Source organism: Microbacterium sp. UBA1612, assembly GCF_002321605.1.
GTDB lineage: Bacteria > Actinomycetota > Actinomycetes > Actinomycetales > Microbacteriaceae > Microbacterium > Microbacterium luteum.
Window position 1 is genome coordinate 1 of record NZ_DCMW01000005.1, and the last position, 57,671, is coordinate 57,671.

At 67.0% G+C, this 57,671-nt stretch carries 51 protein-coding genes and 1 pseudogene (1 of these 52 running past the window's edge); 39 read left to right on the forward strand and 13 right to left on the reverse strand.

Annotation, left to right across the window (positions count from 1 at the left end; translation table 11 throughout):
- Nucleotides 1-97 precede the first annotated feature (97 nt).
- On the forward strand, nt 98-946 hold the full coding sequence (locus B3S45_RS02640) for a hypothetical protein (protein WP_286717219.1): 849 nt from the start codon (nt 98-100) through the stop codon (nt 944-946).
- A gap of 26 nt (nt 947-972) precedes the next feature.
- Here the strand turns inward: B3S45_RS02640 and B3S45_RS02645 are convergent, their stop codons facing one another.
- Nucleotides 973-2,145, reverse strand: coding sequence for a restriction endonuclease (locus tag B3S45_RS02645; protein ID WP_286717221.1), 1,173 nt, complete (start codon nt 2,143-2,145; stop codon nt 973-975).
- Nucleotides 2,146-2,210: 65 nt separating this feature from the next.
- Here B3S45_RS02645 and mobF point away from each other — a divergent pair, with 65 nt between their 5' ends.
- The 8 genes from mobF (at nt 2,211) to B3S45_RS02685 (ending at nt 14,547) form a co-directional block, all read left to right on the forward strand.
- A complete protein-coding gene (mobF, locus tag B3S45_RS02650) occupies nt 2,211-5,747 on the forward strand; it encodes a MobF family relaxase (RefSeq protein WP_286717341.1) in 3,537 nt (1,178 codons plus the stop codon).
- A 158-nt stretch (nt 5,748-5,905) separates the two neighbouring features.
- The gene (locus B3S45_RS02655; protein WP_286717222.1) at nt 5,906-6,286 is read left to right on the forward strand and encodes a sulfate permease; all 381 of its coding nucleotides are present in this window, start codon (nt 5,906-5,908) and stop codon (nt 6,284-6,286) included.
- A gap of 3 nt (nt 6,287-6,289) precedes the next feature.
- Nucleotides 6,290-7,261, forward strand: coding sequence for a DNA-methyltransferase (locus B3S45_RS02660; protein ID WP_286717223.1), 972 nt, complete (start codon nt 6,290-6,292; stop codon nt 7,259-7,261).
- Between the two features lie 237 nt (nt 7,262-7,498).
- Nucleotides 7,499-9,847: a hypothetical protein gene (locus B3S45_RS02665; RefSeq protein ID WP_286717225.1), complete on the forward strand. Its 2,349-nt coding sequence runs from the start codon at nt 7,499-7,501 to the stop codon at nt 9,845-9,847.
- Nucleotides 9,844-10,866 (forward strand): hypothetical protein, encoded by a 1,023-nt coding sequence (locus B3S45_RS02670; RefSeq protein ID WP_286717226.1) that lies wholly within the window; start codon nt 9,844-9,846, stop codon nt 10,864-10,866. The genes B3S45_RS02665 and B3S45_RS02670 overlap by 4 nt, the downstream gene beginning before the upstream one ends.
- Nucleotides 10,838-12,469 (forward strand): SIR2 family protein, encoded by a 1,632-nt coding sequence (locus tag B3S45_RS02675; protein WP_286717227.1) that lies wholly within the window; start codon nt 10,838-10,840, stop codon nt 12,467-12,469. Before B3S45_RS02670 ends, B3S45_RS02675 begins: the two co-directional genes overlap by 29 nt.
- Before the next feature lie 256 nt (nt 12,470-12,725).
- The gene (locus B3S45_RS02680) at nt 12,726-13,538 is read left to right on the forward strand and encodes a GIY-YIG nuclease family protein (protein ID WP_286717229.1); all 813 of its coding nucleotides are present in this window, start codon (nt 12,726-12,728) and stop codon (nt 13,536-13,538) included.
- Nucleotides 13,539-13,581: 43 nt separating this feature from the next.
- A complete protein-coding gene (locus B3S45_RS02685; protein WP_286717230.1) occupies nt 13,582-14,547 on the forward strand; it encodes a DUF3825 domain-containing protein in 966 nt (321 codons plus the stop codon).
- 284 nt (nt 14,548-14,831) lie between these two features.
- Here B3S45_RS02685 and B3S45_RS02690 read toward each other — a convergent pair.
- A pseudogene (locus tag B3S45_RS02690) lies at nt 14,832-15,293 on the reverse strand (tyrosine-type recombinase/integrase); the annotation flags it as partial.
- Between the two features lie 109 nt (nt 15,294-15,402).
- On the reverse strand, nt 15,403-15,585 hold the full coding sequence (locus B3S45_RS02695) for a hypothetical protein (RefSeq protein ID WP_286717232.1): 183 nt from the start codon (nt 15,583-15,585) through the stop codon (nt 15,403-15,405).
- Nucleotides 15,586-15,672: 87 nt separating this feature from the next.
- Here B3S45_RS02695 and B3S45_RS02700 point away from each other — a divergent pair, with 87 nt between their 5' ends.
- The 9 genes from B3S45_RS02700 to B3S45_RS02740 all read left to right on the forward strand — a co-directional run bounded on the left by B3S45_RS02700 (nt 15,673) and on the right by B3S45_RS02740 (nt 23,436).
- Nucleotides 15,673-16,413, forward strand: a complete 741-nt coding sequence (locus B3S45_RS02700) for a hypothetical protein (protein ID WP_286717234.1) — start codon at nt 15,673-15,675, stop codon at nt 16,411-16,413.
- A gap of 97 nt (nt 16,414-16,510) precedes the next feature.
- On the forward strand, nt 16,511-17,131 hold the full coding sequence (locus B3S45_RS02705) for a hypothetical protein (protein WP_286717236.1): 621 nt from the start codon (nt 16,511-16,513) through the stop codon (nt 17,129-17,131).
- Between the two features lie 28 nt (nt 17,132-17,159).
- On the forward strand, nt 17,160-18,437 hold the full coding sequence (locus tag B3S45_RS02710) for a wax ester/triacylglycerol synthase domain-containing protein (RefSeq protein WP_286717238.1): 1,278 nt from the start codon (nt 17,160-17,162) through the stop codon (nt 18,435-18,437).
- A gap of 18 nt (nt 18,438-18,455) precedes the next feature.
- On the forward strand, nt 18,456-19,040 hold the full coding sequence (locus B3S45_RS02715) for a dihydrofolate reductase family protein (protein WP_194383316.1): 585 nt from the start codon (nt 18,456-18,458) through the stop codon (nt 19,038-19,040).
- Between the two features lie 90 nt (nt 19,041-19,130).
- Complete coding sequence (locus tag B3S45_RS02720) at nt 19,131-20,048, forward strand: L,D-transpeptidase (protein WP_286717241.1); 918 nt, start codon at nt 19,131-19,133, stop codon at nt 20,046-20,048.
- Nucleotides 20,049-20,116: 68 nt separating this feature from the next.
- Entirely contained in the window at nt 20,117-21,109 is a 993-nt protein-coding gene (locus tag B3S45_RS02725) for an aldo/keto reductase (RefSeq protein WP_286717243.1), read from the forward strand.
- Between the two features lie 73 nt (nt 21,110-21,182).
- On the forward strand, nt 21,183-21,692 hold the full coding sequence (locus B3S45_RS02730; protein ID WP_286717245.1) for a prepilin peptidase: 510 nt from the start codon (nt 21,183-21,185) through the stop codon (nt 21,690-21,692).
- 56 nt (nt 21,693-21,748) lie between these two features.
- Entirely contained in the window at nt 21,749-22,759 is a 1,011-nt protein-coding gene (locus B3S45_RS02735) for a YihY/virulence factor BrkB family protein (protein WP_286717247.1), read from the forward strand.
- A complete protein-coding gene (locus B3S45_RS02740; RefSeq protein ID WP_286717249.1) occupies nt 22,756-23,436 on the forward strand; it encodes an NAD(P)H-hydrate epimerase in 681 nt (226 codons plus the stop codon). Before B3S45_RS02735 ends, B3S45_RS02740 begins: the two co-directional genes overlap by 4 nt.
- Here the strand turns inward: B3S45_RS02740 and B3S45_RS02745 are convergent.
- Together B3S45_RS02745 and B3S45_RS02750 are read right to left on the reverse strand one after the other, a co-directional pair.
- Entirely contained in the window at nt 23,424-24,155 is a 732-nt protein-coding gene (locus B3S45_RS02745) for a glutamine amidotransferase (protein ID WP_194383310.1), read from the reverse strand. The two genes, B3S45_RS02740 and B3S45_RS02745, sit on opposite strands and share 13 nt — an antisense overlap.
- Before the next feature lie 58 nt (nt 24,156-24,213).
- Nucleotides 24,214-26,745 (reverse strand): rhamnogalacturonan lyase, encoded by a 2,532-nt coding sequence (locus B3S45_RS02750; protein WP_286717252.1) that lies wholly within the window; start codon nt 26,743-26,745, stop codon nt 24,214-24,216.
- Nucleotides 26,746-26,973: 228 nt separating this feature from the next.
- Here B3S45_RS02750 and B3S45_RS02755 point away from each other — a divergent pair, with 228 nt between their 5' ends.
- The gene (locus tag B3S45_RS02755; protein ID WP_071043698.1) at nt 26,974-27,207 is read left to right on the forward strand and encodes a response regulator; all 234 of its coding nucleotides are present in this window, start codon (nt 26,974-26,976) and stop codon (nt 27,205-27,207) included.
- 3 nt (nt 27,208-27,210) lie between these two features.
- Nucleotides 27,211-27,825: a CYTH domain-containing protein gene (locus B3S45_RS02760; protein ID WP_286717255.1), complete on the forward strand. Its 615-nt coding sequence runs from the start codon at nt 27,211-27,213 to the stop codon at nt 27,823-27,825.
- 64 nt (nt 27,826-27,889) lie between these two features.
- On the opposite strand, the gene lpdA is transcribed toward B3S45_RS02760, so the two are convergent.
- Nucleotides 27,890-29,287: a dihydrolipoyl dehydrogenase gene (gene lpdA, locus B3S45_RS02765; RefSeq protein ID WP_071043696.1), complete on the reverse strand. Its 1,398-nt coding sequence runs from the start codon at nt 29,285-29,287 to the stop codon at nt 27,890-27,892.
- Between the two features lie 10 nt (nt 29,288-29,297).
- The gene (locus B3S45_RS02770; RefSeq protein ID WP_286717258.1) at nt 29,298-29,957 is read right to left on the reverse strand and encodes a copper resistance CopC family protein; all 660 of its coding nucleotides are present in this window, start codon (nt 29,955-29,957) and stop codon (nt 29,298-29,300) included.
- 141 nt (nt 29,958-30,098) lie between these two features.
- Here B3S45_RS02770 and B3S45_RS02775 point away from each other — a divergent pair, with 141 nt between their 5' ends.
- From B3S45_RS02775 to B3S45_RS02785, 3 genes are all read left to right on the forward strand, one after another.
- Nucleotides 30,099-30,602, forward strand: coding sequence for an FHA domain-containing protein (locus tag B3S45_RS02775; protein WP_286717260.1), 504 nt, complete (start codon nt 30,099-30,101; stop codon nt 30,600-30,602).
- Nucleotides 30,602-31,294, forward strand: a complete 693-nt coding sequence (locus B3S45_RS02780; protein WP_071043694.1) for a MerR family transcriptional regulator — start codon at nt 30,602-30,604, stop codon at nt 31,292-31,294. Before B3S45_RS02775 ends, B3S45_RS02780 begins: the two co-directional genes overlap by 1 nt.
- An 89-nt stretch (nt 31,295-31,383) precedes the next feature.
- Nucleotides 31,384-31,929, forward strand: coding sequence for a MerR family transcriptional regulator (locus B3S45_RS02785; RefSeq protein WP_071043693.1), 546 nt, complete (start codon nt 31,384-31,386; stop codon nt 31,927-31,929).
- Nucleotides 31,930-31,933: 4 nt separating this feature from the next.
- On the opposite strand, the gene B3S45_RS02790 is transcribed toward B3S45_RS02785, so the two are convergent.
- Together B3S45_RS02790 and B3S45_RS02795 are read right to left on the reverse strand one after the other, a co-directional pair.
- Nucleotides 31,934-32,182, reverse strand: coding sequence for a hypothetical protein (locus tag B3S45_RS02790; protein ID WP_286717264.1), 249 nt, complete (start codon nt 32,180-32,182; stop codon nt 31,934-31,936).
- 80 nt (nt 32,183-32,262) lie between these two features.
- Nucleotides 32,263-33,072, reverse strand: a complete 810-nt coding sequence (locus B3S45_RS02795) for a ParA family protein (protein WP_071043691.1) — start codon at nt 33,070-33,072, stop codon at nt 32,263-32,265.
- 70 nt (nt 33,073-33,142) lie between these two features.
- Between B3S45_RS02795 and B3S45_RS02800 the strand changes: the two genes are divergently transcribed.
- From B3S45_RS02800 to def, 3 genes are read left to right on the forward strand one after another with little or no spacing between them, the layout of a single operon-like run.
- Nucleotides 33,143-36,550: a pyruvate carboxylase gene (locus B3S45_RS02800; RefSeq protein ID WP_286717267.1), complete on the forward strand. Its 3,408-nt coding sequence runs from the start codon at nt 33,143-33,145 to the stop codon at nt 36,548-36,550.
- 44 nt (nt 36,551-36,594) lie between these two features.
- On the forward strand, nt 36,595-38,166 hold the full coding sequence (locus B3S45_RS02805) for a MinD/ParA family ATP-binding protein (protein ID WP_286717269.1): 1,572 nt from the start codon (nt 36,595-36,597) through the stop codon (nt 38,164-38,166).
- A 1-nt stretch (nt 38,167) separates the two neighbouring features.
- Nucleotides 38,168-38,659, forward strand: a complete 492-nt coding sequence (gene def, locus B3S45_RS02810; RefSeq protein WP_194383302.1) for a peptide deformylase — start codon at nt 38,168-38,170, stop codon at nt 38,657-38,659.
- Nucleotides 38,660-38,705: 46 nt separating this feature from the next.
- Here def and B3S45_RS02815 read toward each other — a convergent pair whose 3' ends face one another.
- Nucleotides 38,706-40,532, reverse strand: a complete 1,827-nt coding sequence (locus B3S45_RS02815; RefSeq protein ID WP_286717271.1) for an AMP-dependent synthetase/ligase — start codon at nt 40,530-40,532, stop codon at nt 38,706-38,708.
- A 191-nt stretch (nt 40,533-40,723) separates the two neighbouring features.
- Here B3S45_RS02815 and B3S45_RS02820 point away from each other — a divergent pair, with 191 nt between their 5' ends.
- From B3S45_RS02820 to B3S45_RS02830, 3 genes are read left to right on the forward strand one after another with little or no spacing between them, the layout of a single operon-like run.
- Complete coding sequence (locus B3S45_RS02820) at nt 40,724-41,659, forward strand: ROK family protein (RefSeq protein WP_286717272.1); 936 nt, start codon at nt 40,724-40,726, stop codon at nt 41,657-41,659.
- Between the two features lie 2 nt (nt 41,660-41,661).
- Nucleotides 41,662-42,348, forward strand: coding sequence for a lysophospholipid acyltransferase family protein (locus B3S45_RS02825; RefSeq protein WP_071043686.1), 687 nt, complete (start codon nt 41,662-41,664; stop codon nt 42,346-42,348).
- 9 nt (nt 42,349-42,357) lie between these two features.
- On the forward strand, nt 42,358-43,695 hold the full coding sequence (locus tag B3S45_RS02830) for a class II 3-deoxy-7-phosphoheptulonate synthase (protein WP_194383299.1): 1,338 nt from the start codon (nt 42,358-42,360) through the stop codon (nt 43,693-43,695).
- Nucleotides 43,696-43,708: 13 nt separating this feature from the next.
- On the opposite strand, the gene pknB is transcribed toward B3S45_RS02830, so the two are convergent.
- Together pknB and B3S45_RS02840 are read right to left on the reverse strand one after the other, a co-directional pair.
- Nucleotides 43,709-45,646, reverse strand: a complete 1,938-nt coding sequence (gene pknB, locus B3S45_RS02835; RefSeq protein WP_286717276.1) for a Stk1 family PASTA domain-containing Ser/Thr kinase — start codon at nt 45,644-45,646, stop codon at nt 43,709-43,711.
- A 77-nt stretch (nt 45,647-45,723) separates the two neighbouring features.
- On the reverse strand, nt 45,724-46,728 hold the full coding sequence (locus B3S45_RS02840) for a LysM peptidoglycan-binding domain-containing protein (protein WP_286717278.1): 1,005 nt from the start codon (nt 46,726-46,728) through the stop codon (nt 45,724-45,726).
- A 197-nt stretch (nt 46,729-46,925) separates the two neighbouring features.
- Here B3S45_RS02840 and B3S45_RS02845 point away from each other — a divergent pair, with 197 nt between their 5' ends.
- The gene (locus tag B3S45_RS02845; RefSeq protein WP_071043682.1) at nt 46,926-47,252 is read left to right on the forward strand and encodes an Rv2175c family DNA-binding protein; all 327 of its coding nucleotides are present in this window, start codon (nt 46,926-46,928) and stop codon (nt 47,250-47,252) included.
- A gap of 8 nt (nt 47,253-47,260) precedes the next feature.
- Here B3S45_RS02845 and B3S45_RS02850 read toward each other — a convergent pair whose 3' ends face one another.
- Nucleotides 47,261-48,355 (reverse strand): polyprenyl synthetase family protein, encoded by a 1,095-nt coding sequence (locus B3S45_RS02850; RefSeq protein WP_286717280.1) that lies wholly within the window; start codon nt 48,353-48,355, stop codon nt 47,261-47,263.
- Between the two features lie 69 nt (nt 48,356-48,424).
- Here B3S45_RS02850 and B3S45_RS02855 point away from each other — a divergent pair, with 69 nt between their 5' ends.
- From B3S45_RS02855 to ftsW, 9 genes are all read left to right on the forward strand, one after another.
- Entirely contained in the window at nt 48,425-48,802 is a 378-nt protein-coding gene (locus B3S45_RS02855; RefSeq protein ID WP_286717282.1) for a DUF3040 domain-containing protein, read from the forward strand.
- 206 nt (nt 48,803-49,008) lie between these two features.
- Nucleotides 49,009-49,440, forward strand: a complete 432-nt coding sequence (mraZ, locus tag B3S45_RS02860) for a division/cell wall cluster transcriptional repressor MraZ (protein ID WP_194383296.1) — start codon at nt 49,009-49,011, stop codon at nt 49,438-49,440.
- Between the two features lie 66 nt (nt 49,441-49,506).
- Nucleotides 49,507-50,496: a 16S rRNA (cytosine(1402)-N(4))-methyltransferase RsmH gene (gene rsmH, locus B3S45_RS02865; protein ID WP_414683063.1), complete on the forward strand. Its 990-nt coding sequence runs from the start codon at nt 49,507-49,509 to the stop codon at nt 50,494-50,496.
- Complete coding sequence (locus B3S45_RS02870) at nt 50,493-51,065, forward strand: hypothetical protein (protein ID WP_286717285.1); 573 nt, start codon at nt 50,493-50,495, stop codon at nt 51,063-51,065. The genes rsmH and B3S45_RS02870 overlap by 4 nt, the downstream gene beginning before the upstream one ends.
- Nucleotides 51,066-51,069: 4 nt before the next feature.
- Entirely contained in the window at nt 51,070-52,854 is a 1,785-nt protein-coding gene (locus B3S45_RS02875; RefSeq protein ID WP_194383295.1) for a peptidoglycan D,D-transpeptidase FtsI family protein, read from the forward strand.
- A 20-nt stretch (nt 52,855-52,874) separates the two neighbouring features.
- Complete coding sequence (locus tag B3S45_RS02880; RefSeq protein ID WP_286717288.1) at nt 52,875-54,287, forward strand: UDP-N-acetylmuramoyl-tripeptide--D-alanyl-D-alanine ligase; 1,413 nt, start codon at nt 52,875-52,877, stop codon at nt 54,285-54,287.
- Nucleotides 54,284-55,396 carry a phospho-N-acetylmuramoyl-pentapeptide-transferase gene (gene mraY / locus B3S45_RS02885; protein WP_194383293.1) on the forward strand — a complete coding sequence of 371 codons (1,113 nt, stop codon included), beginning with the start codon at nt 54,284-54,286 and terminating at the stop codon, nt 55,394-55,396. The genes B3S45_RS02880 and mraY overlap by 4 nt, the downstream gene beginning before the upstream one ends.
- Nucleotides 55,378-56,937 (forward strand): UDP-N-acetylmuramoyl-L-alanine--D-glutamate ligase, encoded by a 1,560-nt coding sequence (gene murD, locus B3S45_RS02890; RefSeq protein WP_414683064.1) that lies wholly within the window; start codon nt 55,378-55,380, stop codon nt 56,935-56,937. Before mraY ends, murD begins: the two co-directional genes overlap by 19 nt.
- A protein-coding gene (gene ftsW / locus B3S45_RS02895) for a putative lipid II flippase FtsW (protein ID WP_194383292.1) crosses the window boundary here: on the forward strand, nt 56,900-57,671 show its 5' portion. The gene runs 467 nt beyond the window's last position; 772 of the gene's 1,239 nt are visible here — the first part of the coding sequence; its start codon is at nt 56,900-56,902; the stop codon falls past the right edge of the window. The genes murD and ftsW overlap by 38 nt, the downstream gene beginning before the upstream one ends.

Consider the following 57,671-nt stretch of genomic DNA (forward strand, 5'->3'; position numbering starts at 1 on the left):
GCGGCACCACGCGTCTTGCAGGTCAAGGTCGGGTGTGATCCGAAGAAGACTCCGAAAGAATGGGCGAGCAGATGTTGTCAGTACGGGGAGGAGAGCGATGTCGTTCGCAGATCGATTTGGGTACGCACGCGCTGAGCCCTCGCGAACGTTGGTGGAGTGCGACAGCGATGCTGTTCGTCTTGTGCTCTGGAATGTCGTCAGTGGCGGCGGGAAGAGTTCACTCGCTGCCTACCGGGCCCTCTGCGATCACACCCAACAGCTTCCTGACGCGAACATCTGGAGTGATTCGTACGCGGACGAGTCCGCAAGGGCGATCCTCGATCAGATGAGCTGGATCGATGTGTACGAGGCTCTGGAAGCGGAGTTCTCGAACGCGAGGGGGCAAGCTCGTTCAGACATCGAGCGGGCCGCGAACCGCGCTCTCTCTCGAAGTGGGATCGCTTATGAGATGAGAAGCGGGCGATTCGAGTTCTACGAGCCAGCGGCTGACGAGTTCGAAACTCGACACGACGAGGACGATGCCCTTGCATCGTTGACGGACGAGTTCGAGCCTGTCCGCAAGCAGTACCTCAACGCGCTGCGCAACCTGCGCGGCAAGCCGGCGAACCTGGAGGGCGCCGTCGCGGACGCAATCAATGCACTCGAAGCGGTTGCGAAGATCGTTGCGTCAAGTCCGAAGGCAACTCTCTCTGACGTTGCACGCAACCTGTTTCCAGATAGCCCCGGCTACCATGCGCCGCTACGGCAAGCGATCGACAAGCTGTATGCCTACTCGAATCAGCTCCCGGGTGGCAGGCACGGTCGATACGCGGAACCTGAGATTGCGCACGCCGAAACTGTGATGGTCGTTCGCACCGCGGGCGCCGTCATCACTTTCCTCGTCACTTTGCACCGCGGTGAGGGAGTCGAGAGCCCAGCGGATCCCCGCCGAGCAAGTTGGCCCTGACAGAGTGAGGAGATCTCGACGACTGCTTACGAGCGAAGGCCATAGCTCGCGATCAGGTCTGGTCGTTGCGACAATTGCGTCTCTAGTCGGCTGTCTGGCCAGAGCTCGATGAGCGGGAGTTTCCCTTCGGCGTTGTGCTTCTCCACGATCGCCACAGCATCGGTGGTGAATCGCCCGCTCGTGGCGATAACTAGCGTTCGGATGACCGGCGGCTCCCACAGTGGCAGCGCGGCCAGTGTGTTCGTGATGTCAGCAGGAGCAACCGACTTCGATGTCCAGTGCTTCGCTTGAAGAATGACCCGCTCTGTCCGCGTCGTTCCGCCGTCGTCCCTTATGACGCGCTCGGCGGAAAGATCGCGCCCTCGATCAGGCGCTCGCGTCTTCATCAGCCACTCCACATTCTGATAGCTGGGGAAGCCGCGCAACAGATCGAACAGCAGGCGTTCGAACTTGTCGTCATCCAGGACTGTCCACGTGATGCCGATGCTTGCGCCACCCGAGGGTCTTGCGGAAGCCGCGACGCCGAGGTCAATCGCTGGTACCGGCAATGGGTCAGATTCGGAGAGGCTTGCAGCCTCGATGTCCGTTCGAACGGACGGCCAATCCATCTCGGCGATGTCGTGCCAGTCGTGTCCCTGACCGAATCGGAGATGTCGGTGAAGATCACCCCATCGTCCTTTTCGATCGATGGTGTCGCCGAGTAGACGCTCGATCTCGCTGATCGACTCCTCGACCACCGCTGTTCTTGAGTCACTCACGCGGTCTGATGAGTCGCGCGTAACGGAATCGGTGATCTGGCCAAGTGTCACATTGATAGTGGAGGTGAGATCGTCCAGGCGATCGTGGATTGCTCGCCGGCGTGCTTGGGCGAGCCTGAACCGGTACTCATCGAGTTGGTGGCCAGGCTGCTCCAGCTCAGTCATAAGCGCGAAGGCAGGCTCGCCGATCTCGAAGTAGTCAATAAACGATTGCCCGACCTCGTCAATGTCAGGAAGTTCTTCGGTGACGGCGAACCCGTCGATAGGAGGAAGACCGGCGAGCAAAGGCGTCCATGCCCGGCGAAGGTCCTCGTACTCCCGACTGGTGCCGCGTTGTGGGCTCGACGGGATCATCGGCTGCGCGCGATCCCAGATCGCCTGAAGCTTGACGAGATTCGCTGCAGCGCGATCCATCACCTGCAGCAGTTCGTCTAGTTTCATTCGGCAAGTTTCTCATCTCTTGTTCGCCGGGCCGCGTACAACACCTACCTGGCGTGACAGTGTCGATGCGGGTGATGTCCGCCGGTGATGGGTACAAGTACCTCCTGCGCACTGTCGCCGCCGGGGACGGCGACAGGTCGCTATCGACGCCTTTGACCCGCTACTACGCGGAGGAGGGCAACCCGCCGGGGCGTTGGCTCGGCGCGGGCGTCGCCGCATTGAGCGGGCTCATCGTGGACGGCGATCAGGTCTCTGAGTCCCAGCTCCAGCTCCTGGTCGGGATGGGCCGGAACCCGGTCACCGGCGACCCCCTCGGCCTTGCCTATCCCGCGTACAAGACCGTGGCCGAGCGCGTCGCAGAGCGCACCGCCGCCCTCGATCCGACGCTTGGGCCGGCCAGCCGCGCGGAGGCGGTCGCGCAGATCGAGGCCGAGGAAGCGGTGCGCGGGACGCGGCGCGCCGTCGCCGGATATGACTTCACGTTCAGCATCCCGAAGTCCGCGAGCGTGTTGTGGGCGGTTGCGGACGCGGGGACCCAGGCGTTGATCGCGGATGCGCATCATGCGGCGGTTGCGGAGGTGGTTGCGTTCATGGAACGGGAGGTTGCAGCTACCCGCACCGGCGCAACCGCCCGCAACGAAGCCGTCGCACAAGTCGATGTCCACGGTCTCATCGCTGCGGCGTTCGACCACTACGACTCCCGCGCAGGCGACCCACATTTGCACACCCACGTCGTCATCTCGAACAAGGTGCAGACCATCCTCGACGGCAAATGGCGCTCCCTCGATGGACGCCCGATGCACGCCGCGACCGTCGCACTTTCGGAGCTGCACGAGGCGGTGTTCGCCGACCATCTCACGCGCGCTTTCGGTGTGGAGTGGGAGGCCCGCGACATGGGGCGTGATCGCAACCCTGCCTGGGCGGTGACGGCGGTGCCGGAGGAGCTGGTGGCCGAGTTCTCGTCCCGCTCCCGACACATCGACGCGGAGAAGAACCGCCTCATCGCGGAGTACGTGGCTCGGCATGGTCGTCAGCCGTCGACGGCGACGATCATCAAGCTCCGCGCCCAAGCCACCCTCACCACGAGACCGGACAAGCAGGTGCGATCCCTCGCCGACCTCACGGCCGAGTGGCGGGTTCGCGCCGGCCGCCTACTCGGCACCGATGCGACCTCGTGGGCGCGGGGCGTGGCGGCGAACGAGACGCCGTTGCTGCTGCGCGCCGACGACATTCCGTTGGACGTGATCGCGTCCCTCGGGCAGTCGGTCGTGGATGTCGTGGGCGAGAAGCGATCCACCTGGCGCCGGTGGAACCTCACGGCTGAGGCGGCCCGGCAGACGATGGGCTACCGCTTCGTTTCAACTACGGATCGGGAGGCGGTCGTCGGTCTGGTCGTGGATGCCGCCGAGGCCGCGTCTCTCCGGCTGACCCCACCGGAACTCGCGTCGAGCCCGGTGGTGTTCCGGCGACCGGACGGCACATCGGTGTTCCGGCCGAAGCACTCCACCGTGTTCTCATCCGAAGTCCTGCTGGCGGCCGAAGACCGCCTCCTTGACCGCGCCCGCACCACCACCGGGCCGACCGTGCCCCTCGCGGTGGTCGAGCGGATCGCGGTGCGCCCGGATCGGAAGGGGCACACCCTCGGGAATGACCAGACCGCCGCGCTGGCGAAGATCGCGGTCTCCGGGCGCATCGTCGATGTTTTGGTGGGGCCGGCTGGGGCGGGGAAGACTACGGCCATGTCGGCGTTGCGGCGGGCGTGGGAGCACGAGCACGGCGCCGACAGCGTGGTCGGGCTGGCGCCGTCCGCGGTCGCGGCGCAGGTCCTTGCCGATGACCTGGGCATCCAGACCGAGAACACGGCGAAGTGGTGGCAGAACCACCTCGTCCACGGCGACACGTTCCGCAAGGGCCAGCTCGTCATCGTGGACGAAGCCTCCCTCGCCGGCACCCTGTCCCTGGACCGCATCACCCACCTCGCCGCCGAGGCCGGTGCGAAGGTGCTGCTGGTCGGTGACTACGCTCAGCTCCAGTCTGTCGATGCCGGCGGCGCGTTCTCCCTCCTCGTCCACGACCGCGACGACGCCCCCGAGCTGGTCGACGTACACCGCTTCGAGAACGAGTGGGAGAAGACCGCCTCGCTCGGCCTGCGCCACGGCCGCGTCGAGGTCATCGACACCTACCTGGACCATGACCGCATCCAGGGCGGCGAGACGGAGACGATGGTCAATGCCGCCTACGCCACGTGGCGGGCCGACCGGCAGTCCGGGCGGGCGACGGTGCTGGTCTCCGACTCGAACGAGTCCGTCCAGGCGCTCAACCGGCGCGCCCGCACGGACCTGATCCTCGACGGCGCCGTGGACGCCCGCCGCGAAGTCGAGCTGCACGACGGCACCCATGTCGCGGTCGGGGATACCGTCATCACCCGGCACAACGACCGCCGGCTGCGTGCCGGTCGGGGCTGGGTGCGCAACGGCGACAGGTGGACGGTCACCGAGGTCCAGGGCGACGGCTCCCTCACCCTCCGCCGCGCGGGCCGCAAGTGGGGCGCCTCGGTCGTGCTTCCGGCCGACTACGGGGCCGAGCATCTTGACCTGGGCTACGCCGTCACCTCCTACCGGGCACAAGGCATCACCGTCCAGACCTCGCACGTCCTGGTCGACGCGACCATGACCAGGGAGAACCTGTACGTCGCGCTCACCCGAGGCCGGGAGACGAACCGCGCCTACGTGGCAATCGACAAGCCCGACGACTCCCACGACGGCCCGCACCCCGGCGACAACACCGAAGCCACCGCGAGGTCGGTGCTGTACGGGGTGCTCGCACACGTCGGCGCCGAGCTCTCCGCCCACGAGACCATCACCGCCGAACAGGACGCCTGGGCGAACATCGGCCAGCTCGCCGCCGAGTACGAAACGATCGCGGCCGCAGCGCAGCGCGACAGGTGGGCGCTCCTCGTCCGCGCAGCCGGTCTCACCAAGGATGAGGCCGAGGACGCGATCACCTCCCCGGCGTTCGGGGCGCTGACCGCCGAGCTCCGCCGCGCCGAGGCCAACCACCACGACATCGAGACGTTGCTGCCGCGCCTGGTGCGAGCACGCGGCTTCACCGACGCCGACGACATCGCCGCCGTCCTCCACTACCGCGTCGCCCGAGCCACCACGCGACCCGCCGGCTCCGGGCGGGCACGGAAGGCACCGCGCCTGATCGCCGGCCTCATCCCCGAGGCCACCGGCACCATGAGCAGCGAGTTCCGGCAAGCGCTCACCGAACGCCGCGACCTCATCGAAACCCGCGCCACCGCACTCCTCAACGCCTCGCTCACCGAGAAGCAGTCCTGGACGCGGGCGCTCGGCGCGCCGCCGAAGGATGCCAAGACGGCGGCGACCTGGCGGCGCCTGGCCCGCACCGTCGCCGCCTACCGCGATCGCTACGACATCACCGATCACACCCCGCTCGGTGCCCCGGCCGAGGACGACGAGCAGAAGATCGACGCCGCCCGCGCCAAGGCCGCGCTCGATCGGGCACGCAGCCTCGCGCAGGGAGCGGGGGAGGAGTCGCAACGTAGGCCGGAACGAGAGCCGGTCCGCCGCGCGCTGTGAGCCCGGTGCCCTTCCTGATGTCAGGCCACCGTTCTACAGTGGAGGACGAAGCGGCCTCTATATTGGCGCTGTCGCTCCCCGCGACGGTATGACCACCCCGCACGCTACGGGCGGTCCTTTCAGGTTCTTGTCGCCGAACCCCTGGAAGGACTATGCCCATGTTCCGGCTCATCTGGGCGGCCAGCGTCCGCACCCGCGACATCCTCAGCTACGCGCCCACCAACCTCCTCCTCGCCGCCACTCGCACCCGCCGCGGCCTGCGCTGGGGTGTCCCCGCGATGCTCCTCGCGATCCCGTATCTGCTCGCCGCCTACTGGTGCGTCACGACCATCGAAGCCGGCGGCCCCGGCTGGCTCAACCTCGTGGTGCTGCTGTGCGCGTGGAACTCGATCAAGCTGACCCTCAATGGTCCGATCACGCTGGTCCTGCTCATCCGCACCCGGATTCGGAAGGCAGCGGATCAGCGTGGCATCCGTGCGATGCCTGCGGGTCGAGTCGAGGACCTATCGAACTGCGGCCGCACTTCAACTAGGATGTGACTCATGACTTTGACCAACGACGCATGGACCCCATCGTCGCCAACCGCCGCTCCTTCGGTCGGCTGGGACTTACGCGTGGGTGATGCTTGGGACCTCAGCGCCCACATCGAGTCAGCCAGCATTGATCTTGTCTTGACCTCGCCCCCGTACTGGGGACTCCGCACCTACGGACTTGATCACAACGAAGGCGTTCTAGATGCATGGACTGCTACAGGAAATAATCCGAAGAGCGCCCCGCCTTACGAGTGGTACCGAGACAATGGAGGCGTACTTGGTCTAGAACCGTACCCCGATTGGTTCGTGGCACATCTCGTTGAAATATTTCGGCGAATCAAGAACGCAATGAAGCCCGATGCAAACCTTTGGGTCAACTTGGGCGACACATATTTTGGACGTTGGTCTTCGATCCGAGACGAAGGGCGACAAGGCCTTGGAAAGGGCGAGCGTAGCCGTCGGCGCACCCCAAGTGGCGGAGTGCTTCACGATAAACAGCTATTGATGGTGCCGGCGCGATTCGCGCTGGCCATGCAAGAGGACGGCTGGATTCTTCGAAACGATCTCGTTTGGAGCAAGCCCCATGTCGCGCCACGTCCCGAACGCGATCGGCTCCGTCTAAGCCACGAACACTTTTTCCATTTCGTGTCGAGGAGCAAAGTTGGTCGTCCGGCTTACTACTACGACCTGGATGGCGTTGAGCCTGGCGCTCTCGATGTCGTGACCGCCAGCCCAGATAGAGGGGATTCGGCACACTCTGCAACGTTCCCCATGGAACTCGTGCTGCCCCGGGTTCGATCCAGTAGTCCTCCCGGGGGAGTGGTGCTCGATCCGTTCTGCGGAACTGGAACGACGCTCGTCGCTGCACTTAGCGAACATCGACGTGCGATCGGTTTCGAGTTATCAGAGAAATTTGCAGGCATCGCGCGGTCGCGTATCGAAGAGATCGGCATTCTGGCCGACGCTGAAGTGCACAGCTAAGGATTGAGGAACGATGTCACACGAGACCGAACGAGTACTCCAGCTACTTTCGGCGGCGCAGGGGCCAGATGTGACCGTCGCCAAACTATTGCTCGGAGAAGACCTAACCCCGACGCAGGTTGTTCTCGAGCTTATGAACGACCCGCGTTCCACTGCCCCCGGTCAGGATACGAGGGTTGAGAAATGAGGATACGAATCAACGTAGACGACGCTGGGCCTATCAGGGTCGTTCGGTCAATGAACGTTTCCCAGGTGAGTTTACTCGAAGGTTACAACGGCATCGGGAAGAGCTCGGCGATCCGGTTGCTGCTGATCTGCACAGGGACTCTCCCGTACAGCGAGCAGGACCGGTCCTGGAACAGCTTGCGTAGCAATCTTGGCCAAGTGCAGATACAAGTCGATGAACTAATCGGAACAGCATCGAACATTACCTGGGAATTTGACACGCGATCCTGGGAGCTCCTCAGTTTCCCAATCACAACTGAATGGTTTAACTCGATACGGATAGATGGGCGCGACGCGACGCTTTCCGATGTTCGCCAAGTTCTCCGAGTCCATAGACTCTCTGGCGACATCGGGGTCGTTGATACTCTCGTTGAAGAGATCGACACGAATAAGAGTTGGGTTGAGAGGCTCCGAAATCGGATTGAGGCGCCAGAGTTTCGTTTACTAGATGAGTCGGTGAGCGTTCTGCGGGAACTCACCAGCGTTTCCTCCGAGGTTGATACAGCAACTCTTGCCGAGGATCAACGAGCCGTCGATCTTGCTCAGGCCGCGAAGAACCGGGCTGATCAAGCAATGCGCGACGTAGAGCAGCGCTACCGTGACATCGAACGAGCAATGGAACTCAAGGCGGACCTTGATCAACTTCTTTCGGTGGGGCCCGAGATCGATCAACGCTTGGAAGCGGTCAGAGCCGACCTAGAGGCCGCGCAGACCGAGCGAGAGGGCGTCAACTCCGAGCTTGAGAAGCTGGCTGTAGCCGCCGCGCTTGGTGAAGAACAATACAAGGACCTCGCCAACGCAGAAAAGCTGTTGGAACGGAACCGCAGCAAGTTGAGCGCGGCACTCGTGCAGCTCTCGGACGCCGCGGCCGCTCTCAAAGTCGACCCTGCGTCAGACGCGATCGAGGAAGCGATTAGGGAGGCACAGGCAACCCTTGACGCTGTGGTCGCCGAGCAAGCGAAAGCCGACACTATCCCGAGCCTTTTGAATCTCGTTTCTTCGCTTACTGGCCCGCTGGCCGCAGCTGAGGCGGACGAACTTGGGCAAGAGCAGGTGTTGGTTGACGGCTATGCCATGGACCCTTCGGTCTCGGGGCTGAAGCAAGCGCTTGCAGAGCGTCAGCTACAACTGCATGAGGTCCCTGAGAAGGATGAGCTTGAGCCGTTGCGGCAGCGTGTGAACTTTGCGGCAAGACGGCTGTCTGATCTTCAGAAGCTCCCCAATCTCATCGAGGCGGTTGAGAAGTTTCGGCGTCTTGTGAACACGCACACTGAAACTGTCACCGAGCTGGCGAAGTCGCAGAACCTTGGCGCGGCCGAGCAGCTTGAGTCACTTCATGGTCACCGAGACGCACTCGATGAACGTGTGTTGGATCTAGTGGGAGAGCGAGCACGGATCGTTAAGCAGCGGGGACTGTTGGGTGGTGGATCGGATGCTGTGGTTCTTCGGGCGAATCTCGCTAACCAGTTGGAGGCCTGCGGAATAGACGATGTTGAGGATCTCGACTCCGCGTGGGACAAGGTCCGCACCGATTCAAAGCATGTCGGCGGGCGGTTGGCTGAGAGCGAGAGGTCCTTGCTAGAGGCGACACACAAGCATGATCAGCATCAGCAGGCACTTCTGGTCGCGCGCGACCACATCGGTGGCTCCGATGAGTTCTCTTGGGTTCGCGAAGGATTGCCGAACATCGCGCCCACTACGAATGATGACTCGGAAACCGCCCTTGCAAGGTTGACTGAAGTTTCTAGTCGTGCTGATGCTGCCCGGACAAGGTTGGAGGACTTCCCCAACCAGCTGCTTGCTGTCGAGCGAGCGCTGACGTCGATTGCTGAACAAATGAGGGGCAGAGATTCCGTTTCCTCGATGTATGTCGGGGAAATCAGAGCCTGGTTTGAAGCGCACTTTCGCCACTACTTCTCTCAAGAAGCGATTCGCACGCAACTCCTCTCGCCCGAGGCTGAAGACGTAGAGGTGAGCATTTTGAAGGCATCGGTGAGCTGGACAGAAGGCGGCGAACCAAGGGAGAAGCCGCTGGACGCCTTTAGTAGCGGCCAGCAGGCCTTCGCGTACGCGCGAGCCCGACTCGTCCAACTTGACCAGGAAGACTCGGAAGCCGAGAACAGGCTGATCTGTCTTGATGAGTTCGGTGCATTCATGAGTGCGGATCGACGAGACGAGTTAATCACCCTGCTTAAGGCCCGCGCGAGTGCAAGTCCGGGCGATCGGACTCTCCTTGTTCTTCCGGTCAGGACCGACTACGCAGAAGCTGCTGCGAATGCGCTTGGCGACGAGCGAAAGGATCTCCTTAGACGAGCCGCCGCGCTGGAGTCAGCCGGACTGGTCATCGAGGATCTGCTGTGACCGAGGATCTTGATGATGCGGACTCGCAGCGGTCATCCATCTATCTCGGACTTCCGCCCGTAACTACGCGGCGATCTGCCAATCAGGCTCTGCGAGCCGCGAAGCAGCTATTTGAGCATCTCTACGGTCCGAGTGAAGGAATAGAGGAGGACCTGGACCGTTGTTCCGTCTACTTCGATCCAGTTGCCCAGGGACAGAGACTGCGGAGAGAGTTGACTTCCCTGGAACGCGTTGAGATCAACGCTGGCGCTGTACCAGGTCGATGGTTGCTACGTCTTCCTGATAAGAAGCTCCTACTGACGCCGGAGGGCGTAGCAGGCATGCATGCGCTGCAGAATTCTCTCGCACGCAACACTGGCGACGCAGTCCTTCTGGAAGAGAGCGTGCTGGAGTCCACCGCTGTCTTGCTCGACCGGTATGTGTCGTGGTCACGCCACCGCGTTAACGGAGTGGTTCGACTGTTGGAGGGCGTCGACAAACCGTTGCAAGTTCAAGCCGCAGGCGCGCTGATCGCTCTCCTGATCAACAACAATGTCGGCCGGACCAACGCGATTAGTCGACAGGACTCTCGTGACCTCGCTCGGCGGGATGCGGTTGATCAGGCGTTCTTCAAGCCAGTCGCGGCGTTTACGCGTGCTATTGCGCCAAACAGCAAGATCAAGAGCGGCGGCGCCAAACTCATAAGTGGCTGGCCAATGGGTGAGATCGCGCGTCGGTTTGGTTCTGGGTTCGTCGCCAATTCGCCCAAGGATTCGGGGCCTGGTCTCATATATATCGAGCCGGAAGGAGTAGAGCGGGCAATTGAACTCATTGCCAAGGATCTCGCCCGTGGTCATCGCAGGAGGCCCACAGTAAGCGAACTTGCCCTCGCCATAGATGAGCTAGTGGATGTCTTCCGTCAGAACCGTTCGGTGCTCGCAGGCTACGGAGAGCTTCACGAAAACTCGACAAATACGGCTGCCATTCGTGGAAGGATCCTTGTCGCCTACGGTGACCAGCTCACCGGACAGCCTGCCTAGGGGTGAGATGAATCCTCCGGTTGAACCTCTGTTCGCCCTTCTTCGGCGCGTTGCCGAACGGCATGACCGAAACTCTGGTCATGACCTGTTGGTCATTCCCGTCGTAGTGGACGATGCTGCACCGGTTCTCGCCGGCCTCGAAGCACTGTGTGAAGCCGCCGGCGGGTGGCTTGGCAACGCCGAGGATGAAGATCTCTCTAAGCCAATCTCAGATGTTTCCCTAGATCCTGCCCTGGTGGCCGCTCTCGAGACGGCCTTGACTGTCGATTCGGGTCCAACGAGACGAACTCTCAAAATAGTCCAGGGTGCGGGTAGCGTGGATGTCACTTTCACTGAGATTCCCTCTATCGATTCGGCAAGCGATGCCGAAACGAGGGTTCTCAAGCTTGCACGACTGCTATTGAGGCCCGACGCGTTTCAGCACGAGCTTGCCGTGATCTACTACCGCGAACAAGGTATGGATGTTCGTAGGAAGCGCGGCGCGTGGTCCCTGGTAGTCGACCAGTTGCGTGAACTCCGGCCAGCTACCCTCAGAACCCTCGTCGTCTTGGTGGAGGGAGCACCGGGGATCGATGTAGGGACACACTGTCAGTTCGGTCGCGGATTCGACTATGCATTAGCTGACGGGCGACTGATTGTGCGAAATCCGAGGCAAGCATTGGAACAGCGCACTTCCCAACTTGCGGCGGTAGGGAGAGGCCCGCTGGTGCTCTTTCTCGGCGCCGGCTTCTCTCAATCTTCGGGCCTCCCGATGGGAAACGCGCTCCGCGATCAGTCGATCCGCCGCATACTCGGTGACCGAGACGCCGACCGTCATCTCACAAGCGAGGCGTTGGCGCGAGAGTTCAGAGAGGCCGAGCGCGAGCGACTACAAGGACCGGAAGCGACTCAGAACGATGGTGACTTTGCGCGCCTCCTGACGTTTGAGAGAGTTCTTCGAGTCGAAAAACGTTTGTTCGCTGATATGCCAACTCTGAAGGAATTGCTCGAACGTGAATCTGAGGTACTGGCCAGCCCTGGGCCATCGGTGCGTTCGTTGCATCAGATGCTCGCAGCGGTTAGGAAGTTGGTCGTTGTTACGGTCAACTTGGACAGGCTGGCAGAGAGCGGCTCTAGCAACGACCGCAAGGTCTTCGCATCCGACGAAGACTTCGGCGAGGCAGAGGTCTACTTGACGAAGTACCTCGCTGGCGAGGAAAGCGCGGTACCGATTCTCAAAGTCCACGGCAGCCTCGATGACTTTGAAACCTGCGTTGTCACGGACAACGTCACTCTGGTTGGTCTGTCCGACAACAAGCGGGCGGCCTTGAGCCATCTAATTGGCACGCGCGAGAATAAGTTCACGTGGGTATATGTCGGCGCGAGCATGCGGGACTTGGATCTTCTGCCGTTCCTACAGTCAAGCGACTTCGCAGCCGGTGTTGAGGAGTGTTGGGTTTCGCCGTATCTGGTCGAGACCGTCTCGGACTTCACTGAGAAGCGAGTTGCCTACTGGAGAGACGGTGATAACCCGAGCATCCAGGATCATCTCGTGACCGAAACTGCTGACGCGTTCTTCGAATCGCTCGCTGGTAAGTGGTCAGATCCCAGTGGCTCGGCGTAGGAACATGAAGCAGACCTATGAGGTGACCAACAGTCTGCAAACACTGACGGCGACGCGCCCTGATACGCAGTCTGGAGAACCCCGCCGCCTGCGTTCGCCTCATGCAGGAACTCGGTTTGCCCCAAATGAGCCGCGAAATCGCCGCTGACTGAACATCTTCATCAGACTACACGCGGCGCTCTCGGGCCAGGACGCGGTCGGCGGTAGTCGGCGACTCGTCGATAGCCTGAGAGACGCACTAAGAAGGAGACCCGCCATGCCGCTGACTCTCGGCCCGCTGCTCATTGACGCGGACATCGACCCGGCCCGCGCTCTCGTCATCCGACATGCCTACGTGCGGGAGCACGAGGATAGTGGACTGGTTGGGCTGCATGTGGACTCCACGCACGCGGAGATCCTTGAGTACACGCGAAACCAGTCCACCGATGTCCGGAAGTTTCCGGCCACGCCGCCGCCGCTCTGGGTGGTCTTCATCCGCGAAGGTGGTGACCAAGCCCGTCTGTGGTCAGTGGTGGAGAACCGCGGTGAAGTGGCGAACAACGGGATTCTGCGTACCTTCGACCTCGTTGAGTCCGAGCACATGGCGGATCTGCGTCGCCGACTGGTTGTGGGATGGCGGTCTCCCCGCACGTGGCGGATGAACGCCACGACGGCAGCGAGCTACCCGGTGGTCGGAATCGCGGACGCCGAGCCGGTCCCGTTCCCCGGCTTCGACCGGCTCGTCCTCAGCCACGTCCAACTGCAGGCCGTCATGCGCGAGCACCGCTACGCCTCGTGGCGCACTGCGCTCTCGTCGGTGTTCGGGATCTACCTCATTACCGACACAAGAGATGGCCGGCACTACGTCGGTAAGGCCGATGGGGAGGAGAGCATCCGGCAGCGTTGGCACGCTTACGCCACCAATGGACACGGCGGCAACGTCGAGCTCAAGGACCTCGATCCCTCGCACTTCCGTTTCTCGCTACTGCGAGTCTTCGACCCGGCCACGCCCACTCGGGACATCAACGCGGCGGAGAGTCACTTCAAGGAAGGCCTTGACTCGATCCGCCACGGACTGAACCGAAACTGACGCTCGGTTTTACGTCCGGTGGCCTCTCGCTATGGTTCATAGCATGATCCACGTGCCGACGCCTGCCGATGTTGCCCGGCGCCAATCGCCCGAGATCGGACCCGTCACAGAGGGTCATGCTGAGGCCCTGCGTACGTTCGCCTTCTTCCCGTACCGGGGGCCGAAGAACGCTCCAGGTTCGGTTGAGCCAGCAGAGTTGGGCCGTCGCGCATGGGAGGAGACTCTTTCAGCGCTCGCCTCTCTTGCCGAACCTGAAGAGTGGACTGGCTCAAACCCCACGGTGAGGCCGCTACCGATCCTCGACAGCTTCCTCCGTTACACCCACCGTCGACTTGTGATGGAGGACAAGATCGCCGTCACCGCAGACGGTGAGTACGCGGCCTCAAACACAGGACTCTTGACGCCGCACGCCGAGGAGATCTTTGGCCTGTATCAGCGGAATCAGCATGAGAACGCGCAGCATTGGTTCTTTGTCGGCTGGGTGGCAGAGTCCAACCGTGACCTCTTGCGCAACTTCGATGAGCCACCTCAGATGGCCGAGTACGTTACTTCCGCATCCGAGTTGGTTTACGACTGGAGGCGAGAACTCAAACTCGCCTATGACCACATTCTCGGCGACAACATCGACCGGTTTCCCCCGGAGATGGTCAAGCAGCCGCTTCGCGCTCGGCAGGCGCTCGATTCGGCCATCAACTTGACGCTTAGGCGCGTGCGGCGCAACCACAAGCTCGTCATTCCACAGTGGTACCCGAAGCTTGGGGAGGCGGGCGCCCAGTTCCTCATGCCACTCGATCTCACCGGTGACGGCACGGCCGACCTCGCACTTGTCGTTTCCGCCGTCGGCGATCGTGCATACCGAGGTCATACCGTGCTGACGCTTGACATGGCATATACAAATGCGCGGCTGGTGGCCCGCCCAGACAGCGATTGGCTTGCGCCGAGCGCGGCGCCCATCCCAGCGATCGACGAGGCATTCGACGTTGACGAAGCAAGGCCCGTCGAGGTCTAGCGATCTGTGAGGGCAGCTCTACGGAAATCCCCAGCTATCCAGACAGTCGCCATGGCAACTTTTGCGATGCCAAAGCGGCGAAACTGGGTGTGATTACTGTGGTCAGTGGAAGTGGACCAATCAGGTGACCAACAGCCTGCAAACCCTGCAAAACGTGACGCGCAGAGCGCCCTCCTGAAACAGAAAACCCTGGTCAAGCTGGCTAAGTGCCATCATCCTGGCGCCTGGGGGTCAAGGGGTCGCAGGTTCAAATCCTGTCATCCCGACCGGAAAGAGCCCCGGAATCACGCAGAAATGCGAGGTTCCGGGGCTTTTGTCATGCCCGCTCCGGAAGGCTCGTTGTGCACCTGTTGTGCACTTGCTCGCGGAATGAGCGCCGCAGCGCTCTCCTCTGCACGTCGACCGGCGTCGCCGATCAGGTGCGTGTAGATGTCGATCGTGATCGTGATCGAGATCGACGAGTGACCGAGACGCTTCGACACGAGCGCGATGTCGGTGCCGCTCGCGAGCAGCAGCGACGCGTGCATGTGCCGGAGCCCGTGCAGCGTCATCTCGGGCAGCCCGACGTCGCTGCGCATCGTCTCGAACAGGCGCGTCACGAACTGGGGGCGCAGCGGCTTCCCGTTCTCGTACGTGAACAGGTGCCCGCCGCCCTTCCTCTGCGTGCCGCAGTTCACCCGGTCGGCTTCCTGTGCGACCTGCCAGGCGACGAACGCACCGACCGCGGCGTCGTCGAGGTGCACGACCCGGCGCCCTGCGGTCGTCTTCGGTGAGTTCTCGACGGACTTCGCTGCGCATCTGCACGCGCGTCGTGCGCACGGTCAGCTCGCGTCGCGTGAGGTCGACGTCGCCCCATTACAGCGCGAGCAGTTCGGCCCGCCGCGGCCCGGTGAGCACGGCGATCTCGAACAGGGCGCCGAGACGGTGCTGCGCGGCCCGGTCGAGGAACGCCCCCACCTGCTCGGGCGTCCACGGCTCGAACTCGTGCGCGTCGATGACGGGCAGCCGCACACCGAGGGCGGGATTCGCCGCGATCACGGCATCGAGTTGTCCGACGCGCTGCGCGGAAGCAAATATGCTCGACGGGTGACGAAACGGGTGCGATCGCGTCGAAGCGACAGCCCGATGCCGCCGACGCTGTACTGGAGGTTATTCCACCTCTCGCCGATCATCATGCTCGTCGGCATGGCAGCGGGCGGGCTTCTCATCATTCGATCGATTCTCGTCTGGGGCGTCGAGGACACCGATTACCCGTTCGGCATCGACATTCCGATCGCAGCCGTCGTGCTCGCGGTCTGGGGGTGCGTGATTGCTGCACTGCTCACGCCGTCGCGATCTGTGCTTGCTCGGCGCGACGGTGTGAACGAATCCGCCGCACTGGTTTGGCCGCTCGGGCGCCGCTTTCGGGTCTGGATGGTCATCGCAGCTCCCGTCTGCGGGCTACTCGCAGCGATGACTCCGTTTCCGATCCCGGTCGCTTTGGGTTGGGACCCCGAGATTCCGGCGAGCCTGTTGATTGGGCTACCTTTCGCGATCGTCCTCACGGTGAGCTCAGTAGCGCTCGTCTGGATGATTCTGAGGGGGGTGATGCACGGGGTGGAGATCACCCCTACGCACCTGGTCGCGAGGGGCTACTTCGTCACTCGCCGATACCCGCGTGACGCAATCGTGTCGGTCAACGCGGTGACGCTGAAGTGGTGGCCGAACCTCGTTCTGAGCACGCTCATGAAGAGCGAGGTCGAGCACACTCTTCAACTCTCGCTCGTGGGCGGCAAAGAGCCCGTGCTCTACGCCGCCAACTCGCACGAGCACGACGTCGAGGTCGGAGCGGAGATCGTCCGAGCGTGGCGTCAGGGCGCTGAGTAGGGTGTAGCCACTCTCCGATTTGGCCGGTGTTTCGGGCCTTCTGCATTCCCGCGAGCGGATTCCGAGGTGATTCGGCGCGCTCTGCGAAGATGGCCTCATGCGGCTGATGAGGGGTCTTGTCGGGGTCGTGCTCGTGACGGCGTGCGTGGCGGCGCTGAGCGGCTGCTCGAGGGCGAACGCCGGATCCGCGACAGAGGATGACTTCGCCCAGTTCATGGCCGACACAGACGGCGTCACCGACACCGGCGGATTCGTGAGCAACAACCTGCCGTTCCTCGGTTCGGGCGATCTCGAGGTCGAGCTCGATGCGACGCGCGACGAGCAGGTGCTCGAACAGGCCGTGCAGCGTGCCACCGAATTCGACGTCCCTGCCGGCGTCACGCTGTACACGCTCGGTGTCCGCGTGACGTCGCCGGGCGACGGCGCCGAGGGCGAGCCTCGGCCGGGCATCCTCATCGAGAATCTGTGGGGAACCCCGCCGGGCGACCTCGCCGCCAGAGCCGCGGTGCTCTCCCGGCTCGACGGACTCATCGACTATTCCGAGACGTTGGACGACGCTCACGGCCACGACGCCGACGCGCGCACGATTCGTGCCCTGATCGACTCCGCGAGCGGCGACGTCTGCGAGCACCTCACGTCTATCGCCGAGGCAGCACACGTCTCGGAGGATGAGATCGTCGCGAGCGCGTCATCCGGCAGCCCGATGAGATGCGGTTGACGAAGGCCCGCGAGCGACGGGAGCGAAGGTGACGGCGGAGCCGGAATTCCTGTCCGAGGATGATGCGCGCATCCTCGCTCTCGAGTCGGCGGCCGTGGCCGGCCACACGCTGAAGCTTCTGATTCTCGAGCCGGGCGCGACCCTCGACCTCGACGGACTCCGACATCGCGTCACGGAGCGCCTGGATGCCCATCCGCGGGCGCGCGAGCGGGTGGACACCGGAGGAGACCGGCCGCGCTGGGTGCCGGCGGAAGACTTCGACATCGCTCGTCACATCCGTCGGTACCCTGAGCCCGTCGCATCGGTCGAAGACCTGCGGTGCACGGTCGGGGATCTGATGGCCGAGCCCCTCGACCACCGCCACCCGCTGTGGTCGATCGACGTGATCGGGCCGCTCGACGACGGTCGCGAAGCGCTCGCCGCTCGCCTGCACCACGCCATGGTCGACGGGATCGCGGGCATGCGGTTCCTGCAGGATGCCGTCGCCGACCCGGGCGAACATGCGGCCTCCTCCGTCGGGATGCGCCCTGCGCCCGCTTCCCGAACGCGCCGCGGGCTGTGGCAGCGGCTTCCGGCGGCGATCGGACGCGAGCTGGGCCGGCCGGGGTCGCGCTCGCCGTTCGACCGCCCCCTCACCGCACATCGAGAGTTGGCATTCACGACCGTGCCGCTCGGCGCACTCAAGGCGATCGGCGCATCCCGCCCGCGTCGCACCACCGTCAACGACGTCCTGATGGCCATCGTCTCCGGTGGCCTGCGCTCATGGCTCGGTGCGTCGGCCCCGCACCTGCGCGCGCAGATCCCGGTGAGTCTCCACCACCGAGACGACGGCCCGACCGTGGGGAACCGCGACTCGTTCATGAACGTCGATCTCGTACTCCGCGCATCCGACCCGCTCATCCGGCTCGACCGCATCAGCGCTCAGACGCGCGCGGCGAAGCAGGCCGACGATGCCGAGCTGATGTACGACCTCATGCACGCGATCGGTCAGCTCCACCCGCTCGGCGGGCTGCCCTCCGTATCGGCGATGCTCGAGCGCGTCGAATCCAGCGCGCGGGAATTCAGCGTCGCCATCTCCAACGTGCCCGGGCCGCGAAGCGAATTGTCCGTGACGGGCCGGCGCGTCGCGCAGCTCGTCTCGGCCTCGGAACCGGGAATGCACCATGCCCTGCGGATCGCCGCGATCTCCCACGGCGATTCCCTCGGCATCGGATTCTGCACCGATCCCACCGCGGTTTCCGACATCGCGGGCCTGGCCGATGCCGTCGAGAAGGCTTACCGTGAGCTGCAGCAGGCGTCGCGCTGACGCCGGGCGGGAGCAGACATGACGGCGCGATTCGTCTACTGGATGAACGTCTCCCTCGATCTGCGCATCGAGGAGGCCGAGGGTGAGGACGGCGGCGGGGACTGGATGCGCATCGACGACATCCTGCACGAGGAGTTCAACACCCGTGCCCGCGCTTTCACCGCCATGGTGCAGGGTCGCCGCGTCTACGAGCTCATGGAGTCGTTCTGGCCGGCCGCGGCCGAGGACGCGTCTCAATCGCCCGTGATCCGCGAGTACGGCCGCATCTGGACAACGATGCCGAAGGTCCTGGTCTCTCGCACCCGCGCAAGCGCCCCTCACCGAACGCGCATCGTGGGCACCGGTGGCGACGCGATCGCGGAGCTCACCGCGCTCCGTGCCGAGTCCGACGGAGACATCGGCGTCGGGGGCGCGACGATCGCGACGGCGCTGCTGCATGCCGGCCTTCTCGATGAGGTGATGCTGTTCACCCATCCCACGGTGCTCGGCCGGGGAAGAGGCCTCTTCGACGGCGATCCACGCGTCGACCTCGATCTGATCGAGGCGCGCACGTACGGGCAGGGCGTCGTCCTGCAGCGCTACGACGTGCGCCTCGCGCGCTGAGGTCGGGCAGGACGAGCATGCGTCCTCGCCGAGGGGCGACGGTTCCGTGCGTCGCTTGCGATGGCGCCGGCGGGCACCGACGATGGAGTCATGACCTCGGCGCGCGTGCTCACCCGGAAGAACGCGGGGTGGATGGCGCTCGCCGTCGCCGCCGTCATCGCGGTCACCGCGCTCATCGTCGCGTGGGTGCTGCAACCCGGTGAGTCGGAGCCGGCTGCAGCGACCCCGACGCCGACCCTGACTCCCACGAGCACTCCCGCACCTTCGCCCACCGCGACCCCGACACCCACGGGGCCCGCCGCGGACACGACGGACTACGACCTCACCGGCCTTCCCGAGGTGACGGTGTTCGCCGTCATCCCCGAGCTTCCGGTCGACGACGATCCCTACGGTGACGTCACGGGCGTGGCCGCGCGCGCGACCGATGCCGCGGCGCCCGTGTTCGCCGAGCCGGGCTCCTCACCCGTTGCGACTCTTCCGCGGGACTACGTCTACGACGGCACCATCGTTCCCGTCATCGAACAGTACGACGCGTGGGTCAAGGTCATGCTCGTCGGTCGCCAGGCGTTCCCGTCGAACGGCGATCCGGCCCAGCTCACCGGGTGGCTGCGCACCCAGGATGTGGAGCTGAGCGCCCAGGACGCGGTCGTCGAGGTTTCCCTGGCCGACCGCACCGTCGATATCGTGCGCGGAGAGGACCGAGAGCGGATCGCCACCGACTTCGGGTCCGGCGTCGAGGCCACACCCACGCCGCTCGGGCGCGCGTTCGTCATGACCGTGCGCACCGAGCCGAGCTTCGCCTACACGCGGGGCAACCCCCTGGTGTACCTGTCGGTGCAGAGCCCCACCCTCGACGGTTTCGGGGGTGCCGATGTCGCGATCACGGCTTTCCACTACCACGACGCACGGTCGGGGGCGGTCTCCAACGGGTGCCTCCGCATGGACGCCGACGCCACCGAGGCGCTCGCCTCGCTGCCGCTCGGAACGCCGGTGGTCATCACGGGCTGAACCTCCGGGCGGGGTGCGGCACCTGTCAAGGCTCGTGGTCGGGAGGTGCTCATCCGTAGGATCGATGCATGGAGCAGCGCAGCCTCGGCCGGACCGGCCGTCACGTATCAGCCATCGGACTCGGCACCTGGCAGCTCGGCGCCGATTGGGGCGACGTCTCGGAAGACGATGCCCGCGCGGTGCTGGCCGCTTCGGTCGACCGGGGAGTCAACCTCTTCGACACCGCCGACGTGTATGGAGACGGGCGCAGCGAGAGCCTGATCGGCGAGTTCCTGGCTGAGAGGCACGAGCGCAAGGTCACGGTCGCGACGAAAATGGGACGCCGCGTCGGACAGGAGCCGGAGAACTACACGCCGGAAGCGTTCCGCTCCTGGGTGGACCGTTCGCGCGAGAACCTTCGCACCGACACGCTCGACCTCGTGCAGCTGCACTGCCCGCCCACGGAGGTGATCGAAGACGACGCGACCTATCAGGCGCTCGATGCGCTCGTCGCCGAGGGGCGGATGGCCTCGTACGGCGTCTCCGTCGAGACGTGCGCACAGGCGCTCGCCGCCATCTCGCATCCGCGGGTCACCAACATCCAGATCATCCTGAATCCGTTCCGCCTGAAGCCTCTCGACGAAGTGCTGCCCGCGGCCGAACGTGCGGGGGTCGCTGTCTTCGCGCGCGTTCCGCTCGCATCCGGCCTGCTGTCGGGGAAGTACACCGCGGGTACGACCTTCGCCCCCAACGACCATCGCACCTACAACCGCAACGGCGAAGCGTTCGACAGGGGGGAGACCTTCTCGGGCGTGGACTTCACCGTCGGAGTCGAGGCCGCGCGCGAACTGTCGGCCACCCTGCCCAAGTCGGTGCCGCTGGCAGCCGCCTGCCTGGCGTGGGCGGCGACCCGCCCCGGTGTGACGACGGTGATTCCCGGTGCGCGCAGTGTGACGCAGGCTTCGCGGAACGCCGATGCGGCTGAGCTCATCGACGGCGGGTTCGATGTCGATCAGTTCGACACCGCCGTGCGAGGCGTCTACGACCGGCACCTGCGGGCGAGCATCCATCCGCAGTGGTGAGCATCGCCCGGTTGTCCACAGGTGACGACGGCTCGTGGATGGTGGGAGAGCGCCGACTCTAGGCTGTGTCGTCATGGACGTCGAGCTCGCCACAGCGTTTGCGTTCGGCGCCGTCGCCATCGCGTTCGTCGCCTTCGCCGTCGTGAGCGTCGTGCTGGCCGTCATCGACCTGCGCACGCATCGGCTGCCCAACCGCATCGTCGGTGCGGGCTACGTCATCGCCGTGTCGAGCCTGGGTGTCGCGGCGATCGCGGCTCATGACGGCGGCGTAGCCATGCGATCCCTCGGCGCCGGCGCCGTGCTCTTCGGCGCGCTGTTCGTGGTGCGGATCGTCGACCCGCGCGCCATCGGCGGCGGAGACGTCAAGCTCGCGGGTCTCATCGGGCTGCATCTCGGATGGCTCGGCTGGGACACCGTGGTGCTGGGATCGATGTTCGCGTTCGCCGGAGCGGGGCTGTTCGCCCTCGTGCTGGTCCTGATGCGCCGCCGCGGATTCGGCGTCAGGATCGCCTTCGGCCCATGGCTGCTGGGCGGCGCGTGGGCGGCGATCGCCCTGACGGCCGCAGCGATGACTATCGGGTGATCCGCCGACACGTCAAGGCCGCGGAGGCGGCCGTCGGCGGTCGGTAGCCTGGCGACATGAAGGCCTTCGTCGCGCGTGCCATCCGGTGGATGCTCACCCTCAAACTCGTGCGAGCGCTCCTGCTCTACTCGGAGCGGCGGGGCCCGCAGCTGGCCGACAGCATCACGTATCGCACGCTCTTCAGCGTCTTCGCCGGCGTCCTGCTCGGCTTCTCCTTCGCCGCCCTCTGGCTGTCCGGCAACCCCGACGCCTACCAGGCGCTCGTGGGTGCGGTGAATCAAGCCATTCCCGGCCTCATCGGAACCGATGGCGAGGGCCTCATCGACGCCGACGCCATCCAGGCGCCGGCGGGCCTCAGCATCACCGGAGCGATCGCGACCGTCGGTCTCGTCGGCGCGGCGATCGGGGCGATCGGCTCGCTGCGCTTGGCGATCCGCAGCATCGCCGATCGCACCACCGACGACCTCATGTTCGTCTGGGTGCTGTTGCGCAACCTGGGGCTTGCCATCGGCATCGGGGCGGGACTCGTCGCCTCGGCCGCCGCCACGATCCTGGGTACGGCAGGCGTCGGCATCGTCACCGATTGGCTCGGCCGGCCGGATGAGGGGCCGCTGGAGGTTCTGCTGACGCGACTCGTGACGATCGTCGCCGTGTTCGCACTAGACGCCCTCGTGGTGGCGGCCGCGTTCTTCCTGCTGTCGGGTGTGAAGCCTTCCGGCCGGGCATTGTGGAGCGGTGCACTCCTGGGGGCGGTCGGGCTGACGGTGCTCCAACAGCTGTCGGGACTCTTCGTGGGCGGTGCCTCGTCGAACCCGCTGCTCGCGTCTTTCGCCTCGCTCATCGCGCTGCTGCTGTGGATCAACCTCTCTGCGCAGGTGATCCTCATCGCGAGCGCCTACATCGTCACGGGAGTCGAGGAGGATCGCGACCGCGTGCGCGCGAAGTACGGGGCCTCGACCTTCGCCCAGCGCCGGGTGCAGCGTGCCGAGAGGTCCGTGCAGACGGCCGTGGGTGAGCTCGAAGCCGCCCGCGAAGCCGAACGCGCCGAACGGGAGGAGAACGCATGACCGTCACCGTCTCCGCGTACACCGCCGAGCAGGTCCGTGCCGCCGAGAGGCCGCTTCTCGACGCCGGCGAGCCGCTGATGCTCCGCGCATCGGCGGCGCTGGCGACAGAGATCGCCGACGTGCTCGGTGACCGACCGCATCCGCGCGTCCTGGTGCTCGCCGGCCGCGGGGACAACGGCGGCGATGCCTTGTACGCCGCGGAGCGCCTCGCCGAGTCGGGCATGGACGTCGATGCGCTCCTCACCTCGGGCGATGCGCACGTGTCCGCACTTGCGGCCGCGATGTCGGCAGGGGTGCGACGGATCGAATCGGACGGGCTCGATGCCACCGAATACGACCTGATCGTCGACGGAATCCTCGGGATCGGCGCCCGCGGAGCGCTCCGCGGGGCGGCACGTGCGATCGTCGGTGCGATGCTCGCCGCCGAGATCCCTCCCGTCATCGCGGTGGATGTGCCGAGCGGCGTGAACCCGGACGACGGCACAGCGGACGAAGCTGTGCTCCCGGCAGCGCTCACGGTCACGTTCGGGGCGCCGAAAATCGGTCTCGGGAGGGCAGAGGGTCCCCGGCTCACCGGCGAGATCGTCGTCGTCGATCTGGGACTCGAGCTCCCGGAATCCGACGTGCGCCTGGACGTGGCCCGCGTCGTCGGGGGTGGATCCTCTCAGCGCGCGTAGCGCTCGACGAAGTTCCGGAGGATGCGCTGCGGGTGCTCGACCGGCGCGCGCTCGACCGAAGCAAGGGTGGCCCCCAGCTCGTCGGCGGCGAAGTATCCGTACCCGGCGTAGGCGTGGATCCGCACGATGATGCCCTCGAGATCCAGTTCGGGGTGGAACTGCGTGGCATAGACATGATCGCCGACACGGAACATCTGCACCGGGCAGGCCGGAGACGACGCGAGTCGCACCGCTCCCGCGGGGAGTGCGCGAATCGCCTCCTTGTGCCCGACGAACGCGCCGAACCTCCGGGGCACGCCCGCCAGCAGGGGGTCGGCCGCTCCGGCATCCGTCAGCGCGACATCCGCGACGCCGATCGCCTCGCCGTAGGTGCGATCGATGACGGCACCCTGGTGCGCGCCCAGAGTGCCGACGCCGTAGCAGGCGCCGAGGAAGGGGAAATCACGCGCCACGACCTCGTCGAGAAGCGTGCCGAATTCCGCTTCGACACGCTTCTGCACGGCGGAAGTGAGATGAGCGGGGTCGGAGGCGTTGAACGGTCCGCCGCCGACGAAGACCCCGGAGAGATCATCGAGATCCAGCCGGGGCATCGGCGCGGCTTCGAGGCGAATCCGGATGAGGTCGCTTTCGGCGAGGCCTGTCGCGGTGAGAAAGAGCCGATACTCCTCGTCGGCGGGCACGTCTTCGGCGCGGGTCGCGAGGAGGACGAACGGCTTCACACCTCACGATAACCCGGTGGGACCGGCCCGCCATCGACGTTCCGGTCCCATCGGGGTGCTACCGCCAGCGGGTCGTGAACGTCTTCGACCAGGTGGATGTGGCTTCTAGCTCGAGCGAGACCCCCGCGACAGGCACGGCGGTGACCGTCACCTCCGCACCGCGGTCGACGCGGGTCACGCCGGTGCGCGTCGGCTCACCGTCGATGTAGTACTCGAAGTCGCGATCGCGGGGGACGATCACCAGGTCGAGAACCGAGCCCGGAAGGTCGATGAAGCGGGGCTTCTTCGGCGTGGCGGGTTCGGTGGCGACCGGAACCTGCGTGAAGTCCATGTCGCTCGCCATGTAGAAGCCCGGGTAAGAGGGCTGGTTGTAGGAGGTGTTCTGACGGGCCACTTCCACGCGGTACTGCGTGTCATCGAGCAGAGTCGGCAGCTTGTGCGCGGTGACTTCGGTGCTCACGTAGAACCGCAGCGCCGACGAATCCGTGGTGCGAACGATCAGCTCCTCCCGCCAGTCGCCGAGCACGTCGGCCACGAGGGACGGGTTCCCCTTGGTGTAGTTGTTCGTCCGGGTGCCCTCCGCCGTCAGAAGGGTCCCTCGGGTGACGTCGTCGATGGTCGGCGTCTGATCGATCGACCCGTTGACGATCTGCGTCGTGAGGTCGCCTGCCCACCGGATCGACTGGTTCGTGCCGGGGGTGGCGGTGTCGATCGTCTCGCCCGTCGCGCTCAGCAGACCCGACCCTTCGGACCCTCCCGGCATGCTCGCCCACACCTCGATGCCCGGCACGTCCGCTCGCACATCGCCGATCATCGCCCGGCCCGTGTCGCGGCCGGAGTACGAGCCGAAGAGCACCTCTCCGGTCGCGGCGTCCCTCAGAACCGAACCGTACGGTGCGTAGGTCGCGCCCTCGTGGGAGGTCCAGATCTCCAGACCGGGCCGTTCCGGGTCGACGTCCGTGACATGCATGGCGTCGCCGTGCCCGAGACGCACGTTCGCACCGGGATCCGCGCTGCCCTCGGGCAGCACGTCGAAGGAGCTGTACAGCAGACTGCCGTCATCGTCGAGTGTCGCAGCGCCGTAGACGATCTCCTGCCGTCCGTCGTCGTCGACATCGGAGGCGCTCAGGGAATGGAAGCCCTGCGTCGTCAACGTGGCGTACTCCTCGTTCGACCCGTCGCGGCCGTGAGGGCCGTCGTTGAACGGGTTCGACATCGGGACATGTCCGCTGTCCGCCAGCCAACGCTGCGTCAGGCTCTGCCCGTCCCAGTCGTAGGCGGCGATCGCGGAACGCGTGTAATACCCGCGGGCGAAGATCGCGCTCGCCGTGGTCGTATCGTCATCGAGGTGCGCGACACCGGCGAGGAAGCGGTCGACGCGGTTGCCCGGCTCGATGCGGCTCATGGCGTAATCGCCCCACAGCAGACCGTCGTCATCGCGTCCCGGTTCGTAGCGCACGGTGTCGAGTTCGCGCCCGGTCGTCGCGTCGAACACCGTGAGGTACTCCGGTCCGTCGACGATGAACCCGTCGAAGGTCGTGAGATCGTTGCGAGCACTCCGCGAAGGAGCGTAGACGTCGATGAAGTAGTCGACGAGCTCCTCGGCGGACTCCCGCGTGAGGGGATACTCGTGTTCGACGGGAATGCCCCAGGCCTCTTCGAGGGTCGCAGGCCATGTGCCGGAGACGACCTCGGGATGCTCCGACCAGCCCTCGAAGACGCCCACCAGGTGCTCGCGGTACTCCGCTGCCGTCATCCGATAGTCATCGTCGGGGGAGTAGCCCGCGTCGAGATCCTCTTGCGGCATCGTCACAAGACCCTCGTCGGTCACCGCGCCATCGCTGCCGTACGTCTGCCACGAGGTGCCCGGTGCCGTCTTGAGGATGGTCTCGGCGCGCCCGTCGCCGTCGTAGTCGTAGACCATGAACTGCGTGTAGTGCGCCCCGGCGCGGATGTTCACCCCGAGGTCGAGCCGGTTGAGGAGCGTCCCGTCCATCTCGTAGGTATCGAGGTAGACGGTGCCCGTGAATCCCTTCTGCGAAACGTCCTTCGAGTTGGTCGGGTCCCACTTGACGACGAATTCCAGCGCGCCGTCGCCGTCGACATCGGCAGCGGATGCATCGTTCGCGGTGTATTCGAAGGCTTCGCCGGTCGGCGTGACACCGGCCTCGGGCTTCTGCAGCGGAAGGTCGTAGAAGCCCTCCGCCCAGGCGGCTACCTCGTCACTGGTCTCACCCGTCACGTCATGCCAGATGGGCGCGACGGTGTACCGCGCTTGGGCGGAGCCGTCGGGATCGACGTAGTTCGTGCTGTCATCGACGACGGCGATGCGCTCGCCGTCACGCTCCACCGCGAAGGAGGGACCACTTACGCCCGTGGCCGTCGCCGGGCCGGCCTCGGCGGCGAGGAGGCGCCAGCTGAGGAAGACCCCTTCGTCGGTTGCGACCGCGACCAGACCGCGGTCGAGCGATGCGGCACTCCGCTGCGGCGGCGCCGGTGACGCCGTCGCGGGGAGTGCGGTCGTGAGCACGAGTGCGCCCGCGATGCCGACGGCGGCGAGCGAGCGTGATCGTGAGGGATGCGGAGTCATCATCGATTCCTTCTCTCGTCCGGGAAGCGGACGTCATCGTCTGCGAGGAGGGAAGCGTTTTCCCGCGTGAACGGTAACCCTGCCGCGACCGGCGAATCAATGCGAAGGCGGGAATTGATTCGATTCATGAGAAAGATCTCACTCCCCGTACGCGGCGGTGGCGTCATCACATCGCGTCGCGAAGCGCAACCTTCTCTCGCGGGATGGGGCGAGGGCTAGGCTCGGTCCATGGCTATCGCACGACTTCATGGCGGCCCGCTCGACGGGCAGGTGATCCCTGTCGACGACGTGGACCAGGAGCAGCTCATCGTCCCCTACAGCGAGACTCAGGTGGTCTACGCGCGCCGAGGGGAGCTCGTCAATACCGGAGACGATGACGGGCCCACCGAGGGCGAGTTCTGGTTCGTCGAGTCGGAGGATGACATCGACCCCTACAGCGACTCACCTCGCGATCGGCGCTGACGGGTGACGGAGCCACGGCGCACCAACGAGGTCGAGGTGAAATTCGACGTCGAGGTCGACATCGCCGTTCCGGACTGGACGCGCGTGCCCGGCGTCGCGACGGTCGGTGCGGCCGAGCGTCGCGCCCTCGACGCGGTCTACCTCGACACCGCTGACGCGGAGCTCGGCCGTTCCGGCTATGCACTGCGCCGGCGTACCGGGGGGCCCGACGCGGGATGGCATGTGAAAGGCCCGCGCGTCGGAGCCGGGCGAGAAGAGCTGGGCTGGCCCCTCGGCGGTGGCGGCATCGCCGAGGTGCCGGCGCCCGTGCGGGCGGCGATCGCCCACATAACGGACGAGCCGCTGTCGCCGCTCGCCCGCATCCGCAACGACCGCGTCGCGTACGACCTGCTCGACACCGAAGGGGGAGTGGTCGCGGAATTCGTCGACGATCACGTGACCGCTCGTGACGAACGGGCCGGCGTCGATCGGACGTGGCGGGAGTGGGAGATCGAACTCGGCCCAGCCGCGCCGGAGGACCACGAGCCGCTGTTCGCGGCCATCGGCGAGATCGCACGCGCCGCCGGAGCGAGCGACGCCTCGTCCGACTCCAAGCTCGCTCGCGCGCTCGGGCTCTGATCCGTCCCGCGCACCACACGGAGAAGGTGCGGGGCCCGAGGCCTCCGCACCTTCTTCCGTGAGGTCAGATGTTGATCATGTGACCCGCGATGCCGTGGAAGGCCTCCTGGAGCGCCTCGGAGAGCGTCGGGTGCGTGTGCACGTTGCGGGCTGCTTCGAGAGCGGTGAGATCCCACTTCTGCGCGAGCGTCAGCTCCGGCAGGAGCTCGGAGACGTCGGGGCCGATCATGTGGGCGCCGAGGAGCTCGAGGTGTTCGCCGTCGGCGACGACCTTGACGAACCCGACGGCTTCGCCGAGCCCGTTCGCCTTGCCGTTGGCGCTGAACGGGAACTTCGCGACCTTGACGTCGTATCCCTCGTCGCGTGCCTGCTGCTCGGTGAGCCCGAAGCTGGCCACCTGCGGCGAGCAGAACGTGGCGCGCGGCATCATGCGGTAGTCCCCGAGAGCCATCGTCTCGGCTCCGGCGATGGTCTCGGCCGCCACGACGCCCTGGGCTTCGGCGACGTGGGCGAGCTGCAGCTTCGCGGTGACGTCACCGATCGCGTAGATGTGGGGCACGCTGGTGTGCATGTAGTCGTCGATCTCGATGGCGCCGCGCTCTGTCAGCTTCACCCCGGTCTTGTCCAGACCGTATCCCTCGACGTTGGGGGCGAACCCGATCGACATGAGCACCTTGCCGGCGTCGATGGAGCCTGCGGCGCCGTCTTTGCCCGTGTAGGCCACGGTGACCTTGTCGCCGTGGTCGGTGATCGACTCGACCTTGGTGGAGGTGAGGATCTCGACCCCGAGCTTCTTGTACTGGCGAGCGATCTCCTTGGAGACCTCGGCGTCCTCGTTCGGCAGGGCGCGGTCGAGGAACTCGATGATGGTGACCTTGACGCCGTAGTTCGTCAGCACGTAGGCGAACTCCATGCCGATGGCGCCGGCGCCGACGATCGCGATCGACTCGGGCAGATCGCGGGCGAGGATCTGCTCTTCGTAGGTGACGACGTTCTCGCTGAGCTCGACACCCGGCAGCAGGCGCACCGTCGACCCGGTGGCGATGATCGCGTTGTCGAAGGTGACGCGCTCCGACGACCCGTCGCTGGTCGCGACCTCGATGGTGTTCGCGTCGACGAACGTGCCGCGACCGTCGTACTCGGTCACCGAGTTCTTCTTCATCAGGTAGTGGATGCCCTTGACGTGCGTCTCGGCCACCTTGCGGCTGCGATCCCACGCCGTGCCGAAGTCGAACGACACGTCGCCCGAGATGCCGAACAGATCGGCCTTGTGGGTGAAGGTGTGGGCGAGGTCGGCGTTGCGAAGCAGCGCCTTCGAGGGGATGCAGCCGACGTTCAGGCAGACACCGCCCCAGTACTTCTCTTCGATGATCGCGACGGACTTGCCGAGCTGGGATGCGCGCACGGCCGCGACGTACCCGCCGGGACCCGCGCCGAGGATGACGACGTCGTAGTGAGGCATGACCCCAAGCCTATCGCTCGGCGGGTCCGGCGGATCGCGGCCCGGACTCGGGCGAACCCGGCTCGCTCGGCGGTGTGCGGCGGCGCGTTGCGACGAGGTACACGACCGCGGCGATGATGGCGATCGCGATGATCCCGCCGATGACCCACGGGACACTCGGCGAGACGTCCGATGCAGGCGCCGGGGTCTCCGTCGGCGAAGGTTCGACCGTCTGCGTCGGGGCCGGGGTGGACTCCGTGGTCGTCGCGGTCGGAGTCGGCGTGGGTGTCGGCTGAGGTTCGGCCACCTGGAAGGAGTACTCGCCCGAGATCGGGTGACCGTCCGACGAGACGACCTTCCACTGCACCGTGATCGTGCCGGTGGCTGCATCCATGAGCGGCTGCGTCACGGTGGTCTCGACCACCTCGGGCTCGCCATCGGTCAGGGATGCGCCGTCGGCGTCCATGACCGCCACCTCGGTCGCGCCGGGCTCGGTCGACAGCACGCCGCTGAAGGTCAGGGTGAGCTGGTCGGGGAGCACCTCGACCGTGCTGTCGGCGTCGGGATCTGTGGAGATGAGCTCGTCGTGAGCGTGCGCGGGGGTCGCCACGAACACCGCCGCGGCGGCGAGGAGCACGGCGGTCAGGGCGGTGAGGAGGATGCGGAGTCGGCGGGCGATCGAATACGTCACCCGCCCGAGACTACCCGCGGGTTCCGGACTCGACACGGCGGGGCGTTTCTGAGTAGTTTCGAGTACCCCCCTTCGCGCACCGAGCGCGGTTTTCGGGGGTGCCGATCGGCTACGCTGGGTCATCGGAGAGGGAGGACCACCGTGGAGGAATACCGCCGCCCGGAACCGGACGACATTCACCGGGCCGGACGACCGGGTGACGCCGCCGACCGGCCCGCATCGAACGACACCACCCAGACGTTCGGGCACGATTCCGATCTGTCCTATGTTCCCTTCGGCAGCGAATTGAGCGAGACCGAGCTCGAGGCGATCGAAGCGCTCCCGACGGGTTCCGCACTGCTGCTGGTGCGATCCGGACCCACCGCGGGGGCGCGTTATCTGCTCGATTCCGATGTCACCACCGTCGGTCGCCATCCCGAAGCAGACATCTTCTTCGACGATGTGACCGTCTCACGTCGTCACGCGGAGATCACCCGCTCGGGCAGTGTCTTCGAACTCGTCGATCAGCGCTCCTTGAACGGCACCTACGTCAACGGCGAACGAGCGGACCGAGCGCGGCTCGACAACGGCGCCGAGGTGCGGGTCGGCAAGTTCCGTTTGAACTTCTTCGTGTCTCCGGCAGACCTGCCGGCCACGGAAGGCTGATGGCTCCCGCATCAGCCCGCGAACGCACGCCGTCCGCGGGCCTTCTGAGCATCGGCCAGGTGCTCGCGCGACTCGCCCCGGACTTTCCGAACCTCACCTCCAGCAAGCTGCGATTCCTGGAGGTCCAGGGCATCGTCACACCGGTGCGCACGGAGTCCGGCTACCGCAAGTTCTCCCACGACGACGTCGAGCGTCTTCGCCTCGCCCTCACGCTCCAGCGCGACCATTACCTGCCGCTGAGCGTGATCCGCGACTATCTCGTGGAGCTCGACGCCGGGCGCGAGCCGGCCCCGCCGACCTCGGTCAATGCGGCACCGATCGTCGCCGGACCGCGCCGGTACCGCCGCGAGGAGCTGTTGTCCGTGACGGGGTGCCCCGCTCAGCTGCTCAACGACGCGATCGGCACCGGCGTCGTCCACGGGGCCGAGACCTACTCCGAGCAGACGGTGACGCTGCTGAAGTCGCTGGTGGCTCTGCACCGGCACGGCATCGAGCCGAGGCACGTGCGCGCGCTGCGGCAGGGTGCCGAGCGTGATGCTGCGCTGATCGAGTCGGCGCTGGCTCCGCTGCTGCGCCGCACCGATGCGGCATCCCGCGGGCGTGCGGGTGAGATCGCCCCCGAGCTCGCGCGTCGACTCGACGAGATGCGCGGCGTCTACCTGCGCGCCGCCCTCGATCGACTGCTGACCTGAGCGACACGCCGAGCGCGAGGAGCGGATGTCGTTGCCCGTCGCGCTCGGCTGATCTAGCGTTGGGGATAACCGATCGGGAGGAGATGCGGATGGGCGCATTCGAGGCGAGTGGCGAACCCGCTTTCGTGACCGATCTGCTCTTCACCGACGGTCTGCCTCAGATGGACGACGAGGTCGGGTACCGCGGAGCCGTCGCCGCCCGCGCGGCCGGGATCACCTATCGACAGCTCGACTACTGGGCACGCACCGAACTGGTCGAGCCCACCGTGCGCGGCGCATCCGGATCGGGTTCGCAGCGGCTCTACGGCTTCCGCGACATCCTCGTCCTCAAGCTCGTCAAACGACTGCTCGACACCGGCATCTCGCTCCAGCAGATCCGCACGGCTGTCGAGCAGCTGCGTGCCGCCGGCATCCGGGACCTGACCGGCACCACCCTCATGAGCGATGGGGCCTCGGTCTACCTCTGCACCTCGAGCGACGAGGTGATCGACCTCGTCAGTCGCGGTCAGGGCGTGTTCGGGATCGCGGTCGGCAAGGTTCTGCGGGAGGTCGAGTCGACTCTCGTCGAGTTCGACCCGCAGGTGCCCGATCAGATGGATGAGCTCGCGGCGCGTCGCGCGGCCCGCACGGCGTGATCGATCACCGTCCCGTCCCGACGATCCCCTCGAGAACATCGACGGCTTTACCTGTGCCGTCTTCGGCGAGCATGCGCTCGGCAGCGGCACCGACAGCGGCGCGATAGGTATCCAAGCTCGCCAGCGCGTGACGCGCGCGTCGGGTGGTCAGTCGTGACGCGCGGATCGGCGTGGGCCCGAGGTGCTCGACCGCGAGGCGGGCACCCCAGAAGGGCTGGTCTGCGGCGGCCGCATCCAGCTCAGCCGAGAACATCCGTTCGCCGGCGGCTGTGGCGGCGTAGGTGAGACGGTAGAGCGGAGCGCTCTCATCGGCCGCGAATCAGATCCGGCGGCTCAGGAGGCGCCCTGCGCGGGGGCCGGGATGCGGCCGATCCGCATGACGCGATCCAGCAGCGCGTCGAAGTCGGCGGCGAGTTCCTGCGCGGAGTCGCCCGGCCAGATGTGCAGCGGCTTCGCGGCGCCCTGCGCCTGCTGGAGCGATGTGCGTTCGGGCAGCTGGGGAGAGAGGACCAGCGGTCCGAACATGTCGCGCAATTCCTTGATGCGGAACTGGTGCTCGATCGACTGGGGGCGCACGCGGTTGACGACGATGCCGAGCGGCTGCAGCCGCGGGGAGAGGCCGCGGCGGATCTCCTCGATCGCACGAAGTGCCCGGTCCGCGGCTGCGACCGAGAACAGGCCGGGCTCGGTGACGACCACGACGCGGTCGCTGGCCGCCCACGCGGTACGCGTCAGGGCGTTGAGCGACGGTGCACAGTCGATCAGCACGAGGTCGTACTCGGCCTCGATCGTCGCGAGTGCCTCCTCGAGCTTCCACACGTCTCGGACGCTCGGGTGCGGGCCGTCGAAGTTGATCGCCGACGGGCTGCCGATCATCACGTCGATCGTGCCGGGGTGCACCTTCGCCCAGCCGCTGGCGGTGATCGCCTGTTTGACGACCTTGTCCTTCGGATTGGCGAGGACGTCGGCCACGTTGAGGCGGCCCGCCACCTGGATGTCCATGCCCGTAGACACGTCGGACTGCGGGTCGAGGTCGACGACGAGGGTGCGAACGCCGCGGGCGAACGCAGCCGAGGCGAGCCCGAGGGTCACCGTCGTCTTTCCGACCCCGCCCTTGAGGGAACTGACGGAGAGTACGTGCACGAGGCACTACGTTACCGTCCCCTAGGCTGAGAGCACACTCGACCGATCCGCCATGCTCAGCGAGGTGCGCATGTTCCGAAAGATCCTGGTAGCCAATCGCGGTGAGATCGCCATCCGCGCTTTCCGTGCGGCGTTCGAACTCGGAGCGAGGACCGTCGCCGTCTTCCCGTATGAGGATCGCAACTCCCTGCATCGCCTGAAGGCCGACGAGGCCTATCAGATCGGAGAGCCCGGCCATCCCGTCCGTGCCTACCTCGACGTCGACGAGATCATCCGGGTCGCGAAGGAGTCGGGAGCCGACGCCATCTACCCGGGCTACGGGTTCCTGTCGGAGAATCCGGAGCTGGCGGAGAAGGCCGCGGCGAACGGCATCGTCTTCATCGGACCGCCGGCCCGGGTGCTCGAGATGGCCGGTAACAAGGTGACGGCCAAGGAGCACGCCATCGCCGCCGACGTGCCGGTGCTCCGCTCGACGCCCGCATCCGACGATGTCGACGTCCTGCTGGCGCAGGCCGACGACATCGGATTCCCGATCTTCGTGAAGGCGGTGGCCGGCGGAGGCGGCCGCGGCATGCGTCGCGTCGCGTCCCGGGAGGAGCTCGCTCCCGCGATCGCCGAGGCGATGCGCGAGGCGGGCAGCGCATTCGGCGACGCTCGGGTCTTCCTCGAGCAGGCCGTCCAGCGCCCGCGCCATGTCGAGGTGCAGGTTCTCGCCGACAAGTCCGGCCACACGGTCCATCTGTTCGAGCGCGACTGCTCGGTGCAGCGTCGTCATCAGAAGGTGATCGAGATCGCGCCGGCGCCGAACCTCGACCCCGAGGTGGCGGCAGCGCTGCACGCCTATGCGATCGCGTTCGCCAAGTCCATCGACTACGAGAACGCCGGGACGGTGGAGTTCCTCCTGGAGACGGCCGGTCCGCGCGCGGGGGAGGTCGTGTTCATCGAGATGAACCCTCGCATCCAGGTCGAGCACACCGTCACGGAAGAGGTCACCGACGTCGACCTCGTGCAGTCTCAGATGCGCATCGCCTCGGGCCAGTCGCTCGACGACCTCGGTCTCGCGCAGGATCGGATCCATCTTCGGGGTGCTGCGCTCCAGTGCCGCATCACCACCGAGGATCCGACGCAGGGATTCCGTCCCGACACCGGGAAGATCACGACTTACCGTTCCCCGGGAGGGGCGGGCATCCGACTGGATGGCGGCACGACCGCGGCCGGTGCTCAGATCAGCCCGCACTTCGACTCGATGCTGTCCAAGCTCACGTGTCGGGGACGCGATTTCGGGGCCGCGGTCCTGCGCGCGCGTCGTGCTCTCGCCGAGTTCCGCATCCGCGGCGTCTCCACGAACATCCCCTTCCTGCAGGCGGTGCTCGATGATTCCTCCTTCATCGCCGGTGACATCAGCACGTCGTTCATCGACGAGCGCCCGGAGCTGCTGAAGGGGCGGGAATCGAAGGATCGCGGAACGAAGATCCTGAACTGGCTGGTCGACACCACGGTCAACAAGCCGCACGGTTCGAATCCGGTCACCGTGGAGCCGCGTCAGAAACTGCCCGAGATCGACCTGGGGTCTGCCGCCCCTGCCGGGTCGCGACAGCGACTGCAGGAGCTGGGTCCCGAGGGGTTCGCGCGAGCACTGCGCGCGCAGACCGCTCTCGGCGTGACGGACACGACCTTCCGCGACGCGCATCAGTCCCTGCTCGCCACGCGCGTGCGCACCAAGGATCTTCTGGCCGTCGCACCCTACGTCGCCCGCATGACGCCGCAGCTGCTGTCGGTGGAGGCGTGGGGCGGGGCCACCTACGACGTCGCCCTGCGCTTCCTCAGCGAGGACCCGTGGGAGCGTCTGGAGAAGCTGAGGACGTCGCTGCCCAACGTCGCCATCCAGATGCTGCTGCGAGGTCGCAACACGGTCGGCTACACGCCGTACCCCACAGAGGTGACGGATGCATTCGTCCAGGAGGCGGCGACCGCGGGCATCGATGTCTTCCGCATCTTCGACGCCCTCAACGACGTCGCACAGATGCGCCCCGCGATCGATGCGGTGCTCACGACCGGAACGGGAATCGCCGAGGTCGCCGTCTGCTACACCGGTGACCTGCTCAATCCGGCAGAGGATCTCTACACCCTCGACTACTATCTCGGGCTCGCCGATCAGATCGTCGAGGCGGGTGCCCACGTTCTGGCGATCAAGGACATGGCGGGGCTGCTCCGCCCCGCCGCCGCGGCGAAGCTCGTGTCGGCACTGCGTGAGCGCTTCGACCTTCCGGTGCACGTCCACACGCACGACACGGCGGGCGGGCAGCTCGCGACCCTGCTCGCCGCCAGCGCCGCCGGAGCCGACGCCGTCGACGCCGCCGCCGCTCCCATGTCGGGCACGACGAGCCAGCCGTCCCTGTCGGCCCTGGTGGCCGCGCTCGCTCACACCGAGCGAGACACGGGCTTGGAGCTCGACGCGGTGAACGACCTCGAACCCTACTGGGGGGCGGTCCGCAACCTCTACGCGCCGTTCGAATCAGGGCTGCCGGGACCGACGGGGCGCGTGTACCACCACGAGATCCCGGGCGGGCAGCTGTCGAACCTGCGCCAGCAGGCGATCGCGCTGGGACTGGCGGAGGACTTCGAGCTCATCGAAGACATGTACGCGGCCGCGAACGCGATCCTCGGGCGCGTCCCCAAGGTCACCCCGTCGTCGAAGGTCGTCGGCGATCTGGCACTGCACCTGGCCGCTGTCAAAGCCGATCCGGCCGACTTCGAAGCGCACCCCGAGAAATACGACGTGCCGGATTCCGTCGTCGGATTCATGGCGGGCGAGCTCGGAGACCTTCCGGGCGGCTGGCCGGAGCCGTTCCGCTCGAAGGTGCTGCACGGGCGCGAGGTGAAGACGGGGGTCACGCCCCTCACCGACACCGAGACGAAGGCGCTGGCGGGGTCGTCCGGCGAACGACGTCGTGCGCTCAATGCGCTGCTCTTCCCGGCGCCGACCCGGGCGTTCGAGCAGTCCCGCGAGGTGTTCGGCGATCTCAGCGTGCTCGACACGGCCGACTACCTCTACGGCCTCGAACCGGGCGCCGAGCACGTCGTCGAGATCGACCGCGGCGTGAAGCTGTTCGTGGGCCTGGAAGCCATCGGCGAGGCCGATGACAAAGGCATGCGCACGGTCATGACCACCCTCAACGGACAGCTGCGCCCCGTCTTCGCACGGGACCGCAGCATCACCGTCGAGACGCATCAGGCCGAGAAGGCCGACACGTCGCGACCGGGCCAGGTCGCCGCGCCGTTCTCGGGTGTCGTCACGCTCAAGGCAGCCGTCGGCGATACGGTCTCAGCAGGTCAGCCGGTCGCGTCGATCGAGGCGATGAAGATGGAAGCGGCGATCACCGCGCCCGTCGACGGCGTGGTCGAGCGGCTCGCGGTCGCGGCGACGGCGCAGGTCGACGCGGGCGACCTTTTGGTCGTCATCCGGCCCGCGGGATAGCCTGGACGGCGCGCGATCGCGCGTGAGAACCCCAGGAGTACCCCGTGAGCCCCGATCAGCATGACCACTCGCCGGACGACGAGGCGGCCGAAAACGCCGTCCTCGACGATGGCGGGAACCTCGACACGCATGCCATCGGGCTGCTCGGCACGTCGACACAGCAGGTGTCGGTCTCGCTGCCGGTCGATCGCGACGATGATGACGAAGACGTCATCGATGATGAGCTTCCCGTGTCCGGTGAGGTCGCCGCGCCCGCCGGTACGGCGGCTTCGGAATCCCTCGAGGAGGACGACGAGATCGTCGAGGGCCACCTCGAGACCGGAGAACAGCCGTCGGTGACGGTGGATGCCGACGTGCACACCGCCGAGATCGTCACCGACGCGGCGGAAGACGTCGATGACGGGCCGGCGTTCGTCGAGCCCGCACGCGATGACGTCCCCAGCCGTGACGAGAACGGGCCTGTGGCGGGCGCCGCACCACCGACGACGTCGGCCGCGACCGAGCCGGCGCCGACGGTCCCCAGAACGGGATCGGTGCCGACGACGCGGCGTGAGGCGCAGCATCCGGGGGAGACGCGCGTCCTCGATCGCGGCGAAGGCGGCGACCGCGTCACGACGCGAGCAGACATCACCCTGTCGTCCAAGCGCCTCGGCGAGTTCGAGCCCGACCGCGAGACCGCGGACCTGCTCACCGCCGACCGGCTGCTCGACCGCACGCAGCTGTCGCGTCCCGAGCCCGAGGGGTACTGGCAGCAGCTGATCTACGCGCTCTCGGGTCGGCGGATCAACCTCGGCGACAGCCGGAAGGCTCAGGCCCGGAAGGGGCTCGACCGCCGGATCGGGGCGCCGCTGCCCGGTGCCGCCCGTTTCGTCCCCGTCGTCTCACGCAAGGGCGGAGTGGGCAAGACCACCGTCACCGCGTTGCTGGGGATGGCGCTGGCCGACGCGCGCGACGACCGCGTCATCGCCGTCGACGCCAACCCCGATCGCGGCACGCTTGCCGACCGCATCGGCCGGACAGGCGGACGGACCGTCCGAGACCTCGCCCGCGTGCGCGGCGAGGTGTCGGGATACAGCGACATCTCGGCCATCGTCGCCCGAGACGAGACGCGCCTCGACGCCCTCGCGTCCGATTCGGACCCGCAGGTCTCGGAGGCGTTCAGTGGACGCGACTATCACGACGTCGCGAGTCTCGCCGCCCACTACTACTCGATCGTGCTCACCGACACCGGCACCGGCATCGTGCATTCGGTCATGGGAGCCACGCTCGAACTCGCCGACCAGCTCGTGCTCGTCGCCGGGCTGAGCGTCGACGAAGCGCGCCTCGCGTCCGAAACGCTCACCTGGCTCGAGACGAACGGCTATGCCGACCGCGTGCGGAACGCCGTCGTGGTGCTCAACAGCGGTCGCCCGGGTGCCCCGCTCGTGCAGCTGGACCAGCTCGACGCGCACTTCCGCACGCGCGTGCGGGCGGTGGTGCGCATGCCGTACGACGCCCACATCGCCACGGGGTCCTCGATCGTGTTCCGCGATCTGAACGCCGCCACCCGGGACGCCGCACGCGAGCTCGCCGCGGTCGTGGTGGAGGGCCTGCGGACCGCGACGGCGGCTGCCTGACATGGCCGTGCGCGCGATCCGCGTCTTCGGCGACCCCGTGCTGCGCGCTCCGAGCGCGACGATCGAGGTCATCGACGACGGCGTCCGCTCCCTCGTACGGGATCTGCTGGACACCGTGGAGCTGCCTGGGCGCGCCGGTGTCGCCGCGCCCCAGATCGGCGTCGGTCTTCGCGCCTTCAGCTACAACATCGACGGGGACATCGGCTATCTCCTCAATCCGGAGATCGTGGAGGTCTCGGGAGAGCCGGAGTACATCGGCGAGGGATGTCTGTCGGTTCCCGGACTCTGGCACGACGCGCTCCGCTACCCGCATGCGGCAGCCCGCGGCATCGACCTCGATGGACGCGAGGTCGTCGTCGAGGGCGAAGGCCTCATGGCCCAGGCGCTGCAGCACGAGACCGACCATCTCGACGGGAAGCTCTACCTCAGCCGGCTGACCCCCGAGTCCCGCAAGGTCGCGATGCGGCAGATCCGCGAATCGGAGTGGTTCTGACGATTCCGGTTCCGGCTGACCCGAGGGCACCGGAATCGCCTTCGCGTCAGGTCAGTGAGACGTTGGTCGTGTTCACCGGCACGGCGTAGATCTCGTCGATCTCGGTGGCGAAGTCGCTCATGATCACGTTGCGCTTGATGCTCATCTTCGGAGTGAGATGACCCGACGCCTCGGTCCATTCGGTGGCGAGGATGGTGAACTTGCGAATCGACTCGGCGCGGGACACGTGGGTGTTGGCGTGGTCGATGGCCTTCTGCACCTCGGCACGCACCGCGTCGTTCTTCGCTGCGTCTTCGAGGGCCATGTCCGCGGGCAGGCCGTTGTTCGACAGCCAGGTCGGAAGCATCTCGGGATCGAGCGTGATCAGCGCGGAGATGAACGGCTTCTGGTCGCCGACGACGACCACCTGGCCGATGATCGGATTGGCGCGGATCGGGTCCTCCAGAGCGGCCGGGGCGACGTTCTTGCCACCGGCGGTGACGATGATCTCCTTCTTGCGCCCCGTGATGGCCAGGCAGCCGTCGCTGTCGAATGTGCCGATGTCGCCGGTGCGGAACCACTCGCCGTCGAATGCGGCGGCCGTGGCCTCCGGGTTGCGCCAGTACTCCTTGAACACGTTGACGCCCTTGACCTGGATCTCGCCATCGTCGGCCAGACGCACACCGACACCCGGGATGACCGGGCCGACGGTGCCGATCTTCATCTGCTGGGTCGTGTTGACGGTGGCCGGCGCCGTGGTCTCGGTGAGCCCGTAGCCCTCGAGGATTACGACACCCAGGCTGTGGAAGAAGTGACCGAGCCGCGGACCCAGCGGGGCCGACCCCGACACCGCGTAGATGACCCTGCCGCCCATGGCGTCGCGGAGCTTGCTGTAGACGAGCTTGTCGAACAGACGGAACTTCAGGCGCAGGCCGAGCGGAATCTTGCGACCCTCCTGCTCGAGCTTCGAGTGCTCGATGGCTGTTTCGGCGGCGGCGTGGAAGATCTTGCCCTTTCCACCGGCTTCGGCCTTCTGCTCGGCCGAGTTGTAGACCTTCTCGAACACGCGGGGGACGGCCAGCAGATAGGTCGGCTTGAAGGAGCCGAGGGCGGGGAGCAGCTGCTTGGTGTCGGGTTGGTGCCCCGTCTTCACACCGGCGTGCACGTTGAGGATGGAGATGAAGCGCGCGAACACGTGAGCGGTCGTGATGAACAACAGGGTCGAGGCGCCGGGGGTGGTGAGCACATCGTTGAGCGCGACGAAGCAGTTGCGGGACAGCTCGACGAAGTTGCTGTGGGTGAGCACGCAGCCCTTGGGGCGGCCCGTCGACCCCGACGTATAGATGAGGGTGGCGATGTCATCCCCGTTCGCGAGGTTCCGACGGCGCTCGATCTCGTCGTCTTCGACACCGGTGCCCTCGGAGACCATGCGGTCCAGGTCGCCGGTGTGCAGCGCCCACACCGATCGGATGAGGGGGAGGTCGCCTCGGACCTCTTCGAGCCGCGCGGCGTGGTCCTCCGATTCGACGATGCACGCGACCGCTCCGGAGTCGGTGAGGTTCCAGGCGATCTGCGACGACGACGACGTCTCATAGATCGGCACCATCACGGCGCCGGCGAAGAAGAGCGCGAAGTCGACGAGCGTCCAGTCGTACGTGGTGCGTGCGATGAATCCGACCTTGTCGCCGGGTTCGATGCCGGCCGCGACGAGGCCCTTCGCGAGGGCGATGACCTGCTCGTGGAACTGCGCGGCGGTGATGTCGCGCCAGCCGGAACCGTCCGGAACGGCGAACAGAGCGCGGTTCGGCGTCTCTTTCACACGTTCGACGAGGAGGTCTGTGATGTTCGCGTCGGGATCGGCGGGAACGACGGCGGGGATAGTGAACTCGGTCACGGCAACTCCTTTGGTACCGGCTGCGGTTTCGGTGGTCGGGTGGTGAATCGAGTCTAACTGAGGGGGGTCGTCCTCTCGCGGCATTCCGCGCGGATGAGCCCGCACAGGACGCGCACGTCGCCCGTGGGAGAGCGCCCGCCCTACTAGAGTGGTTGCGCCGTCGCGCCAGCGCTCGGCCGGAAGGGAAGACGTTGCTCAAGGTCGGCATCGACATCGGCGGCACGAAGATCGCAGGAGGCGTCGTCGACGCCGAAGGACGCATCGTCGAGAAGCTCCGCGTGGACACACCCGTCGACACGGCCTCGCTCGCCGATGCCGTCGTCGACATGGCGCGACACCTCGGGCAGAGTCATGACGTCTCCGCCGTCGGCGTGGCCGCCGCGGGTTTCATCGACCGGAACCGCGAGCTCGTGCTGCACGCACCGAACATCGCCTGGCGCAATGAGCCGCTGAAGGCGACTCTCGCCTCGCGCATCGACGTGCCCGTGACGATCGAGAACGACGCCAACGCCGCAGGGTGGGGCGAGTTCCGCTTCGGTGCCGGTCGCGACGTCGAGAACATGACGATGCTGACGATGGGCACCGGCGTCGGGGGAGCGGTCGTCGTCGACGGTGCGCTCCTCATGGGCGGCCACGGCATCGCCGGTGAACTCGGACACATCCGCTTCATCCGGGATGGACGACCCTGCGGGTGCGGGCAGAAGGGCTGCCTCGAGCAGTATGCATCCGGTCGAGCGCTTCAGCGCGAAGCGGAGGAGATCGCCGACGACGACGCCGGCATCGGTGCGGGACTGGCGGCGCTGCGCCTCGAGACGGGTGCCCTGAAGGGGCCGGCGATCTCGCGCCTCATCCTGGCGGGGGATCCCGGTGCGATCGAGGCGCTGCGGCGTGTCGCGACGGCACTCGGGGAGGCGTGCGGCGGGTTCCAGGCCGTTCTCGATCCCGAGCTGTTCGTGATCGGCGGAGGCGTCGCGCAGCTGGGCGAAGACCTGCTGGGACCGATGCGCGAGGCGTACCGCACGGCCGTCCCGGGTTACGGCGACCGTCCGGTGGCGGAGTTCGCCGTCGCGCAGCTGGGCAACGACGCGGGTCTCATCGGCGTCGCCGACCTGGCGGAGGTCGGCTGACGGTGTTCTACTGGCTGATGAAGTACGTGGTCATCGGACCCGTCGTCAAGGCCGTCTTCCGGCCCTGGATCGTCGGCCGCCGCAACGTCCCCTCGCAGGGTGCGGCCATCCTCGCCAGCAACCACCTGTCCTTCGCCGACTCCATCTTCCTGCCGCTGATGATCGACCGCCCGGTGTCGTTCCTCGCCAAGAGCGACTACTTCACCGGCAGAGGGCTGCGCGGCTGGGCGACCCGGGTCTTCTTCAAGGCGACCGGTCAGCTTCCCATCGATCGTTCCGGCGGCAAGGCCTCCGAGGCATCGCTCAACACCGGACTGCAGGTGCTCGGTCGGGGCGACCTGCTCGGGATCTATCCGGAGGGGACACGCAGCCCCGACGGGCGCCTCTACCGCGGCCGAACCGGCATCGCTCGGATGGCCCTGGAAGCGCACGTCCCCGTGGTGCCCGTCGTGATGGTCGACACCGACACCATGATGCCGATCGGTCGCCGGATCCCGCGGGTCGTCCGGGTGGGCGTCGTGATCGGCGAGCCGCTGGACTTCTCGCGTTTCGAAGGGATGGAGAGCGATCGCTACATCCTGCGCTCCATCACGGACGAGATCATGGTCGCCCTGCAGCGCCTGGGGGAGCAGCGTTACGACGATGTCTACGCTTCGACCGTGAAAGATCGCCTCGTCAAGCGCGGCTAGACTTGCCTGGTGCTCCAGCAGCTAGACTCCCTCGACCACTGGCGGACCCTACCGATCAAACAGCAGCCGGCGTGGCCCGACGCCGCCGCCGTCGCTGCGGTCTCGGACGAGATCGCCGGACTTCCGCCGCTCGTCTTCGCCGGCGAGGTCGATCTGCTGCGCGAGCGACTCGCGGGGGCTGCCGCGGGCGAGGCGTTCCTGCTGCAGGGCGGCGACTGCGCGGAGACTTTCGCCGGGGCCACCGCCGAGCAGATCCGCAACCGCATCAAGACCGTGCTGCAGATGGCGGTCGTGCTCACCTACGGCGCCTCGATGCCCATCGTGAAGATGGGGCGCATGGCGGGGCAGTTCGCCAAACCGCGTTCGAAGGACACCGAGACGCGCGGTGACGTGACGCTGCCGGCGTACCGGGGCGACATCGTCAACGGGTACGACTTCACCGAGGCCTCTCGCACGGCCGATCCGGGGCGACTGCTGCGCGGTTACCACACCGCCGCATCGACGCTGAACCTCATCCGGGCATTCACGCAGGGGGGATTCGCCGACCTTCGAGAGGTGCACAGCTGGAACAAGGGGTTCGCGCAGAACCCCGCCAACCAGCGCTACGAGCGCCTCGCGACCGAGATCGACCGCGCGATCAAGTTCATGGAGGCGGCGGGAGCCGACTTCGACGAGCTGCGCCGCGTGGAGTTCTACACCGGCCACGAGGGCCTCCTCATGGACTACGAGCGGCCGATGACCCGCATCGACTCGCGGACGGCGACGCCGTACAACACGTCGTCCCACTTCCTCTGGATCGGCGAACGCACCCGCGAGCTCGACGGCGCGCACGTCGACTACTTCTCGAAGATCCGCAACCCGATCGGCGTGAAGCTCGGCCCGTCGACCTCGCCAGACGTGGCGCTGGCGCTCATCGACAAGCTCGACCCCGAGCGCGAGCCGGGCCGCCTCACCTTCATCACGCGCATGGGCGCGGGAAAGATCCGCGACGCGCTTCCTCCGCTCCTCGAAGCGGTGAAGGATTCCGGTGCGCGGCCGCTGTGGGTCACCGACCCGATGCACGGCAACGGCATCACCACGCCGACCGGCTACAAGACGCGTCGTTTCGACGACGTCGTCGACGAGGTGCGGGGATTCTTCGAAGCGCACCGCGCCATCGGCACCCACCCGGGCGGCATCCACGTCGAGCTGACCGGCGACGACGTCACGGAATGCCTGGGCGGCTCGGAGATGATCGAGGAAGCCACCCTCGCCACGCGCTACGAGTCACTGTGTGATCCGCGCTTGAACCACATGCAGTCGCTGGAGCTGGCCTTCCTCGTCGCCGAGGAGCTCGAGAAGCGCTGACCCGCCCCGGCGATCAGCCGGTGACGGTGATCTGCAGGGTGACGGTCGTTCCCTGCACCCGCATGCTCGACCCCTCGGGATCCTGCGCGGTGACCTCGGTGACCGCGTCGGGCCAGACATTCCAGAGGGCGGAGTAATTCACCTCGAAGCCCTCAGCGCGCAGCGCGTCCGCGGCGGCATCCCGTGTCATGCCGACCACGTCGGGCACCGGGAACAGGGGAGGGCCACTGGAGACCACGAGGTTGGTGCGGTCGCCGGGTCGCCACCATCCGCCGCCCTCACGGTCGGTCATGTAGAGCACGCGGCCCTCGGCGATCTCGGTGCTGGACTCCTGCGCCACGGAGGCGACGTCGATCCCCGCGGCCTCGAGAGTCGCGCGGGCGTCGGCCTCGGTCATGTCGCGCACTGACGGCAACGGTCCGAGCGAGACGCGAAGGCTCGCACTGTCGCCTTCGTTGACTGTGCACTCCTCGCCGCACTCGACGGGGTCGGCGCCGCCACGCGGCGTCACGACGACACCGACGACGACGCCCTCGTCCGCATCGGTGTAGAAGGTCTGATTCTCTCCGACGTCGATGCGAGACGCGTCGAGCTGCGCCCTGACATCGGTCTCCGGCTGCCCGTTGAGTCCCGTGAGGGCGACCTCGGCCGGGCCCAGCGAGACGAGCACCGTCACCTCGGTGTCTTTGTCCACACGCGCGCCGGCCTCCGGCTCGGTGTCCACGATCAGTCCGCTGTCGACCTCGAGGCTGAACACGCCCTCCTCGACCCCGGTGAGCGACTCCTCGGCGAGGGCACCCTGCGCCTGATCGAAGGTCAGACCGCTGAGGTCGGGTACCGCCACCTGTGAGCCGGGCCCCGACCCGAACCACCATCCGGCGGCTCCGGCGAGTGCTGTCAGGATGACGACGACGCCGAGCAGCCAGGCTCCCTTTCGCGACCGGCGCTTGGAGGCCTGTCGCAGCCGTGACGTGTTGTCGACGTCTTCGGCCAGATCCGTCGGACCGGTGACGGCTGCCGGAAGGACCTTCGTGAGCTCTCCGGATGCACCGCTCTCATCGCGGGTGACGCCGGTGTCGACGGTGCGGGCGACCTGCGGCGTCACGCCCAGCTCGCGCTCGATCTCGCGCAGGCGCTCCAGCATCTCCCGGGCGTCGAGCGGGCGATCATCGGGCAGCTTCTCGGTCGACCACAGCACGAGCTCGTCGAGCTGTTCGGGCACACCGGGGTTCTTGACGCTGGGGCGGGGCACGGAGTCGGTGGCGTGCTGATAGGCGATCTGCATCGGCTGCTCGCCTTTGTAGGGCTGCTCGCCGGCGAGCATCTCGTAGAGCACGATGCCGAGGGCGTAGATGTCGCTGCGGGCGTCCGCGGTGCCCCGGGTGACGAGCTCCGGCGCGAGGTAGGCGATCGTGCCGAGCAACTGCGCGCCGGTCGCGGTGTTGGCCGTCGTCGCTCGCGCCAGGCCGAAATCGCCGATCTTGATGCGGCCGTCTTCGGCCAGGAGGACGTTCTCGGGCTTGACGTCTCGATGGACGATCCCGGCACGGTGCGCCGCCGCCAGGCCGGACAGGATGGCGTCCATGATCGAGATCGCCTGCGGCACGGTCAGTCGTCGCTGCTCTTTGAGGAGCTCCCGCAGGGTGATGCCCGGCAGGTACTCCATGACCAGGTAGGCCATGTCGCCGTCCTGGCCCTGGTCGAAGACGTTGACCACGTGGGGGTCGGCCAGCCGCGCGGCGGCGCGAGCCTCCTGGATGAATCGGCTCTGGAAGACCGAGTCATCGCTCAGATGCCCGTGCATCACCTTCAGGGCGACGCGGCGCTCCAGTCGCAGGTCGGTGGCGACGTACACTGTGGCCATGCCGCCTCGCGCGATGCGAGCACGCACGCGGTATCTGCTGTCGACCAGACGGCCGATCAGCGGATCCGTCTGCTGACTCGTGCTCACGTTCAGAGTCTACGGATGAGCACCTGGGAGCTCCGGTGCGCCGCACCGGCCGATCGGAGTCCGATCCTCACGCGTCGTCAACCGTGAGCGGCGAGCCACGCTTCGGCCGGAGCCTCCCACCGGGCGTATCGATCGGGGTAGGCGGAGATCTGCACCGCCTGCGCGGCATCGGCGAACGACATCGACTCCCATCCGGGGATGTCGAGAAGACCGCGCGTCGCGTAGCCGTTGGGGTCGTCGGCGCCGCCGAAGAAGGCGAGCGTCGCATAGCGCCGGTCGAGGATCTGAGCCGCGGAGCCCCAGCCGGTGCTGGGTCGCTGCTGGAAGAGCCCGAGCGAGTCGCGGTCGCCCCAATCGAGGTTCCGCAGCCACGACTCCTGCATCGCCGTGCCCAGGGCGATGGTGATGCCGCGGTCGCTCACCCCGAGTTCGCGTCCGATCGAGATGATCAGCCGCGCGTTCTCGATCTGCTCGGCGTCGAGCGACGAGTCGACGGACTGCTCGGCCGGCGTGGCGGATGCGGTGGCGGCCGCGGCAGTCATCGTCGGCGCCAGCGCCAGCGTCTGACCGGGGTAGATGATGGAATCCCGCTGCAGCCCGTTCGCCGCCAGCAGCGCGTCGACCGTGGTGCCGTGCTTCTGGGCGATGGCGAAGACCGTGTCACCCGCGGTGACGGTGTGGGTGCCGCCGGAGTCGGACGCCACCGGGGGAGTGGATGGTTCGCTCAGCGCAGTCAGCACGATCTCCTGTCCCGGGTGGATCACGCTGGACCATCCGAGCCCGTTCAGGCGGAGCACGTCGTCGGTGCGAAGGCCGTGAGCCGCCGCGATGGAGCTGACGGTGTCACCCGCGCGAACGACATAGCGCTGCGGGACGGAGTTTGCGGCGACAGCGGATGCGGTGGTCACGGACGCGGGTGCGGCGGGAAGCTTCGCCCCTCGCGCAAGGTGACCTCCGGTGGACGTCGCCTCGGCGTGCGCCGGGGTCGCGGCGGCGATGATCGCCAGGGACCCGAGGATCGCCATCGGGGTGGCCGCGCGCCGTGCCCGCGGCGTGGGCGTGATGTCGCTGATGGTGCTCATGGGATCCCTCCGGTCGACGCAGCCACGCTGTCACGGTTGGAAACGGGAGTCAATCAAAGTGACACATGTGAAAGATGAGACTTCTGTTACCTTTGTCGACTCGTTGCGGTCGGGTGGGCCGTCTGCACTGACCTGCGGTGCAGGAAGAACCGGGGGCGGAATGAGATAGTGACATCGTGACTGTGGATGCTTCCCCGATGCCGACCGACTGGCTGACCCTCCCCGAGCTCGCCGAGGAGCTCGATGAGACGCTCGGGCGCGTCAAGCGCCTGCTCGATGAGTCGCACCTCGTGGCCTCGCGTCGTCATGGCGCGCCGCGCGTCCCGTCGCTGTTCGTGCTCGACGGCAGGCCGCTGTCCTCGCTGCGCGGAACGGTGATCGTGCTGCACGACGCGGGATTCGACGATGACGAGACCATCGATTGGCTGCTGGCGCCGGAGGACTCCATCGGAATGGCGCCGATCGAGGCTCTGCGCCTGGGCCGAAAGAGCGAGGTCCGTCGCGTCGCCCAGTCCCTGGCCTGAGCCCCGTCTCAGGTGGTGCGGATGCTCGCGGCCCGGGCGAGCTCCCGCAGCTGACTGACCGATGCGTTGTCGAGCCGCGCCCCGGACAGGGCGCGGTCGGCGGCCCGGGCCCGCTCGGCGATGAGGGCCTCCACCCGGTCGAGTGCACCGGTGTCGGTGATCGTCTGCTGAAGGGCCGCGATCTGGGCCGCGTCGAGTGTCGGGTCACCGAGCATCTCATCGAGCAGACGTCGCGGTCCCGAGGGAAGGGCCTCGCGTGCGTAGGCGATGAGGACGGTGCGCTTGCCCTCCCGGAGGTCGTCCCCCGACGGCTTGCCCGTCGTCTCGGCATCGCCGAAGACCCCGAGGACGTCGTCGCGCAGCTGGAAGGCCATGCCCACGGGCAGGCCGAACGAGGCGAGTGCCGTCGTCTGCGCCTCGTCGGCCCCCGCGAGGGCCGCGCCGATGAGGAGGGGCTGGAGCATGCTGTAGCGGGCCGACTTCAGCTCGGCCACGCGCAGGGCACGGGTGGCGTGGCTGTCGTCCGGCTGGCTCGCCCACGCCGATTCCTCCGCGACGTCCAGGAACTGGCCGATCGTGACCTCGCGTCGCATCGTCGCGTACTCGCGACGCGTGCGGGTCGCGCGCCCGGGTTCGAGCTCGGAGAGCGCATCCTCGAGGAGGTCGTCCGACCAGGCGACCAGGAGGTCGCCGAGGAGGAGGGCGCCGGATCGCCCGAACGCGCGTGGGTCTCCCTGCCACCTCGCTCCGGCGTGGTGCGCTTCGAGCGCCTTGTGCGCCGCGGGGTGACCGCGTCGCGTATCGGAGTTGTCGATGATGTCGTCGTGCACCAAGGCTGCGGCGTGGAAGATCTCGAGCGCCGCGGCCGTCGCCAGCACGTGTTCGGGGACCTCGCTCCCGGGTGTCGCGGCGTCGACGACGGCGCGCCATCCGGCGACGCAGAACCGGGCGCGGAGGCGCTTCCCGCCGGCGACGGCGGCGGCCCCGGCATCGACGATGAGGGTCGCTTCGTCTCCCCACGCGTGAGCATCGCGGCGCTGAGCCGAGATGAACGTATCCAGTCGCTGGGAAATCACCTGGGTGAGGTCTGGAGCCGATGACACGGGCCTAGCCTAGTAATCGCCAGCCCGAGTAGAATGTCGGGAAGATAACAGCAGTCCAGAGGGGGATGCATGCCACTGTCCGAACAGGAGCAGCGTCTGCTCGATGAGATGGAACGCCATCTCATGCGCAACGAGGCCGACGTGGTCACCGCCCCCGAAGGCGGACGCTCCCTCAGCTATCGAAATATCGTCTACGGCACGATCCTCGTGCTGCTCGGTCTCGCCGGGCTGATCGTCGGGGTCGCCGTCCAGCTCATCGTCGTCGGCGTCATCGGCTTCGTCATCATGCTCGGAGGCGTCGTGCTCGCCGTCACCCCGCTGCGCGGCGCTGCCGCGACGGGAGGACCCGCCAAGCCGAAAGCAGCGCCCTCGGCGCCGCGAGGGTCTGGTCCGTCCTTCATGGATCGCATGAACGACCGTTGGGATCGTCGGCAGGGAGAGCGCTGACCTCTCCACCCTCCTCCACTTCTGAGAACACCGGCCTTCGGGCCGGTGTTTTTTTGTGCGCCCGCAGTCTCGACTTAGTTCGGAACAACACCGGTGTGTCCGCCATCGTGCGGAAATTGCGGCCGAAGTGATACAAAGTGGGGCAAAGTGGAGTAAAGTGGGGATCAACCTGGAGGGGCCGGACGAAGGGTGGGGGTGAGTGGCACATGCTGCTGGGCACGCACACTCCCAAGCTCGACGACAAGGGCCGCGTCATCCTTCCTTCCAAGTTCCGTGACGATCTCGGCGCCGGGGTCGTCGTGACCCGCGGGCAGGATCGCTGCCTCTACGTCTTCGCCACAGAGGAGTTCGAGCGTGTGCACGAGCGCATCCGCGAAGCGCCCCTTGCCAACAAGCAGGCCCGAGATTTCCTGCGCATGTTCCTGTCGGGAGCGAGTGCGGAGAAGCCCGACAGTCAGAACCGCATCACGATCCCGCCGCCGCTGCGCGCCTACGCGGGCCTCGAGAAGGAGCTGATCGTGACGGGTGTCGGTGCTCACGCCGAGATCTGGAACGCCGAGGCGTGGAACGCCTACGCCGAGAGCAACGAAGAGACCTACGCCGAGATGGAGCAGGAGGTGATCCCGGGCCTGTTCTGAGCCCTCTGCGCCGACTCCCAGCCGTTCAGCCCTGACACCACTTCCCCGGCGTCAGGTCAGGAACGGATGGGGATCAGCGAAGAGGGACCGGCCGTCGACATCATGGACGCGCGAGAGATCCACACCCCTGTCATGCTCGACCGCTGCGTCGAGCTGCTCGCACCGGCGCTCCAGAAGCCGGGCGCGGTGCTGATCGACGGGACGCTCGGGATGGGAGGGCACTCCGAGGCCTTCCTCGAGCGGTTCCCGGATCTGCACCTCATCGGCCTCGACCGTGACCGGGACGCCCTCCGGATCGCCGGCGGGCGTCTGGAGCGGTTCTCGGACCGGACGACCCTCGTGCACACGGTCTACGACGATGTCGACACGGCGCTGAGCGAGGCCGGCGTCGACAGGGTCGACGGCATCCTCTACGACCTCGGCGTCTCGTCGCTCCAGCTCGACGTCGCCGATCGCGGATTCGCCTACGCGCAGGATGCGCCGCTGGACATGCGGATGGACCAGAGCATCGGGGTGACCGCTGCGGATGTCGTCGGGGAGTACGGCGAAGGCGACCTGCGCCGTATCTTCGAGCGATACGGCGAGGAGAAGCTGGCTGCGCGGTACGCGCGCGCAATCATCGCCGCGCGTGCCGACGCACCCATCGAACGCTCGGGACAGCTCGTGCAGATCCTGAGCGACGCGACGCCGGCCGCGGTCCAGCGTGCCGGGCATCCTGCCAAGCGGGTCTTCCAGGCGCTGCGCATCGAGGTCAACGGCGAGCTCGCCGCGCTCGAGCGCGCGGTACCCGCCGCGATGGGCGCGCTGGCCGTCGGCGGTCGCATCGTGGTGCTGTCGTACCAGTCGCTCGAGGATCGGCTCATCAAGCGCGCATTCGCGGAGGCGACCGCTTCGACCGCCCCCGCCGGTCTTCCCGTGGAGCTGCCCGAGCACGCTCCCCGTTTCCGTCTGCTGGTCAAGGGTGCCGAACTCGCATCCGATGAAGAGCGTGCGCGCAACTCACGGGCCATCCCCGTACGGTTGCGCGCCGCCGAACGAGTGAGGGAGGCACGATGAGCACCGCACCTGCCATCAGCCCGCTGCGGCGCCCGATCGAGGCGCCCGAACGCCGACTCCACGTCGTCGCCGAGCCGGACCGCAAGCGTCGCCCGAAGCTGCTTTACGGAATGGTCGCCCTTCTCGGTGCGTTCGCGATCGCCGGAGCTCAGATGGCTCTGTCGGTGCTCACCACCCAGACCTCGTACGACATCGCCGAGCTCACGTCGCAGCAGCGGAACCTGACCTACGAGAAGCAGATCCTCACCGACGAGCTGGCCGGTCTCAGCTCCCCGCAGTACCTCGCCGCCAACGCGGCCGCGCTCGGCATGGTGATCGATGAGACGCCCGCCTACCTGCGCCTCAGCGATGGAGCGGTGATCGGTGCGAGCGAGGCCGCCGGCGCGGTGTCCACCGTCGACGCGATCGGCCGCGGCGCGGTCGAGAACGCGCTCATCTCCGAGACCCCGCTCGTCACGGCCCCCGACGCGACCATCGCCGGTGACCCCGTGACGGCGGAGAAGATGGGACTGCCCGCCGACACGCCGCTGCCCGTGACCGACGGTCTGCCCACACCTGCGACACGCTGATCGCATGACGACTCGCGCCACCCGCAGTCCGCGTCGCCGCACCGTCGTCGCCCTCGCCGTCGTGCTGGCGGTGCTCGCCGCCTTCATCGTGCGGCTCGTCGACATCCAGGTCGTGAACGCCGACGATCACATCGAGGACTCGCTGTCGTGGGCATTCGGGGGCTCGCAGGAACTCTCGGGCACGCGGGGCGCGATCGTCGACGCCGACGGCGAACCGCTCGCCGGAAGCGTGCTCACGTACGACGCACAGCTCGATCCGTCGAACGCGGGCGACATCCGCCGGGCCGATGCCACCGGCGACAGCGAGGTGGTCGCCTGGCCGACCGTCGCCGCGGAGATCGGGGCCATCACGGGCCAGAGTGGCGAAGACGTCATGCGCGTCGTCGACGATGCGCTGGCTGAGGATGCGGATTCTCAGTATGCGCAGCTGGCACAGGGCCTCACGACGCAGCAGTATCGGGATCTCGTCTCCCTGGGGGTGCCCTTCCTCTATTTCGAGCCGCGCCCCGACCGCACCTATGTCGACGGTGCCGTCGCCGGCAGCCTCATCGGATACGTGGGCAGCGACGGCGTGCCGCTGGCCGGTCTGGAACTGAGCCAGAACTCGTGCCTCGAGGCGTCGGACGGCACGCTCAGCTATCAGAAGGGCAAAGACGGGGTGATCATCCCCGGCACGTCCGTCGAGGAGCCGGCGGTCGACGGGGGCACCCTCCAGCTCACGATCGATCGCGATCTGCAGTGGTACATGCAGCAGCTCATCGCCGAGCAGGCCGACGACATGGGCGCGCAGTACGGCAGCATCCTCGTGGTCGAGGCCGAGACCGGCAAGATCCGCGCCGCGGCGGAGTATCCGGGCGTGGACCCGAACGATGTCGAGTCGGCCGATGTGGATGCCCGCTACAGCCAGCTGTTCACGGCTCAGCGCGAACCCGGATCGACCTTCAAGGCGCTCACCGCGGCGACCCTTCTCGACACCGGCGCGCAGACCCCGTATTCGACCGTCGACGCCGCCAGCTTCGAGACCTTTCCGAACGGGGCGCGGGTGCGGGATGCCTTCGTGCATCCGTCGTACACGTACACGCTGACCGGAGCCCTCATCGACTCGTCCAACGTCGCGGTGTCGAAGTTCAGCGAGCGAGTGTCCGCTCAGACGCGATACGACTACCTCACGGACTTCGGCATCGGCGGGGGTGTCGATGTCGGCTACCCCTCCACGGCGTCGGGATACATCCGACCGGTCGACGAGTGGGACAATCAGACCCTCTACAACACCTCGTTCGGTCAGGGACTCCTGACGACGGTGCCCGAACTCGCACAGGCGTACACCGCCATCACGAACGACGGTGTCCGGGTGCCGCTCTCACTCGTCGAGTCGTGCACGACGGCGGATGGGACCGTCATCGAGCCCGAGCTCCCCGATCCCGTGCGCGTCGTGAGCGAGGACACCGCAGACGAGGTGAGCACGATGCTGGAGAACGTGTTCCTGCAGAGCGAGTACGCCGAAGACGTGGCCATTCCGGGATATCGCGTCGCGGGCAAGACCGGAACCGCCGAGAAGACAGACGGAGAGGGCGGCTACAAGGTCGGCGTGTACTTCACGACGATGATCGGATTCGCCCCGGCCGACGACCCGAAGTACATCGTCGTCGTCAACCTCGACGAGCCGACGAAGGTAACATCGTCTTCGGCCAACGTACCGGCTTTCCAGAAGGCGATGACCCAGGTGCTGAAGAACTACCGGGTGATGCCGTCGACCTCGACGCCGGAGGAACTCCCCAAGTTCGGGTGAGTGCGACGGCCGGAGAACACATGATCGCCCTCACCATCGCACAGCTCGCCCGGATCGTCTCGGGCCGCCCCGTCCTCGTCGGCTCCGACACCCTTGGGACCGTCGTCTCCGGCGCCGTCGACACCGACTCCCGCAACATCGGACCGGGCGACGTCTTCGTCGCCAAGCCCGGCGAGGCCACCGACGGACACCTGTTCGTCGGTGGAGCCGCCGACGCGGGTGCGGCTCTCGCTCTCGTGGAGCGGCACATCGATGCGCCGATCTCGCAGGTCGTGGTCGACGACGTCGTCGACGCCATCGCCGCGCTCGCCCGGCACGTCGTCGGGGCCGTCCGCGCACGCGGTGACCTCCGCATCGCCGGGATCACCGGCTCCAACGGCAAGACGACGACCAAGAACCTGCTCGCGCGCATACTTCAGGACGAGGGCGACACGGTGGCCCCTCGCGCATCCTTCAACAACGAGGTCGGTGCGCCGCTGACCATGCTGCGCGTCGACGACGACACCCGCTTCCTCGTGAGCGAGTTCGGCGCGAGCGCGCCGGGGGAGATCGCCCGCCTCGCCGGCCTGGTCGAGCCCGACCTCGGCGTGGTGCTCATGGTGGGCATGGCCCATGCGGGCGGCTTCGGCGGGATCGAGGCGACCTTCCACGCGAAATCCGAGCTGGTCCGTGCGCTCCGCCCGGGAGGGGTCGCGGTCTTGAACGCCGACGATCCGCGGGTGTCGGCGATGGCGCCCATCGCCGAGGAGATCGGTGCGTCGGTGCGCTGGTTCGGCCGCGGGGAACGGGCGGAGGTCCGTGCGGTCGACGTGGAGGTGACGGCGACGGGCACCGTCGCCGCGATCGTCGTCGACGGCGAGGCGCGCACCCTGCGGCTGCGCGTGCTCGGCGAGCACCACGTGATGAACGCGCTCGCGGCTCTCGCCGCCGCCACCTCCTTCGGCGTCGACCTCGATGCCGCGATCGCCCGGCTGGAAGCCGTCGAATTGGCCGAGCGCTGGCGCATGCAGCCGCTCGGCGGCGACCGCGTGCGGATCATCAACGACGCCTACAACGCGAGCCCCGACTCCATGGCCGCCGCGCTGCGCACCCTGGCGCAGATCACTGCGCGCGATGAGCGCATGGTCGCCGTCCTCGGCGCCATGAGCGAGCTCGGCGAGTACGCGGGGGAGGAGCACGACCGAGTGGGGCTGCTCGCCGTTCGCCTGGGCGTGCAGCGGATCGTCGTCGTCGGCGACGACGCCCGGCGTCTGTTCCTCTCGGCGGTCGGCGAGGGTTCCTGGGACGGCGAGGCGGTGTTCTTCTCGACCGCGGACGAGGCGTACGACTACCTCGTCACGGAGCTGCGGGACGGCGACCGCGTGCTCGTGAAGTCGTCGAACTCCGCGGGACTGCGCCACCTCGGCGACCGGCTCGGCGAGGCGTTCTCATGAGGTCGCTCCTGACGGCAGCGGCGATCTCGCTGGCCTTCACGCTCTTCCTCACGCCGGTCTTCCTGCGCCTGTTCCGGGCGTGGGGGTGGGGTCAGGTCATCCGGACCCCTGAGACCGGCAACAACCCCCGCCACGGCGCGAAGCGCGGCACGCCGACCATGGGCGGCACGATCTTCATCGTCGGCACCATCGTCGGATACTTCATCGGCGCCTACGTCGGCAACAATCCGCCGACCATCTCGGGACTCATGGTGCTGTGGCTCATGGTCGGGTTCGGCGTGGTCGGCTTCATCGACGACTACCTGAAGGTGCGCAGTCAGCGCAGCCTCGGGCTGTCGGGCTGGCGCAAGGTGATCGGACAGGTCATCGTCGTGGTGCCGTTCGCCGTCGTCGGGCTCAGCTTCCCGAATCTCGCGGGGACGACGCCCGCCTCGCCGTACGTCTCGGTCTTCCGCGACGTGCCCATCCTGTACTTCTTCGCGCTCGCGCCGATCATCGGATGGCTCATCTACCTCGCGTGGATCATGCTGATCGGCGTCGCGGCATCGAACTCCGTGAACGTGACGGACGGACTGGACGGACTCGCCGCCGGAGCGGGGATTTTCGTCGTGGGCGCCTACAGTCTCATCGCCTTCTGGCAGTTCAACCAGGCGTGTGCGGGGGGCAAGGTCCTCCAGCCCGACGTGCAGGCGGGGTGCTACGAGGTGCGCGACCCGTTCGACCTCGCCATCGTGTCGGCCGCCTTCGTCGGGGCACTCGTCGGCTTCCTCTGGTGGAACGCGCCCAAGGCGAACGTCTTCATGGGCGATGTCGGGTCGATGGCGATCGGGGGCGTCATCGCCGCGATGGCGATCCTCACCCGCACCGAGCTGCTGATGGTGCTCGTCGCCGGCGTCTACGTCATCGCATCCGGTTCCGTCATCCTGCAGCGCCTGTACTTCAAGCTCACCCGGGGCAGGCGCCTGTTCCTCATGAGTCCCCTGCACCACCACCTCGAGATGCGGGGATGGTCGGAGGTCACGATCGTGGTGCGCATGTGGATCATCGCGGGCCTCCTGGCCGTCTCGGGTGTCGGACTCTTCTACGTGGAATGGCTCACGCGCACATGACCGACGACGCCCGCCTGTCCTCCCTCACCAGCTGGTATGCCGACTGGAAGGGGGTGAAGGTCGCCGTGCTCGGCCTCTCGGTCACCGGATTCTCGGTCGCCGACACGCTCGCGGAACTGGGCGCGGACGTGCTCGTCGTCACCGAGAGCGCTTCGCAGGAATACGCTCGGCTGCTTCCCGTGATCGGCGTGCGCGCGTGGACGGGCTCGCTGGATACCGTCCCCGGCGACCTCGTCGACTTCGCACCGGAGGTCGTGATCGCCTCGCCCGGGTTCGCCCCGCACCACCCTGTCATCTCCTGGGCGCAGGAGACCGGCATCCCGTTGTGGGGCGACGTCGAGCTCGCGTGGCGCGTGCGCGACAAGGTGACGCGCGCGGACGGATCGCCCGCGGACTGGGTGCTGGTCACCGGCACCAACGGCAAGACGACGACGACGCGGATGGCGGCGACGATGCTCGTCGCCGCGGGCCTGCGCGCCGCTCCCGTCGGCAACATCGGCACGCCGGTGCTCGACGCGGTGCGCGACCCCGCGGGCTTCGACGTCCTCGTCGTCGAGCTCTCGAGTCACCAGCTGTGGTATCTCGGGCTCCAGAGGGGTCCCCAGCCCGTCTCGCCGGCCGCCAGCGTGTGCCTGAACCTCGCCGATGACCACCTCGAATGGCATGGGTGGTTCGAGGCCTACCGCGATGCCAAGGCCCATGTCTACGACCACACGCGCATCGCGTGCGTCTACAACAAGTCCGACGAGGCCACGCGACGCATGGTGGAGGACGCCGAGGTGGTCGAGGGGGCCCGAGCGATCGGATTCGACCTCGGCGTGCCGGGCCCGAGCGACATGGGCGTCGTCGACGGCATCGTCGTCGACCGTGCCTTCCTCGATGACCGTCGCACCAGCGCGCTGGAGCTCACGACGCTCGCCGATCTCGATGCCCGAGGGCTCGGCGCTCCCCACGTCGTATCGAACATCCTGGCGGCGGCCGCTCTGGCGCGCGCGGTCGGTGCGCCGCCGGCGGCGGTCCGCGACGCGCTCACCGCGTTCACGCTCGATCCGCACCGCATCGAGGTCGTCGCCGCAGAGGCCGGGATCACCTGGGTCGACGACTCCAAGGCGACGAACCCCCACGCGGCCGCGTCGTCTCTGGCGGCGTATCCGGGTGCGGTCTGGGTCGTCGGGGGTCAGCTCAAAGGTGTCGACATCACGGGCCTCGTCGCCGAGCGTGGGCCGGCGGTGAAGGCGGCGATCCTCATCGGAGCCGACCGCGCGGACCTGGTGGCGGCATTCGAACGACACGCCCCCGCGGTGCCGGTGTTCGAGGTCGCCTCCGATGACACTGAAGAGGTCATGGCACGGGTCGTCGAACTGGCGGCGGGCGTCGCCGCCGACGGAGACGTGGTCCTCCTCGCTCCGGCAGCGGCATCCTTCGATCAGTTCTCCTCCTACGCCGATCGCGGCCGGCGTTTCGCCGACGCGGTGAAGGATCGTCTTGCGAGGGGGAGTCAGGGTGACCACGACGCACAGCCCGTCCCCGGCGACATCTGACGACGGCGGCTCGAGAGGTGGCCTGACCGCGCGCGTCTCGCTCGGCCGCGTGTTCGCTCCGGTGCCGAGTGAATTCCTCCTCATCGCCTCGACGGCGCTGATCCTCACCGGCTTCGGGCTCGTCATGATCCTCTCCGCGACATCGGCGACCTCCACCGCATCGGGCGTCGCGCCGTGGGATGCGGCGATGAAGCAGGCGGTCTTCGCCGTCCTCGGCATCCCGCTCATGTTCATCGCGAGCCGTCTTCCCATCGCCTTCTGGAAGCGCATCGCGTGGCCCGCGCTGATCGGGGCCACCGTCTTCCAGCTGCTCGTGTTCACCCCCCTCGGCGTCGAGAACGACGGAAACCGGAACTGGATCGTCATCGGCGGCATTCAGGCGCAGCCGTCCGAGTTCCTGAAGCTCGCCCTCGCGCTCTGGCTCGGGTTCGTCCTCTTCCGCAAGCGCACGCTGCTGGGGCTGTGGCGTCACGTCTTCATCCCCGTGGTCCCGGTCGCCGGCGCGGTGATCGCGACGGTGCTCGCCGGACGTGACCTCGGCACGGCCATGATCCTCGTTCTGATCGTGCTGTCGGCACTGTTCTTCTCGGGCGTGAAGCTGCGCATCTTCATCCTGCCGCTGATCATCGCCGTCGGCTCGGTCGCGGCGCTGGCGGTCACCAGCCCGAACCGCATGGCGCGCATCATGAGCTTCCTCGATGCCAACTGCGATTACTTCGACGAGTGCTATCAGC

Bases quoted from the DNA above. Each gene is read 5' to 3' on its own strand.
- B3S45_RS02720 (WP_286717241.1), top strand. From the start codon at position 19,131: ATGACCTCGGCGCGCGTGCTCACCCGGAAGAACGCGGGGTGGATGGCG.
- B3S45_RS02680 (WP_286717229.1), top strand. From the start codon at position 12,726: ATGCCGCTGACTCTCGGCCCGCTGCTCATTGACGCGGACATCGACCCG.
- B3S45_RS02645 (WP_286717221.1), bottom strand. From the start codon at position 2,145: ATGAAACTAGACGAACTGCTGCAGGTGATGGATCGCGCTGCAGCGAAT.
- B3S45_RS02640 (WP_286717219.1), top strand. From the start codon at position 98: ATGTCGTTCGCAGATCGATTTGGGTACGCACGCGCTGAGCCCTCGCGA.
- B3S45_RS02715 (WP_194383316.1), top strand. From the start codon at position 18,456: ATGACGGCGCGATTCGTCTACTGGATGAACGTCTCCCTCGATCTGCGC.
- B3S45_RS02875 (WP_194383295.1), top strand. From the start codon at position 51,070: ATGACGACTCGCGCCACCCGCAGTCCGCGTCGCCGCACCGTCGTCGCC.
- rsmH (WP_414683063.1), top strand. From the start codon at position 49,507: ATGGGGATCAGCGAAGAGGGACCGGCCGTCGACATCATGGACGCGCGA.
- B3S45_RS02750 (WP_286717252.1), bottom strand. From the start codon at position 26,745: ATGACTCCGCATCCCTCACGATCACGCTCGCTCGCCGCCGTCGGCATC.
- B3S45_RS02725 (WP_286717243.1), top strand. From the start codon at position 20,117: ATGGAGCAGCGCAGCCTCGGCCGGACCGGCCGTCACGTATCAGCCATC.
- mobF (WP_286717341.1), top strand. From the start codon at position 2,211: ATGCGGGTGATGTCCGCCGGTGATGGGTACAAGTACCTCCTGCGCACT.
- B3S45_RS02870 (WP_286717285.1), top strand. From the start codon at position 50,493: ATGAGCACCGCACCTGCCATCAGCCCGCTGCGGCGCCCGATCGAGGCG.
- murD (WP_414683064.1), top strand. From the start codon at position 55,378: ATGGCTCACGCGCACATGACCGACGACGCCCGCCTGTCCTCCCTCACC.
- lpdA (WP_071043696.1), bottom strand. From the start codon at position 29,287: ATGCCTCACTACGACGTCGTCATCCTCGGCGCGGGTCCCGGCGGGTAC.
- B3S45_RS02840 (WP_286717278.1), bottom strand. From the start codon at position 46,728: ATGAGCACCATCAGCGACATCACGCCCACGCCGCGGGCACGGCGCGCG.
- B3S45_RS02685 (WP_286717230.1), top strand. From the start codon at position 13,582: ATGATCCACGTGCCGACGCCTGCCGATGTTGCCCGGCGCCAATCGCCC.
- B3S45_RS02845 (WP_071043682.1), top strand. From the start codon at position 46,926: ATGCCGACCGACTGGCTGACCCTCCCCGAGCTCGCCGAGGAGCTCGAT.
- B3S45_RS02655 (WP_286717222.1), top strand. From the start codon at position 5,906: ATGTTCCGGCTCATCTGGGCGGCCAGCGTCCGCACCCGCGACATCCTC.
- B3S45_RS02755 (WP_071043698.1), top strand. From the start codon at position 26,974: ATGGCTATCGCACGACTTCATGGCGGCCCGCTCGACGGGCAGGTGATC.
- B3S45_RS02700 (WP_286717234.1), top strand. From the start codon at position 15,673: ATGCCGCCGACGCTGTACTGGAGGTTATTCCACCTCTCGCCGATCATC.
- B3S45_RS02785 (WP_071043693.1), top strand. From the start codon at position 31,384: ATGGGCGCATTCGAGGCGAGTGGCGAACCCGCTTTCGTGACCGATCTG.
- B3S45_RS02790 (WP_286717264.1), bottom strand. From the start codon at position 32,182: ATGTTCTCGGCTGAGCTGGATGCGGCCGCCGCAGACCAGCCCTTCTGG.
- B3S45_RS02855 (WP_286717282.1), top strand. From the start codon at position 48,425: ATGCCACTGTCCGAACAGGAGCAGCGTCTGCTCGATGAGATGGAACGC.
- mraY (WP_194383293.1), top strand. From the start codon at position 54,284: ATGAGGTCGCTCCTGACGGCAGCGGCGATCTCGCTGGCCTTCACGCTC.
- B3S45_RS02735 (WP_286717247.1), top strand. From the start codon at position 21,749: ATGAAGGCCTTCGTCGCGCGTGCCATCCGGTGGATGCTCACCCTCAAA.
- B3S45_RS02730 (WP_286717245.1), top strand. From the start codon at position 21,183: ATGGACGTCGAGCTCGCCACAGCGTTTGCGTTCGGCGCCGTCGCCATC.
- B3S45_RS02800 (WP_286717267.1), top strand. From the start codon at position 33,143: ATGTTCCGAAAGATCCTGGTAGCCAATCGCGGTGAGATCGCCATCCGC.
- B3S45_RS02705 (WP_286717236.1), top strand. From the start codon at position 16,511: ATGCGGCTGATGAGGGGTCTTGTCGGGGTCGTGCTCGTGACGGCGTGC.
- B3S45_RS02740 (WP_286717249.1), top strand. From the start codon at position 22,756: ATGACCGTCACCGTCTCCGCGTACACCGCCGAGCAGGTCCGTGCCGCC.
- B3S45_RS02880 (WP_286717288.1), top strand. From the start codon at position 52,875: ATGATCGCCCTCACCATCGCACAGCTCGCCCGGATCGTCTCGGGCCGC.
- def (WP_194383302.1), top strand. From the start codon at position 38,168: ATGGCCGTGCGCGCGATCCGCGTCTTCGGCGACCCCGTGCTGCGCGCT.
- B3S45_RS02665 (WP_286717225.1), top strand. From the start codon at position 7,499: ATGAACGTTTCCCAGGTGAGTTTACTCGAAGGTTACAACGGCATCGGG.
- B3S45_RS02660 (WP_286717223.1), top strand. From the start codon at position 6,290: ATGACTTTGACCAACGACGCATGGACCCCATCGTCGCCAACCGCCGCT.
- mraZ (WP_194383296.1), top strand. From the start codon at position 49,009: ATGCTGCTGGGCACGCACACTCCCAAGCTCGACGACAAGGGCCGCGTC.
- B3S45_RS02780 (WP_071043694.1), top strand. From the start codon at position 30,602: ATGGCTCCCGCATCAGCCCGCGAACGCACGCCGTCCGCGGGCCTTCTG.